Here is a 56421-nt window from a genome sequence, read left to right as displayed (position 1 = left end):
TGGCGCTCAACCGGGCGAAGACTCCCGGCCAGCGACTCAAGGCGGTCGCGCGCCTTCGCCCCGGCCAGGTCGTCCCCGAGATCCCGCGCAACGTCGAGCCGCGCACCGGCCTGTCGATGGGCGAGCACATGGCCCAGACGGCGGCGCACTGGGGCGTGACGCGTGAGGCCCAGGACGAGCTGGCCGTGCAGAGCCACCGGAACCTCGCAGCGGCCTACGACCGCGGCTTCTTCGACGACCTCCTGACGCCCTACCTCGGCCTCACCCGGGACCAGAACCTGCGCGCGGACTCCTCGGTCGACAAGCTCGCGAAGCTCAAGCCGGTCTTCGGCCGGGGCGACGGCGCCACCATGACGGCAGCCAACTCGACGCCGCTGACCGACGGTGCCTCCGTCGTGCTGCTCGGCAGCGACGAGTGGGCGGCCGAGCGCGGCCTGCCCGTCCTGGCCCACCTCGTCGACGCGCAGACCGCGGCGGTCGACTACGTCACCGGCCACGAGGGACTGCTCATGGCTCCCGCCTACGCGCTGCCCCACCTGCTGGAACGCCAGGGCATGAAGCTGCAGGACTTCGACCTCGTCGAGATCCACGAGGCCTTCGCGGCCACCGTGCTGTGCACGCTCGCGGCCTGGGAGAGCGAGTCGTTCTGCCGCGACAGGCTCGGTCTCGACGCGCCCATCGGGGCGCTGGACCGCACCAGGCTCAACGTAAACGGTTCGTCCCTGGCCGCCGGCCACCCCTTCGCGGCGACCGGTGGACGGATCGTTGCGTCCCTCGCCAAATCGTTGCAGGAGAGGGGATCCGGCGCGCGTGGCCTGATCTCGATCTGCGCCGCCGGTGGGCAGGGTGTCATGGCGATCCTCGAGGCGGCCTGACATGACCGGCGCGTACGCAGGATTCGTCAACAGTGCCGTGGGCACGAAGCTCGCGGCGCAGCTGGGCCTCCCTCGGCCCGTGCGCCTGCGCCGGTATGCCGCGGACGCACCGCTCGTGGAGGGTCCGGTCCTCGTCGCAGGGCTCGCCGACGCCGCGGTGGCCGAGCACGTCCGCACGCTGCTCTCCGACGAGGGGGTGGAGGTCGTCGACGCGGTGCCGGCGGGATCCAGGCTCGGCGCGGTGGTCCTCGACCTCACGACCGTCACGGAGCCCGGAGACCTCGACCTCGTCCGCGTCGTCCTCGCCCCCGCGGTGAAGGCGCTGCGGGCCTCCGGCCGGGTGGTCGTCGTGGGTGCGGATCCGGCGTCTGCCACGTCGGTCGCCCAGGCGGCGTCGCGTCGCGCGCTCGAAGGAATCACCCGCTCGGTCGGCAAGGAGCTGCGCTTCGGAGCCACGGCCAACCTCGTCCTCGTCGCCGAGGGCGCCGAGGCCAACACCGACGCCGCGGTGCGGTTCCTGCTCTCCGGCCGCTCCGCCTACGTCGACGCCCAGGTCGTCCGCGTCGGACCGGGCACCCCGGCCGAGCCCGCCGACTGGGCCCTTCCGTTGGCGGGCAAGGTCGCGGTCGTGACCGGGGCTGCTCGGGGGATCGGCGCCTCGATCGCCGATGTGCTCGCCCGCGACGGAGCGCACGTGGTCTGCGTCGACATCCCGGCGGCGGGGGAGTCGCTGGCCCGCACCGCGAACCGGGTCGGCGGAACCGCACTGCAGGTCGACGTCACGGCGGCCGACGCGGGGCAGCGGATCCTGGACGCCACCGGCCGCCACGGGGGCCTCGACATCGTCGTCCACAACGCGGGGATCACCCGCGACAAGCTGCTCGCCAACATGGACGAGTCCCGGTGGGACTCGGTGCTCGACGTCAACCTCGGCTCGATCCTGCGGATGAACGAGGTCCTGCTGGGGGAGAACGGGATCCGCGACGGTGGGCACGTCGTCCTCGTGTCCTCGATCGCGGGGATCGCGGGCAACCGTGGCCAGACCAACTACGCCGCGTCCAAGGCCGGGGTCATCGGCCTCGTCGACGCCCTCTCGGTCGACGCCGACCTGGTCCGTCGGGGCATCACCGTCAACGCGGTGGCCCCGGGGTTCATCGAGACCGAGATGACCGCCAAGGTCCCCTTCGCGACGCGGGAGGTCGGGCGCCTGCTCAACTCGCTGAGCCAGGGCGGCCTGCCCGTCGACGTCGCCGAGACGATCGCGTGGTTCAGTCAGGACGCCAACGCGGGAGTGACCGGCAACGTCGTCCGTGTCTGCGGCCAGAGCCTGTTGGGGGCCTGACGTGGAGCTGCGCGAGGTCGCGTCGACACCTGCCCTCGGACCGCTGTTCGCCCGGGCTGCGCTCACGCAGCGTGGACGGGGCGGGGCGCTGCCCGCGCACGGGCTGCACCTCGCCGCAGTCCAGGTCGATCGCGCGCACCTGCTCGACTACCAGCACCTGTGCCGGTTCGCCGGGGGAGACGTGCTGCCGCACACCTACCCGCACGTGCTGGGGTTTCCTCTCCAGGTCGCGCTCATGGCCGGACGTGACTTCCCGCTGCCGCTGCCGGGCCTGGTGCACCTCGAGAACCGCATCACCGTGCACCGTCGCCTGACCGCGGACGACCGCCTCGACGTCACCGTGCACGCCGCCGACCTGCGCCCGCACGCCAAGGGTCAGCTCGTCGACCTCGTGACCGAGGTGGACGTCGACGGGGAGCGGGTCTGGGAGGGGCGCAGCACCTACCTGCGACGCGGTCGAGGCGACGCGAACGCCGTGGCGCCGCAGTCGGGTCCACCGATGCCCCAGGGGCCTCCCGCCGGCGTCCTGCGCCTGCCCGAGGGACTGGGCCGTGCGTATGCCGCCGTGTCCGGTGACGTGAACCCCATACACCTGCACGCCCTCAGCGCGAAGGCGATGGGGTTCCCGCGCGCCATCGCGCACGGGATGTGGACGGCGGCGCGGACCCTCGCCACCCTCGGGCCGGAGACGAGCGGGCCCTCCACCTCCGAGGTGTGGTTCCGCAAGCCGGTCCTGCTCCCCTCGACGGTGGAGCTCGTGGTCGACGACAGCGGGCCGCGCACCGTCGTGGGTCTCCGGTCCGGCCGCGAGAGCGTGCGTGAGCACCTCGTGCTGACCCTCGACGTGGAGGCAGGCGCCTGAGCCGGGCGGGGTGATTCGTCCGGCTTGGTACCGACCCGTCCGGCGTGGATTGGTGGGGCGGGAGAGCCCCACCTAGGGTCGACGGCGTGGAGACAGCAGCGCGGGACCGTCCTCGCCCGGGCGAGCGGGTCCGGGCCGTCGTCGCCGGGTGGTGGACCACCGCCTCGCAGGCGGTCCGCGTCGCAGGGCCTCAGCGTGACGCCGCGCTGCTCATGGCCAAGGCGGCGCTGGCGACGGTGCTCGCGTGGCAGTTCGCGGTCCTGGTCCTGCACAGCTCCAACCCGTTCTACGCGCCCATGGCCGCCCTGCTAGTCGTGGACAGGACCATGGTGCGGTCGTTGGGCGCCAGCGCCCAACGCGTCGTGGCGGTGGTCGTCGGCATGTCTGCGGCCTGGTTGGTCGGTTCGTGGCTGGGGGTGCACTGGTGGAGCATGCTCCCGGTGCTCTACCTGGCCCTGCTGCTCGCGCGCTGGCGTCGACTCGGTGACCACGGGATCCAGGTCCCGACGATGGTCCTGCTCTCCCTGCTGACCGTGGGTGGGACCGACGTGGAGTTCACCTACCTGACGATCATCGAGACCATCGTCGGCGGGGTCATCGGGGTGGCGACGAACGCGATCGTCCTCGCACCGTTGCACGTGCAGCAGCCGCGCGACCAGATCCGGTCGTTGACGACCCGGGTCTGTGCGCTGCTCAACGAGATCGCCGCGGGGCTGCGCGAGGGCTGGGACACCGATGCGGCTCGGAAGTGGTACGACACGAGCTCGGAGATCGTCGGCCTCGCGCCCACCATCCAGGAGGAGATCGAGACCGGTCGCGAGAGCATGCGGTTCAACCCTCGCGACAACCTGCTCGGCATGGAGGTGGACTGGGCGGGGTACGCCCGGACCGTCGATGCCATCGGTCGCGCGCAGTGGCAGCTGTCGGGCATCGCCCGCACGCTGGTCGACGCGGCCGACGAGGACGACAGCCAGCCGACCCCCACCAAGCGATTCCTCGACCGCTACGCCGAGGCGCTCGACAAGGTCGCCGGCGCCATCAGCCACTTCGGTCTCCCCGGCGACGAGGAGGTGGGAGCGGTGACCGACTACCTCCACTCGGCGGGCGCCGTCCTGGACCAGCTGGGGCACGACATCCGCGAGACCGAGCTGGAGGACCCGCGAGCCTGGCCTGCGTACGGCGCCCTGTTGCTCGATGCCCAGCGCCTGATCCGCGAGCTCGAGGTGGCCAGCCACCAAGCGGTCATGCCGACCGACAGCGGACCGATCCGCAAGCCCGGCCGCAGGGTCATCGGCCGTTGACGCAGAACCCGAATGGCGTTGCTGTGCAACGGCATTGGGTCTGTCGATGAATGCGGGGCGTTGTCGGTGGTCGACGATAGTGTTCCTGGTATGGCGATCAGCGCGGACCTTGCTCCTCCCACCTTCGGTGGTGAGCAGCGACGCCCTGTGGTGGATGCGGCCGCGGTGGCGCTGGAGGTGTTGTGCCACGGGGAGCCTGACCGGTTGTGGTCTCTGGGTGATGCTGAGGTGGGTGCCGCGCTGGCCCTGTTGAGCGAGGTCGTGTCGGCGGCGAGGGCGCAGCTGGTCCTGGTGCTGGCCGAGGCCAAGGGCCGCGGGCTGGGGGTGGAGCGGGGGTTGGGGCCGGTGGACTGGGCTCGGTCGGTCGCGCCGTTGCTGGCGACCAGGGACCTGCTGGACGCCGACGTCGTGGCGTCGGCCGTGGCCGAGGGAGCAGCGGTGGGGTCGGTGGGGTCGGTGGGGCCGGTGGGCCACCGCCTCGACGAGGTCGTCGAGGCGGTAGTGGGGGCGTGCACGTCGGACCCTGGGGTGCGGGCGGAGGCGTTGGCGGTGGGCAAGGCGGCGCAGATCTGCCGGTTCCACCGCACGGTGCGAGGCATGGCTGAGCCGGTCGGTCTGGACGGGGCGGTGTCGGTGCTGGTGTCCGGCGCCCGTGGTGCCGGCGGGTTGTCCGAGGCCAGGCTCGCGGTGGCCCTGCGGCACGCCGGTGAGGTGGCCCGCCCGGACGGGGCGGTGGAACGCGACGCGCAGATCCGTCGGGACCACCGCTCGCTGACCAAGGGGCCCGGCCCGGTCGGGATGTGGCGGTACACGCTGCTGCTGGACGAGGAAGGCGCCGCAGTCGTCGATGCCGCCGTGGACGCGTTGGCGAGGCCGGTGCGCGACGAGGACAAGGGCGAGCTGGATCTGCGTACCCCCGCCGCGCGGCGCGCGGACGCCCTGCTGGACCTGGTGACCCGAGCGGTGTCCGCGCCGGAAGGCCTGCCTCGTCAGGCGAAGACGTCGCTGGTGGTGACGGTCGGGCTGGACGCCCTGCAGGGCCGGTGCCGTGGCGCCGCGCTCACGGCCGGCGACGAGTCCCTGACGGTGGGGGCGGTGCGGCGGTTGGCGTGCGACGCCCAGGTGATCCCAGTCGTGCTCGGCAGCCGTGGGGAGGTCCTGGACCAGGGGATGGGTCGGCGGTTGTTCGACCGAGCCCAGATACGGCACCTGTGGCTGCGGGACCGGCACTGCACGTTCCCGGGCTGTTCGAAACCGGCGGCGTGGTCGGATGCGCACCACCTGGTGCACTGGGCTGATGGTGGCCCCACGAACGTCGACAATGCCGCGTTGTTGTGTCGGGCGCACCACACCATCGTGCACACCTACCGTTATGGCGGACGGCCCAGCAACGAGGGCGGCAGACCCAGGGTCGAGTGGGACCTGACCACCGGCTCCTACGACGAGGCCCTCGACGAATGGCGCCGACGCGACCGAACCCGGCCCCGCCCCATACCCGCCACGACCTGAGCGGGGGATGGGTCACGCTCGCGACCCGCTGACAGCCAGCGGAGGGGCGACGCCCCGGGTGTCAGCCCACGCCTAGGTTGCCCCTCCGTGCAGGAGACTCTTGGCGTAGCAGCGGGAGAGGTCGGAGTCGGCATAGTGGCCGAAGTCGATGGTCCGGGAGTAGCCGCACGACTCGTACAACGCGATGGCGTCCCCCTGGATGATTCCCGTCTCGAGGACCATCACTGCGACCCCGGCGAGTCGAGCGGTGCGTTCGAGGTCGGCGAGCACGAGCCTGGAGACACCACGGCGCCGGGCCCGCGGGCTGACGTACATCCGTTTGACCTCGGCAACAGGTGCGCCGAACAGGCGCACGAGGTCGTCCCTGCGTCGCCATCCACCCATGGCCACCGGCCCGGTGTCGTCGGTGGCCAGCACGAAGGCACCACGGGGTGCCGCGAACTCGCCGTCGACGATGGGGGATTCGTCAGGCCCGCCGTAGATGGACACGTAGTAGGCCTGCACCTCCGCGACGAGGTGCTGGACGTCGTCGTCCTCGAACGGGACGCTGCGCAGCTGCACACCCCGATCGTTGTGGGGCACAGGGCGATCCGTCACGCTCAGGCAGGGTCCGTGGGAAGGGCAGCCACGGCTTCGGCGATGGGGACGTGGCCGGAGACGAGCTCCAGGACCAGGCCCGATCCGGCACCGGTCGCGAGCAGCTCGGCCAGGACGCTGGCGACGTCGGCCCGGGGGACGGCGCCCCTCTCGACCGTGGGTGCCAGCGCGACCCGGTCGGTCGCCTCGTCGTCGGTGAGCCGCCCCGGACGCAGGATCGTCCAGTCGAGCTCGGTGCGCGCACGGAGGTCGGCATCGGCCGCCCCCTTGGCCCGCAGGTAGACCTGGAAGACGTCGTCGGAGTCGGGGTCCCCGGAGTCGGCGCCCATCGAGGACACCATGACGTAGCGCCCGACCTCCGCCGCGACGGCGGCGTCGGCGAGCAGCACGGCGGCGCCACGGTCGACGCTCTCCTTGCGAGTCGCCCCGCTGTCCGGCCCCGCGCCGGCTGCGAAGACCACGGCGTCGGCACCGGCGATGGCAGCAGACAGGGCCTCTACGGTCGTGTGCTCGAGGTCGACCACCTCGGCCCTGGCCCCGTGCTTCTCCACGTCAGGGACGTGGTCGGGGTTGCGCACGAGGGCGATGGCCTCGTGCCCACGCGCTGTCAGCTCCTTCTCGAGCAGCAGGGCGATCTGTCCGTGTCCTCCGGCGATGGCGACGATCATGCGTCCTGTCTACAACCTCGGCCGCCGGGCCGCGCGCCCGGGGCGGACGACGCACCCTCCGTATGGCGCGGCGCCATACGGAGGGTGCGTGGTGCAGCGACGAGCCTCAGGCGACGTCGAACCGGTCGAGCTCCATGACCTTGGTCCACGCCGCGACGAACTCGTCGACGAACTGGTCCTTCGCGTCGTCGCTGGCGTAGACCTCGGCGAGGGCACGCAGCTCGGAGTTCGAGCCGAACACCAGGTCGGCGCGGGTGCCGGTCCAGCGCACCTGGCCCGAGCCGTCGCGGGCCTCGAACGTCGAGGCGTCCTCGGAGGTCGAGGTCCACTGCGTCCCGAGGTCGAGCAGGTTGACGAAGAAGTCGTTCGTCAGCGTGCCGGGAGCATCGGTGAGCACCCCGAGCGAGGAGCCGTCGTAGTTCGCGCCGAGGACGCGCAGGCCGCCGACGAGCACCGTCATCTCGGGCGCGCTCAGCGTGAGCAGGTTGGCGCGGTCGAGCAGCTGGTACTCCGCGCCGAGCCGGTGGCCCTTGCCCGGGTAGTTGCGGAAACCGTCGGCCCGCGGCTCGAGCCACGCGAACGACTCCACGTCCGTCTGCTCCTGCGAGGCGTCGACACGACCCGGGGTGAAGGGCACCTCGACGTCGCGGCCCGCGGCCCTGGCCGCCTGCTCGACACCCACGCCACCGGCGAGGACGACGAGGTCGGCCAGCGACACCTGACGTCCACCCTGGGCGTTGAACGACTCCTGCACACCTTCGAGGGCGCGCAGCACCGTCGCGAGCTGGGCGGGGTTGTTGACCTCCCAGCCGTTCTGCGGGGCGAGGCGGATTCGGGCACCGTTCGCGCCACCGCGCTTGTCGCTGCCGCGGAACGAGGACGCAGCCGCCCAGGCCGTGGAGACGAGCTGCGAGACCGTCAGGCCCGTGTCGGCGATCGCCGACTTGAGCGCGGTGACGTCCTCCGCGGTGATCGGCTCTCCGGAGGCGGCGGGGAGCGGGTCCTGCCAGAGCAGCTCCTCGGAGGGGACCTCCGGACCGAGGTAGCGGGCGACCGGCCCCATGTCGCGGTGGGTCAGCTTGAACCACGCGCGGGCGAACGCGTCGGCGAACTCGGCCGGGTTCTCCAGGAAGCGCCGGGAGATCTTCTCGTAGACCGGGTCGACGCGCAGCGCCAGGTCGGTCGTGAGGAAGTTCGGGGCGATCTTCTTCGTGGCGTCGTGGGCGTGCGGCACGGTGCCCTCGCCGGCGCCGTCCTTGGGCTTCCACTGGTGGGCGCCCGCGGGGCTCTTGGTGAGCTCCCACTCGTAGCCGAACAGGTTCTCGAAGAAGTTGTTGCTCCACTGGATCGGCGTCGTGGTCCAGGTGACCTCGATGCCGCTGGTGATCGTGTCGGCGCCGTTGCCCGTGCCGAAGTCGTTCTTCCAGCCCAGGCCCATCTGCTCGAGCGGTGCGCCCTCGGGCTCGTCGGACACGTGCTCGTCGGGGTTCGCCGCACCGTGCGTCTTGCCGAAGGTGTGGCCGCCCGCGATGAGGGCGACGGTCTCCTCGTCGTTCATGGCCATCCGGCCGAACGTGTCGCGGATGTCGCGAGCCGACCGCAGCGGGTCGGGCTCACCGTCGGGGCCCTCGGGGTTGACGTAGATCAGGCCCATCTGGACCGCGGCGAGGGGGTTCTCGAGCTCGCGGTCACCGGTGTAGCGCTCGGCGCCGAGCCACTCGGTCTCAGGACCCCAGTAGACGTCCTCGTCGGGCTCCCACACGTCGGCGCGGCCACCGGCGAAGCCGAAGGTCTCGAAGCCCATCGTCTCCAGCGCGACGTTGCCGGTGAGGATCATCAGGTCGGCCCAGGAGAGGTTGCGGCCGTACTTCTTCTTGACCGGCCACAGGAGGCGGCGGGCCTTGTCGAGGTTGGCGTTGTCGGGCCAGCTGTTGAGCGGGGCGAACCGCTGCTGCCCGGCGCCCGCGCCGCCACGGCCGTCCTGCACCCGGTAGGTGCCGGCGCTGTGCCACGCCATGCGGATCATGAACGGGCCGTAGTGCCCGAAGTCGGCCGGCCACCAGTCCTGCGAGGTGGTCAGGACCTCGGCGATGTCCTGCTTCACCGCTGCGAGGTCGAGGGACTCGAACGCCTTGCCGTAGTCGAAGTCCTCGCCGAGGGGGTTCGCGACCGCAGGGTTCTTGGCGAGGATCTTGACGTTGAGCCGCTCGGGCCACCAGCCGCGGTTGCCGCCGCCCTGGGCCGGCTCCGGCGCACGGTTGTGCACGACGGGGCACTTGCGGTCGCTCTCGTTCATCTCGCCGACGCGGGTCTCGTGACCCTCGGCGTTGGTGTTGCTCTCGTGGTTCTGGTCGGACATGGCTTCCTTCCGGGCAAGGGGTGGATGGACGGGTATGGCGGGTGGTTCGTGGTGGGGTCAGGCCGTGGCTGCAGCGGCGCAGGTCGGGCACAGGCCGCGGTAGACGACCTCGGCCTCGTCGATGGTGAAGCCGTGGTCGTCCGACGCCGTCAGGCAGGGGGCGTGGCCCACGGCGCAGTCGACGTCGGCGATGGTGCCGCAGGACCGGCACACGACGTGGTGGTGGTTGTCGCCGACGCGTGCCTCGTAGCGGGCCACCGAGCCGGGCGGCTGGATGCGGCGCACGAGACCCGAGCGGGTCAGGGCGCCGAGGACGTCGTAGACGGCCTGGTGCGACACCTCGGGCACGTCGCGGCGGGCGGCCGCGATGAGCGAGTCGGTGTCGGCGTGGGGGTGCGCACGGACCGCACCGAGGACCGCGACCCTGGGCTGGGTCACCCGGAGCCCTGCCTCGCGCAGGAGCTGCGGGAGGCCCTCGGGGTGTCCCGCTGACGTCGTGGTCATGCCGCACACTCTGGCCCCGTATCTGGAACGAGTCAAGATTCGACACGGTGCCGTGAGATGACGGGTGGGTGAACCTGCGGTGCCGGTATCTCGCGCGCGACGACGCGACCCCGGCCGATAGCATCGGAGGGCTGCGCGCGGAGGTCCGCGGGCGGCATACCCGAGGGGCCAGCACCGGTCCCACACCCGAACCAAGGAGAGCGCACCGTGTCTGCCCAGATCACCGTCACCATCGCCGGGAGCGAGCGACAGGTGCCGGAGCAGACGACTGCCGCCGACCTGTTCGAGGGTGACCGCGCCGTCCTCGTCGCGCGCGTCAACGGCGAGCTGCGCGACCTGGCCCAGGTCGTGGCCGACGGCGACGTCGTCGAGCCCGTGACCGCCCAGGAGCAGGACGGCCTCGACGTGCTGCGGCACAGTGCGGCCCACGTGCTGGCCCAGGCGGTCCAGGAGGTCAACCCGAAGGCGAGGCTCGGCATCGGGCCGCCCGTCCGTGACGGCTTCTACTACGACTTCGACGTCGACGACGCGTTCACCCCCGAGGACCTCAAGGCCCTCGAGAAGGTCATGCAGCGCATCGTGAACGAGGGCCAGACCTTCGTGCGCCGGGAGGTCAGCGACGAGGCCGCGGCCGTCGAGCTGGCGGACGAGCCGTACAAGATCGAGCTCATCGGCCTCAAGGGCGGAGCCGCCGGTGACGCCGCCGAAGGTGCCGACGTGGAGGTGGGCGGCGCGCAGCTGACCATCTACGACAACATCAAGCGCGACGGCACCCGGGCCTGGGGCGACCTGTGCCGCGGACCTCACGTGCCCACCACCAAGGTGCTCGGCAACGCCTTCAAGCTCATGCGCAGCGGTGGCGCCTACTGGCGCGGCAGCGAGAAGAACCCGCAGCTGCAGCGCGTCTACGGCACCGCGTGGGCGACCAAGGACGAGCTCAAGGCCTACCTCGACCGCCTCGCCGAGGCGGAGAAGCGAGACCACCGCAAGATCGGCGCCGAGCAGGACCTGTTCAGCTTCCCCGACGAGCTGGGCTCCGGCCTGCCCGTGTTCCACCCCAAGGGTGGGGTGATCAAGCGCGAGATGGAGGACTACGTCCGGCTGCGCCACATCGAGGAGGGTTTCGAGTATGTCGGGACCCCGCACATCTCGAAGGAGCAGCTGTTCCACACCTCGGGTCACCTGCCCTACTACGCCGAGGGCATGTTCGCGCCGTTCGACGTGGACGGCACCGACTACCGCCTCAAGGCGATGAACTGCCCGATGCACAACCTCATCTACCGCTCCCGAGGCCGCTCCTACCGCGAGCTCCCGTTGCGGCTGTTCGAGTTCGGGCACGTCTACCGCAACGAGAAGTCCGGAGTGGTCCACGGCCTGACCCGCGTGCGTGGGTTCGCCCAGGACGACTCGCACTCGTACGTCACCGCCGAGCAGGCTCCCGGCGAGATCAAGCACCTGCTGGACTTCGTGCTGTCCCTGCTGCGCGACTTCGGGATGGACGACTACTACCTCGAGCTGTCGACCCGCGAGACCGAGGGCGACAAGAAGGACAAGTTCATCGGGTCCGACGACCAGTGGGAGCTCGCGACCGAGGTGCTGCGCGACGTCGCCACCGAGTCGGGTCTCGAGCTGGTCATGGACCCCGGTGGCGCGGCCTACTACGGCCCGAAGATCTCCGTCCAGGCCCGCGACGCGATCGGCCGCACCTGGCAGATGTCGACCATCCAGTACGACTTCAACCAGCCCGAGCGGTTCGGGCTCGAGTACCAGGCGGCGGACGGTTCGCGCCAGCAGCCGGTGATGATCCACTCGGCCAAGTTCGGGTCGATCGAGCGGTTCCTGGGCGTGCTCGTCGAGCACTACGCCGGGGCCTTCCCGCCCTGGCTCTCGCCGGTGCAGGTCCTGGCCGTGCCCGTCGCGGAGGAGTATTCCGAGTACCTCCACGACGTCGCGGACCAGCTGCGGCGCAAGGGGATCCGCGTCGAGATCGACGACAGTGACGACCGGTTCCCCAAGAAGATCCGCAACGCGAGCAAGTCGCGGGTGCCGTTCACCCTCATCGCCGGCGAGGAGGACCGATCGGCCGGTGCCGTGTCGTTCCGCTACCGCAACGGTGAGCAGAAGAACGGCGTCCCGATCGAAGACGCCATCGCCGAGGTCGTCGCGGCCGTCCAGGCCCGCGTCCAGGTCTGACCGGTCACGCCTGCGTTCGGTGAGCGCGAGGTGTCGGAATCCCTGTGCGATTCCGACACCTCGCGCTCACTCAGTTCTCACCTTCGTGAGATCAGCGGGTATGGCGCCCGCTCACCCGCGCGGTCGCCAGACCAGCCGGACGTCGGGGGCGCCCTCCTCGTTGTCACCCTCGGTCCACTCGACCGGGACGAACCCGTGCCGCTCGTAGAAGCGCAGGGCGCCGGTGTTGCTCTGGAACGCCCAGAGCTGCACCCCGTCGGGGAACCGCTCGCGGGCCACCTCGACGAACCGGGCGCCGAGTCCCCGGCCGGTGTGGTCGGACGCGATGTAGAGGTGACCCAGCTCGTCGGGCTCGGCCAGCGCGAGGAACCCGACGACCCGCCCGTCGTCATCCGCGACCCAGACCTCGCCGTCGGCGATGAGGACGTGCTCGACGAACGCCAGCACGCTCTCGCGCGGGTGGACGATCATGGGGATCCGGGGCGCCGACTCGGTGCGCACCTGCCAGAACAGCTCTGCGACGGCGGGTGCGTCGTCCGGCGTCGCGGGACGGATGGCCACCGACGGGATGCCGTCGGTCGCCGGGGTGGCCTGGGTATGCGGTTCGGGCACGGCGAACATCATGCCGACTCCGTCCGTGGCCGGCTGCATAGGATCGGGGCATGAGCGACGCACCCGAGCCGGACACCGACTTCGCGAGCGTCCAGGACGGGTTCGAGCGGTTGTGGACCCCGCACCGGATGGCCTACATCACCGGCGACCGCCCGAGCGAGGCGGCAGGGGACGGCTGTCCGTTCTGCGCGGCGCCGGGTCGTGGCGACGCCGAGGGGCTGGTCGTCCACCGGGGCGAGCACTGCTACGTCGTCATGAACCTCTTCCCGTACAACCCCGGCCACGTCCTCGTCTGCCCGTACCGGCACGTGTCCCTCTACGTCGACCTCACCGAGGAGGAGACGACCGAGTTCGGCCGGCTCACCAAGGAGGCCATCGCCGCCCTCGACACGACGTCGCAGCCGATGGGCTACAACATCGGGATGAACCAGGGGGCCGTCGCGGGAGCCGGGGTCCAGGCACACCTGCACCAGCACGTCGTCCCCCGCTGGGGTGGCGACATGAACTTCCTGCCCATCATCGGGCAGACGAAAGCTCTTCCGATGCTGCTGGAGGACGTGCGCTCCCGGCTGGTCGCCGCCTGGCCGGGTGGGGGAGCCGATGCCTCGGACGGGTCGACCACCACGGACCGAGGCGTTCCAGCGGCAGGAAGCTGAGCAGGCAGACCACCAGCGGCAGGAAGTGGATCTTGAGCATGAGGTAGGTGCTCAGGTGGAACCCGCCCCAGAACGCCAGCGCGGCATACAGGGCCCTGCCACGGAGCCAGAGCAGGACGGGTGAGCAGAACTCGGCCACGAGCACGATCCACTGCATGGCATGGGTCAGGGCCGGGTGCGAGCCGACCCATGGGCCGATGCCGTTGGGTCGGCGGGTGAGCGCCCAGATCAGGGTGGCGCCGTTGGCCCAGTCCCAGCCCCCGAAGCGCATCTTGGCGCTGGCGGACAGGAAGTAGATCGACACGGCGCCGACCTGCACCATGCGGACGGCCCACCCGGCCGCCTGCGAACGCACGTCGACGTCCGGGACCCGCGCCCGCCCCGCGGTCGGCAGCACGAACAACGCCACGACGAGGGCGAAGTGGTCGTGGTCGACCTTGGAGTACGCGAAGGCGTTGCTCACCCAGTCGAGCATCCCGACGGCGCAGACCCAGCCGGCCAGGCGCGGGAGCCGTCCGGTGGCCGCGACGAGGGCGCTGACGACGATCACGCCGAGCAGGACCCGGACGTAGACGTGCGAGGGCGCGGGCAGGTGCAGGACGTCGCGGACGACGAGCCCGCGGTAGAGGGAGGGCGGCACGTCGCCGTGGGGGATGGGGTCGGTGACGATCCACAGGACGTCGAGCAGGACGAACGGGTAGATCACGTGGCGCAGCCACGCGACGCGCGCGAGGGGCAGCTCCGGGGCGAGGAACCGCTCGACCGGGTTCACCGGGACCCCCTCCCGCCGGGGAGCCCGCTCGGCTGCGGGTCGAGGGGGTCGCGGACCTGCCAGGTGGCGAGCGTGTGCACCGTGGCGTCGCCGGTGGGGATGCTCGTCGAGGTGTTGCGGAGCCAGATGGTCGCGTACGGCGTCTCGTGCGGCAGGCGCCGGTGGTGCAGGACGGCGATGTCCTGGAGCAGCTCGGGGGTGCGGATGATCCGGGGCGCCTGGCCCTCGATCTCGGCCCGCTCGATGCCGATCATCTCCTTGGAGAGGGGCACCCGGACGACCTCACCGTCCGTCGTGAGCGCGTCCATCGTCAGGGAGTTGATGACGCCGTTGTTCTGCACCGAGAACGCGTACTGCGACATCGGCGCGAACGGCCACCACTCGTCGTCGCCCACCCAGGTGCCGAGGCAGACGGTGGTGACGACGACGGCCGTCGTGGCCAGCCGCCACAGGAGCGAGTACGGCCCGAGCCGCTGTGTGCTGCCGCCCGGACGCCCCCTCATGGCCGTCATGGTGCCACGCGGGTGAGAGACTTCGGCCATGGACACCGCCCCGGACAGCACCCCGAGGGGGCGCGGCCTGCTCATCTTCGACGGTGACTGCGGCTTCTGCACGACCAGCGCCCGCTTCCTCTCCCGCTGGGTCGACCGGCACCAGCGCTACGAGGTCCAGCCGTGGCAGCAGCTCGACCTCGCGCCGCTCGGCGTGACCGAGGAGGACTGCATCGCGGCGGCGCAGTTCGTGCGGCAGGACGGTTCCGTCGTCGCCGGGCACCGGGCGATCGCGGAGGGGCTCAAGCACGGAGCGCCGGCGTGGCGGCCGCTCGGGCACCTGATCACCCTCCCGGGCATCTCGTGGCTCGCCGCCCGCGCCTACACCTGGGTCGCCGACCACCGGTACGCACTTCCCGGCGGCACCCCGGCGTGCGCGCCGAAGGTTCCGGCCGCGCCTCAGTAGGCTGCCACCACCATGCTCAACAAGTACGCGCGCGCGCTCTTCACCACGATCTTCACCCCCGTGGCCCGGCTGTTCCTGAAGCTCGGCATCAGCCCGGACGTGGTGACCGTCGTCGGGACCATCGGCGTCTGCGTCGGAGCCCTGGCCTTCTACCCCCGGCACGAGTTCTTCTGGGGCACCATCGTCATCACCCTGTTCGTCTTCTCCGACACGGTCGACGGGGTCATGGCCCGCATGTCCGGCCGCTCGGGCAAGTGGGGGGCCTACCTCGACTCGACCCTCGACCGGGTGGGCGACTCGGCGATCTTCGGCGGCCTCGTGCTCTGGTACGCCGGTAGCGGTGACAACTTCCTCATGGCCGGGCTCGCGCTGGCCTGCCTGATCCTCGGCAGCGTGGTGTCCTACGCCAAGGCCCGCGCCGAGGGCCTGGGCTTCTCCGCGGACGTCGGCATCGCCGAGCGGGCCGACCGCCTGGTCGCCGTGCTCGCCACGACCGGCCTGGTCGGGATCGGCCTGCCCGAGGTCGTCCTCACCGTCGTGCTGGCCCTGCTCGCCGTCGCGAGCCTGATCACCGTGGTCCAGCGGATGCTCATGGTGCGCCGCCAGGCGCTCGCCGCAGCCCCGTGAGCCGCCTCGGCGACGTCCTCGCCGTGACCGGCTTCCGGCTCGGGTGGGGGACCGTCCGACGACTCCCCGAGCGTGCCGCGTATGCCGCGTTCGACCGCATCGCCGACCTCACCGTCGCGCGGGGTGGCAAGGGGGTCGAGCGGCTGCGGTCCAACTACGCGAAGGCGCGGCCCGAGCTCGACGACCGTGCCCTCGACGCTCTGGTGCGCGCAGGCATGCGCTCCTACCTGCGCTACTACTGCGAGGCCTTCCGCCTGCCCGACCGCTCGACCGCCGACATCGCGGGCCAGGTGCGCGTCGTCGGCGACGCTCCCGTGCGGGCCGAGCTGGGAGCCGGGCGCCCCGTCGTCTGCTTCCTCGGCCACCTCGGCAACTGGGACCTGGCCGGCGCGTGGGGCACCAAGGCCCTGGGGCCCGTCGTCACCGTCGCGGAGCGGCTCGAGCCCGAGGAGGTGTATGCCGAGTTCCTCGAGTTCCGGGAGTCGCTCGGCATGACGATCCTGCCGCTCACCGGTGGGGGAGACGTCTTCGCCCAGCTCCGCGGCCACCTGGCCTCCCCGGTCCTCATGCCGCTGCTGGCCGACCGCGACCTCACCGACCGGGGGATCGAGGTCGACCTGCTCGGCCACCGTTCCAAGATGGCCGCCGGTCCGGCAGCGCTCGCCCTCGGCAGCGGTGCCGCACTGCACCCCGTGTCCATCCACTACGAACGTGTACCCGGCTCCCGCAGGCACGGCCTCGTCATCACCTTCCACGAGCGGGTCGAGGTCCCGGCCACCGGCGCGACCCGCGCGAAGGCCGTCGCCATGACCCAGCAGTGCGCCGACGTGCTGGGGGCGGCGATCCGCGAGCACACCGAGGACTGGCACATGCTCCAGCGGGTCTTCCTCGACGACCTCGAGCCTCGCCCCGCCCGACCGGCCGCCGCCGAGGTGGCGCCGTGAGGATCGGCATCGTCTGCCCGTACTCGTTCGACGTGCCCGGGGGAGTGCAGTTCCACGTGCGCGACCTCGCCGAGCACTTCCTCGCCCAGGGCCACCACGCGTCGGTCCTCGCGCCGGCCGACGAGGACACCCCGCTGCCCGAGTACGTCGAGTCGGTGGGACGTGCCGTCCCGGTCCGCTACAACGGCTCGGTCGCCCGCCTCAACTTCGGTCCGGTCACCGCGGCACGGGTCGGCCGCTGGCTGGAGCGCGGCGAGTTCGACGTGCTCCACATCCACGAACCCGTCACCCCCAGCATCGCGCTGCTCGCCCTCTGGTCGGCCGAGGGCCCGGTGGTGGCCACGTTCCACACGTCCAACCTGCGCTCACGGGCCATGCAGGCGGCATACCCGCTGCTGCGTCCCAGCCTGGAGAAGATCAACGGGCGCATCGCCGTCTCCGAGGACGCGCGGCGCACGGTCACCACGCACCTCGGCGGTGACGCCGTCGTCATCCCCAACGGGGTCAACGTGAGCAGGTTCGCCGACGCCACGCCTAACCCGGAGTGGACCGGCACCGAGCAGGCGCCGACGCTGGCGTTCCTCGGGCGCATCGACGAGCCGCGCAAGGGCCTGCCCGTCCTGGCGGCCGCCCTGCCCGCCGTCCTGGCGGAGCACCCGGGGACCCGCGTCCTCGTCGCGGGCCCGGGTGACGTGGAGGCCGCGCGCGAGCGGCTCGACCCGGCCGTGTGCGCCGCGACGGAGTTCCTGGGGATGATCAGCGACGAGGACAAGGCGGCGCTGCTGTCGTCGGTCGACGCCTACGTCGCGCCGCACACCGGGGGCGAGAGCTTCGGGATCGTCCTCGTCGAGGCGATGAGCGCCGGCGCGCCGGTGGTGGCCAGCGACCTCGCGGCGTTCGTGCGTGTCCTGGACGGCGGCCGGTGCGGGGCGATGTTCGCCAACGAGGACCCGGCCGACCTCGCCCGCCAGCTGCTGCGGCTGCTCGGCGACCCCGCCGAGCGGGAGCGGTTGCGCGACGAGGGCAGCCGCCGCGCCCAGGTGTTCGACTGGGCGGTCGTCGCCGAGGACGTCATGGCCGTCTACGAGACGGTCACCCACGGTGTCGACGACTGGCGCGAGGTCCGGGACGACCGGGCCGACCCGGCCGACACCCGTTGGACCCGGCTGCTGCGCGGCCGCCGAGGAACCGAGGACTGATGCAGACCGTCACCTGGACCGCCGTCGCCGTCGCGGTGCTGCTCGGGATCGCGTGGTACCTGTCGTACAACGCCGCCCGCCTCGACCGGCTGCACACCCGGGCGGAGGGAGCGCTCTCGGCGCTCGACGCCCAGCTGGTGAGGCGATCCGAGGCCACCCTGGAGCTCGCCAACTCCGGGGCCCTCGACCCCGCGAGCGCGCTCATGCTGGCCGGTGCAGCGTCCGAGGCCCTCGAGGCGCACAACGAACGCGTGCTCGAGGAGGACTTCCTCGAGGGCCAGAGCTTCGGCCAGCGCGAGGAGCTCGAGAGCGACCTCACCGCAGCCCTGATGGCAGCGCTCAGCGCCGAGGTGGTGGGGGAGATCCGGCGCGACGACAACCTCGGCGCGCTCGCGCTCCAGCGGGTCGAGGCAGCCGGGGTCCGGGTGCAGCTGGCCCGACGGTTCCACAACGACGCCGTCACCGACGTGCGCCGGGTGCGGCGCAAGGCGGTCGTCCGGTTGTTCCGGCTGGCCGGCCACGCCGACCTCCCGCGCACGGTCGAGTTCGACGACGAGCTCCCCCCGGCCGTCCGCGACTGAGCCCGCCCCGCGCCATACCCGCCCCGCCGGCCCCCGCCACTCGCCGCCCTGCCGGCCCCGACGCCCCCGGCACAACGCTGGTTGCGCGGCAGGACGAGGGTTGGAGACGCGTGTTCTGCCTCGCAACCGACGTTCTGCGAGCGTGTCGCGTGGTGGGGGTGCGTGCGCCGGCCGGTCGCGCATGGCGGGGCAGTGGGCCCGCACGCAGGCTCGGTCCGCGGCGCTCGGGGCACCAACTAGCATTGGCCTCGAAGCGCGTCTTCTGCGCTGCGCCCTGAACAGATCTGGAGCTCGTCGTCATGTCCGCCGACACCACCACCCCCGTACCGCAGTCCTCGTCGCAGCCCACCACCGGCACGTCGCGCGTCAAGCGCGGCATGGCCGAGATGCTCAAGGGCGGCGTCATCATGGACGTCGTCAACGTCGAGCAGGCCAAGATCGCCGAGGACGCCGGCGCTGTCGCCGTCATGGCGCTCGAGCGCGTCCCGGCCGACATCCGCGCCCAGGGTGGCGTCTCCCGGATGTCCGACCCCGACATGATCGACGGCATCATCGAGGCCGTCTCGATCCCCGTGATGGCCAAGGCCCGCATCGGCCACTTCGTCGAGGCCCAGGTGCTGCAGTCCCTCGGTGTCGACTACATCGACGAGTCCGAGGTGCTGACCCCGGCCGACTACGCCAACCACATCGACAAGTGGAACTTCACCGTTCCCTTCGTCTGCGGCTCGACGAACCTGGGCGAGGCCCTGCGCCGCATCACCGAGGGCGCGGCGATGATCCGCTCCAAGGGTGAGGCCGGCACCGGCGACGTCTCGAACGCCACCACCCACATGCGCAAGCTGCGCGACCAGCTCCGCTGGCTGCACGGCCTCCCCGAGGACGAGCTGTACGTCGCGGCCAAGGAGCTGCAGGCCCCGTACGACCTCGTCAAGGAGGTCGCCGAGGCCGGCAAGCTCCCCGTGGTCCTCTTCACGGCCGGCGGCATCGCCACCCCTGCCGACGCCGCGATGATGATGCAGCTCGGCGCCGAGGGAGTCTTCGTCGGCTCGGGCATCTTCAAGTCCGGCAACCCGGCCCAGCGCGCCGAGGCGATCGTCAAGGCCACCACGTTCTTCGACGACCCCGACGTGATCGCCAAGGTCTCGCGCGGTCTCGGCGAGGCCATGGTCGGCCTCAACGTCGACGAGATCCCCGAGCCGCACCGCCTGGCCGAGCGCGGCTGGTGAAGTCAACCGACGGCGGGGCTCAGGCCCCGCCGTCGGGGAGCGTCATCAGGAGCACCGGGCGGTGGGTGGCCGGCAGCCACGGCGGCCTCGCCTCGCCAACCACCTGCCAGCCGCTGCGTTCGTAGAGCCGCACGGCGTTCTCCGTCTCCTGCACCACGTCGAGCACCGGGGTCCTGCCGCTGTCGCGGATGAACCCCACCGCCGTCGCCAGCAGGGCCGCACCGACACCGCGCCCCGTGACGGCATGGTCGATGAACAGGACCGACACCTCCGCGAGCCCGTCCAGCGGGCGGCCGGTACCGGCGCTCCACACCGTCGCCATGTCACCGGGGACCACCGCTGCCACGGCGACGTGCCCCACGACGGCTCCGTCCAGCTCGGCCACCCAGGACCGCAGCTCGCTCGACCGGTGGAGGAACTCCTCGACGGGCATCGGCAGCGGCCAGCGTTGCGGGTAGTCGCTGTGCTCCCGCTGGGCGGCGAGCACGTCGGCCAGGACGGGCAGGTCCTCGGTGGTCCGTGGACGGATGGTCAGGTCGCCGGTCATGCCCCCACGCTAGGGCCGCACCGGCCGCCCGTAGCATTCGCGTCGTGACAGCCCAGCCCACCATCGGTGTCCTCGCCGTCCAGGGAGACGTCCGCGAGCACCTGCATGCCGTGCAGGAGGCGGGTGCCCACGGCACCACCGTGCGCCGCCCGCGGGAGCTCGCCGAGGTCGACGCCCTCATCATCCCCGGGGGTGAGTCGACGACGATGGACAAGCTGGTCCGCGCGTTCGACCTGCACGAACCCCTGCGCGAGCGGTTGGCGGGGGGCATGCCGGCCTACGGCTCCTGCGCCGGCATGATCATGCTGGCGGACCGGATCGCCGACGCCCGACCCGACCAGCAGACGCTCGGTGGCCTTGACATCACCGTGCGGCGCAACGCGTTCGGGCGACAGGTCGACTCCTTCGAGGAGGACATCCACTTCACCGGTCTCGACGACACCGTGCGCGCCATCTTCATCCGTGCGCCCTGGGTCGAGCAGGCCGGCGAGGCGGTCGAGGTGCTGGCCCGTGTGGAGGACGGACCGGCCGCCGGTAGGATCGTCGCCGTCCGTCAAGGGCCCCTGCTGGCCACCTCCTTCCATCCGGAGGTGAGTGGTGACCACCGGGTCCACGGACTGTTCGTGCAGATCGTGCGTGACTACCTGTTGGAGGGCATGGAATGAGTGGCCACAGTAAGTGGGCGACCACGAAGCACAAGAAGGCTGCCATCGATGCCAAGCGCGGCAAGCTCTTCGCCAAGCTGATCAAGAACATCGAGGTCGCGGCCCGCACCGGTGGTGGTGACGTCACCGGCAACCCGACGCTCTACGACGCCATCCAGAAGGCGAAGAAGACCTCGGTCCCCAACAACAACATCGACAACGCGGTCAAGCGCGGGTCCGGTGCGACGGCGGGTGGGGCCGACTGGGAGACGATCACCTACGAGGGCTACGCCCCCGGTGGTGTCGCCGTCCTCATCGAGTGCCTCACCGACAACCGCAACCGCGCTGCCGCCGAGGTCCGGACCGCGCTCACCCGCAACGGTGGGCAGCTGGCAGAGCCCGGCTCGGTCTCCTACGTCTTCGACCGCAAGGGCGTCGTCGTGGTGCCCAAGGCCGACATGTCCGAGGACGACATCCTCGAGGTCGTGCTGGAGGCCGGCGCCGACGAGGTCAACGACCTCGGCGACTCCTTCCAGATCATCTCCGAGGCGAGCGACTTCGTGGCCGTCCGCAAGGCGGTCCAGGACGCCGGCATCGACTACGACTCCGCCGAGGCCTCCTGGGTGCCGAACCTCCAGGTGCCGCTCGACGCCGACGGTGCCCGCAAGATGATCCGCGTCATCGAGGCCCTCGAGGACTCCGACGACGTGCAGGACGTCTTCGCCAACGGCGACATCAGCGACGAGGTCCTGGCCGAGCTCGACGAGGACGAGGACTGACCCCCCCGCTCACGGACGCCCCGTCCTCCCCGCGTGTTGCTGCGGGGGAGGCGGGGCGTCGTCCGTGTAGCGTTCACCCGAACACGTGTTCGGATGCCCCGGCCCCGGACGTCACCTCGGAGGGAGCAGTGGAGTGCGCGTACTCGGTGTCGACCCCGGCCTCACGCGATGCGGCCTCGGTGTCGTCGACAGTGGTCGCGGCAACCGGCTGACGATGGTCGCCGTCGGTGTCGTGCGCACCCCCGGGGACCGCGACACGGGGGAGCGGCTCGTCTACCTCCAGGACCAGATGGATGCCTGGTTGGACCGGTTCCAGCCCGATGCCATCGCCCTCGAGCGCGTGTATGCCGCCGACCACGTCCCGACCGTGATGACCACGGCGCAGGCCTCCGCCCTGGCCCTCCTCGCCGCCGCGCGCCGCGGGCTTCCGCTCATCACGCACACACCCACCGAGGTGAAGGCGGCCGTGACCGGTTCCGGCCGGGCTGACAAGGCCCAGGTGACGGCGATGGTCACCCGGATCCTCGAGCTCGAGGTGGCACCCAAGCCCGCTGACGCCGCCGACGCCCTGGCGCTGGCGATCTGCCACCACTGGCGTGGCGGCGGGGACCAGCGGCTCGCCCTGGCCGCGGCGTCCGAGCGGGCCCGGCTCAAGGCGGTCGCGACCCGCGCCGCGGAGGGCTCCGCAGCCGTCCCCGGCACGCAGGCCCGCTCCCGCAGGACGGCGGTGTCACGATGATCGCCTCGGTCCGTGGGTCCGTCAGGCACATCGGTCTCGACCGCGTCGTCGTCGAGGTCGGGGGAGTCGGCATGCTGCTGCACACCACGCCGGCCACGGCCTCGGCCCAGCACCTCGGCCACGAAGCCACCCTGGCGACGACCCTGGTCGTCCGCGAGGACTCGCTCACGCTCTACGGCTTCGCGTCCGACGAGGAGCGCGACATCTTCGAGCAGGTCCAGACCGTCTCCGGCGTGGGGCCCCGGCTGGCCCTGGCGATGCTGTCGGTCCTTGCCCCCGACCGGCTGCGCGCCGCGGTCACCGGAGGCGACCTCGCCACCCTGACCAAGGTCCCCGGCATCGGCAGGAAGGGCGCAGAGCGCATCGTCCTGGAGCTGCGCGACAAGATCGGCCTCCCGTCGGGTGCAGCGGGCGCGACGCCCAGCGCGCCCGTCGCGTCGGGTCCGTCGTGGCGCGACCAGGTGACCGAGGCCCTCACGGGGCTCGGGTACTCCGGCAAGCAGGCCGAGGAGGCCGTGTCGTCCGTGGCTGCTGCGGCGCCGGCGTCGCCGAACGTCTCCGAGATGCTGCGCGCCGCCCTGCGCGAGCTGGGGCGGTGACGGGTGATGGCTGACGGCTTCTCCTCCGAGATGTACGAGGACTCCTCCCTCGACGCCACGGCCCGGGTCGTCGACCCCGCCGGCAACACCGATGAGCGCCAGGTCGAGATGGCCCTGCGGCCCCGCCGGCTCAGCGAGTTCACGGGGCAGACGCGGGTACGTGACCAGCTCTCGCTCGTCCTCGAGGCCGCCCGTCGTCGTGGCACCCCGCCCGACCACGTCCTGCTCTCGGGGCCGCCCGGCCTCGGCAAGACCACGCTGGCCATGCTCATCGGCACCGAGCTCGAGCGCCCGATCCGCATCACCAGCGGCCCGGCCATCCAGCACGCGGGCGACCTCGCGGCCGTCCTGTCCTCCCTGACCGAGGGGGAGGTGCTCTTCCTCGACGAGATCCACCGCATGTCCCGTTCGGCCGAGGAGATGCTCTACCTCGCCATGGAGGACTTCCGCGTCGACGTCATCGTCGGCAAGGGACCCGGGGCCACCGCCATCCCGCTCGAGCTGCCGCCGTTCACCGTGGTGGGGGCGACCACCCGAGCCGGGCTGCTCCCGGCGCCCCTGCGCGACCGCTTCGGCTTCACCGGCCACCTCGACTTCTACGCCACCGACGACCTCGTGACGATCCTGCACCGCTCGGCCCGCCTGCTGGACGTGGTGGCGGACGCCGACGGCATCGAGGAGATCGCCCGGCGGTCCCGCGGCACACCCCGCATCGCCAACCGCCTGCTGCGCCGAGTGCGCGACTGGGCCCAGGTGCACGGCCGCCACGTCGTGGACGAGACGGCGGCGCACGCGGCGCTGGCCTTGTTCGACGTGGACGACCGGGGTCTGGACCGCCTCGACCGGGCGGTGCTCGACGCGCTCTGCCGCAGGTTCGGCGGGGGACCGGTGGGCCTGTCGACGCTGGCGGTGGCCGTGGGCGAGGAGGCCGACACGGTCGAGACCGTCGCAGAGCCGTTCCTCGTCCGCGAGGGCTTCATCACGCGCACCCCACGTGGCCGGGCAGCGACGTCGCTGGCGTGGGACCACCTCGGTTACACCCCACCGGCCGGGCTCGACCGGCAGCCCGCACTGCCGCTGGACACCGGCGAGGGGCGCTTCGGGGCCTGAGACCGGCCCTGCCGGGTGCCCTCGCGGCATACCGGCGCGACCTGGTGGGGCCCCACCGCGGCACCGTGGGTGGCCCCGCGGCGGCACGGCGCGAAATGGTCACAATTGGAACGCGACCACGGTGGGGCACGTTGGTCGGTATGCCGTGCGTCACCTACACTCGGGCGGTCACCCGGCCAGCGTCGGGGAATCGTGCGCGCCCGAGACCCGGCTGCGCGCACCACCTGCCAACCGTGAAGGGATGCTCCATGTCGAATGGCGGCTCGCCCACTGCCAGCCTGCTGATCTTCGCCCTGCCCGTGCTGCTCATCGCCTTCATGGTGTTCACGCAGCGGCGGCGCCAGCGCGACGTGCAGAAGCTGCAGGCAGGACTGGCGGTCGGCGACGAGGTCTGCACGACCTCGGGGCTCTTCGGCACGGTGCGTTCCCTGGACGACGCGGTCGTCACGCTCGAGGTGGCCCCAGGGGTCGTCCTCCGGTTCGACCGCCGGGCCATCGGCCTGAAGACCGCCGCCCCCGCGGCGACCGACCAGCCGGGCACCCCCGGCACCACCGAGTAGAGGTCACCACCCGTGGCAATCAACCCGTACAACCGCAAGCCGCTGAAGGTCCTGTCAGCGCTGGCGGCCGTCACCATCGGCCTCTACGGCCTGCTGTTCGCAGCGACCACCTGGGGTGAGGCGCAGCTCGAGCCCAAGCTCGGCCTCGACCTCGCCGGTGGGACGCAGCTCGTCCTCGCTCCCCGCCTCGTGGGCAACGCGAAGGTGACGACCGACCAGCTCAACCAGGCCCGCGACATCATCGTGCAGCGCGTCGACTCCAACGGTGTCGCCGGGGCCGAGGTGACCACGAGCAACGACAACATCGTCGTGAGCATGCCGGGCACGCCCGACAAGGCCACCGAGGATGCCATCCGCCGCTCCTCGCAGATGCAGTTCCGTCCCGTCCTCGTCGCTGCCCCAGGCACGAACGTCCCGGTGCCCACGGGTACCGCGACGGGCACGGCCACGGGCACCGCCACGGGCACGGCGACCGGGACCGCCACGGGCAGCAAGACCACCTCCACGCCCCCGAAGGCGACCGGCGCCACCACCAGCGCCGGCAGTGGCCTGCCCGGCGCGTTCGTCCGGGCCACCACCCCGCAGCCCAGCGCCACCACCGGGGCAGCCACGCCGACCGGCGGTGCGACCACGGGCACCGCGACCAAGCCGACCGACGCCAGCGACCTCAACCAGATCACGCCGGCGCTGACCAAGGAGTTCCAGGACCTCGACTGCGCAAAGCCCGGTGTCCTGGACGGGATCGTCGACGACGCGACCAAGCCGCTGGTCACCTGCAACGTCAACCTCGGCGAGAAGTACATCCTCGGCCCGGTCGAGGTGCGCGGCGACCAGATCAAGGACGCCGTCGCCGGCTACCAGCCGCTGCAGAACGGCCAGCCCTCGAGCATCGTGGAGATCCGGCTGTCCTTCAACGGCAGCGGCACCACGGCCTTCGGCAACGTCACCAAGCGCCTGGTCAGCCTCGAGGACCCGCGCAACCGGTTCGCCGTGACGCTCGACTCCCAGGTGCTCACCGCGCCGACCGCGCAGGCCGCCATCCTCGACGGCCAGGCCAGCATCACCGGCAGCTTCACGATCGTCAGTGCCCGCGACCTGGCCAACCAGCTGAAGTTCGGCGCCCTGCCGCTGTCGTTCGACCTGCAGACCCGTGACGAGATCAGCCCCACCCTCGGTGGCGAGCAGCTCCGCATGGGCCTGCTCGCCGGGGTCATCGGCTTCGTGCTGGTCTTCGGCTACTCGCTGATCCAGTACCGCGCCCTCGGCCTGGTCACCGTCGCGTCGATCGTCATCGCCGCGGTGCTCACGTACGTCTCGATCGCCTTGCTCGGGTGGTCCCAGAACTTCCGGCTCGACATGGCCGGCGTCACGGGGCTGATCGTGGCCATCGGTGTCACCGCCGACTCGTTCATCGTCTACTTCGAACGCATCCGCGACGAGGTGCGTGAGGGACGACCGCTGCGCGCCGCGGTCGACACCGGGTGGCGTCGCGCCCGGCGCACCATCCTGGCCGCTGACGGCGTGAACTTCCTGGCCGCCTTCGTGCTGTACCTGCTGGCGTCGAGCAACGTGCGCGGCTTCGCGTTCACACTCGGCCTCACGACCCTCATCGACCTGCTCGTCGTGGTCATGTTCACCCACCCGGTCGTGGCCCTGCTGTCCACCACGAAGTTCTTCGGCGGCGGCCACCGCTGGTCCGGTCTCGACCCGCAGCGCCTGGGTGTCAAGGCCTTCAAGCCCCGGTATGCCGGACGAGGACGGATCGCGATGCCTGCCATGAACAAGACCGCGTCCGCCACGAACGACGGGAGTGCGCTGTGATCAACTTCGCCGCGCTCGGCAACGACCTCTACACCGGCAAGCGGTCCATCGACTTCGTCGGCCGCTACAAGCGGTGGTACCTCGTCTCCGGGGTGTTCATCCTCCTGGCGGCCCTCGGCCTGGTCCTGCAGGGGCTCAACCTCAGCCTGGAGTTCTCGGGCGGCTCGGAGTTCCGGGTCTCCGGGGTCAGGGTCACCGACTCCTACGAGCAGACCGCCAAGGACGCGGTGACCTCCGTGGCCGCAGCGGGTGCCCCCGAGGTGACGACCATCGGCTCGAGCACCGTCCGGGTGCAGACCGAGAAGCTCAACGACTCCCAGAGCCGGGACGTCCAGGACGCCCTCGCCAAGGCGTTCGGCACCACGTCCGACAAGGTGTCCGCCACCTTCGTCGGCCCGTCATGGGGCGCCTCGGTGAGCCAGAAGGCCCTCCAGGCCCTGGCCGTCTTCCTCGCCCTCGTGGCGGCCGTCATGGCGATCTACTTCCGCACCTGGAAGATGGCCGTCGCCGGCCTCGCCGCGCTGCTGCACGACCTGTTCATCACGGTCGGCATCTACGCCCTTGCCGGCTTCGAGGTGTCGCCCGCGACGATGATCGGCTTCCTGACGATCCTCGGGTACTCGCTGTACGACACCGTCGTCGTGTTCGACAAGGTGCGCGAGAACACCACCGAGGCCCGGGGCAACGGACGGATGTCCTACGCCCAGGCCGCCAACCTCGCCGTCAACCAGACCCTGGTGCGCTCGATCAACACCACCGTCGTGGCCCTGCTGCCGATCGCGGCGATCCTCGTCATCGGCTTCCTCTTCCTCGGCCCCGGCACCCTGCTCGACCTCGCGCTGGCGCTGTTCGTCGGCATCGCGGTCGGTGCGTACTCCTCGATCTTCATCGCCACCCCGTTGCTCGTGCACATGCGTGACCGCGAGCCCGAGATGGTCGAGCTGACGAAGAAGGCCGAGCGCTACCAGCAGCGCCACGGCGGCAAGGTGCTCGCCTCCGACGCCGCCCCGGTGGACCACGGCAGCGACGACGACCTCGAGCCGGCGGCCGTCGGCACCGGGGAGCGCCGAACCACGTCCTCCACGGTCCGCGAGACGCACAAGTACGCCTCGCCGTCCGGTCCGCGGAACCAGCCGAAGCGGCCTCCGAAGTCGCGTCGCTGACATGACCACGACCGCCTCGGCCTCCCTCGTCGCGCTCATCGAGAGCCGACTGCGTGACATCCACGACTTCCCCAGCCCCGGGGTCGTCTTCAAGGACGTCACGCCGTTGCTCGCCGATGCAGAGGCGTTCGGTGCGGTGGTCCGCGACATGGCGGACCGCCGGCGCGGGAGCGTCGACCTGGTCGTGGGGATCGAGGCCCGCGGGTTCATCTTCGGAGCAGCCCTGGCTCACGAGCTCGGGATCGGGTTCGTGCCCGTCCGCAAGGCAGGCAAGCTCCCCGGGAAGACGATGGGCGTCTCCTACGACCTCGAGTACGGCAGCGCCACCATCGAGATCCACGAGGACTCGTTCGTCGGCGGGGAGCGGGTGCTCGTCGTCGACGACGTGCTCGCCACCGGCGGCACGGCCGAGGCGGCCTGCCGCCTGCTCGAGGACGCGGGCGCCGAGGTGGTCGCGTTCGAGGCGCCGATCGAGCTCGCGTTCCTGCACGGGCGCGACCGGTTGACGGGTCGCGAGGTGCACTGCAGCCTCGTCGTCCGAGGCGACTGAACCGGCCTGCCCCCATCACGTAGGCTCAGCCCATGAGCGAGGACGTCGTCACCGGGCCGGTCCCCACCGGCGCCTCGTCGGCGAGCCGCGTGCGGGCCAGGTTGGCGCGCTTCGGCAGCCGTGGGGGCCCGACCAACCCGGTCCTCGAGCCACTCCTGCAGACCGTCCGCGCGACGCACCCCAAGGCCGACCTCACGGTCATCGAGCGGGCCTACGTCGTGGCCGAGGAGGCCCACCGCGGCCAGAAGCGCAAGTCCGGCGACGCGTACATCACGCACCCGCTGGCCGTGACGACGATCCTGGCCGAGCTGGGCATGACGCCGGCCACCCTCGCGGCGGCGCTCCTGCACGACACGGTCGAGGACACGGCATACAGCCTGACCCAGCTGGAGAAGGACTTCGGCCGCGAGGTCGCGATGCTCGTCGACGGGGTCACCAAGCTCGACAAGGTGACGTACGGCGACGCGGCCCAGGCGGAGACGGTCCGCAAGATGGTCGTGGCGATGGCGCGCGACATCCGGGTCCTGGTCATCAAGCTCGCGGACCGGCTGCACAACGCCCGCACCTGGCGGTACGTGTCGGTCGAGTCCGCCCAGCGCAAGGCCCGCGAGACCCTCGAGATCTACGCCCCCCTGGCCCACCGGCTCGGGATGAACACCATCAAGTGGGAGCTCGAGGACCTGTCGTTCGCGACGCTGTACCCCAAGGTGTACGACGAGATCGTCCGGCTCGTGGCCGAGCGGGCGCCGGCGCGCGAGGAGTTCCTCTCGGGGGTGCGCGACCAGGTGAGTGAGGACCTGCGGGGCGCCAAGATCAAGGCGACCGTCACCGGTCGGCCGAAGCACTACTACTCCGTCTACCAGAAGATGATCGTCCGCGGCCGCGACTTCGAGGACATCTACGACCTCGTGGCCGTGCGCGTCCTCGTCGACTCGGTGCGCGACTGCTACGCGGCGCTCGGTGCCCTGCACGCCCGCTGGAACCCCCTCCCCGGGCGGTTCAAGGACTACATCGCGATGCCGAAGTTCAACATGTACCAGTCGTTGCACACGACGGTCATCGGTCCCGAGGGCAAGCCGGTCGAGATCCAGATCCGCACGCACACCATGCACCGCCGGGCGGAGTACGGCGTCGCCGCGCACTGGAAGTACAAGGAGGACGCGACCGCCCCGCCGGCCGGCACCAAGGACGGCGAGACCGGCCCGATCAACGACATGGCGTGGCTGCGCCAGCTCCTCGACTGGCAGAAGGAGACCGCCGACCCGGGGGAGTTCCTCGACTCGCTGCGGTTCGAGATCAACGCGCGCGAGGTCTACGTCTTCACCCCGAAGGGCGAGGTCGTCGCCCTGCCCGCCGGCGCGACGCCCGTCGACTTCGCCTACGCCGTGCACACCGAGGTCGGTCACCACTGCATCGGCGGTCGCGTCAACGGCCGGCTGGTGCCCCTGGAGTCCACCCTCGAGAACGGCGACGTCGTCGAGGTGCTCACCTCCAAGGCCGACGGCGCCGGCCCGTCGCGTGACTGGCTGACCTTCGTCAAGTCGCCGAGGGCCCGCAACAAGATCAAGCAGTGGTTCTCCAAGGAACGTCGCGAGGAGGCCATCGAGACCGGCAAGGACGCGATCGCCAAGGCGATGCGCAAGGAGGGCCTGCCGCTGCAGCGCCTCCTGACCGTGGAGACCCTCACCGGCCTCGCCTCCGAGCTGCGCTACCAGGACATCGACGCCCTGTATGCCGCCGTCGGCGAGGGGCACGTGTCCGCCCAGCACGTGGTGGGCCGGCTCGTCGTCAGCCTCGGTGGTGAGGAGGGCGCGTCGGAGGACCTCGCCGAGGCCACCACCCCGACGCGGTCGATGCGTCGTCGCTCCGGCGACCCCGGCGTCGTCGTCGTCGGCACGGCCGACGTCTGGGTCAAGCTGGCCCGCTGCTGCACCCCGGTCCCGGGCGACCCGATCATGGGCTTCATCACCCGCGGGAACGGCGTCTCGGTCCACCGCACCGATTGCACCAACGCGGAATCGCTTCTGTCGCAACCCGATCGGATGATCGAGGTCGAGTGGGCGCCGTCGTCGGCATCCGTCTTCCTCGTCCAGCTCCAGGTCGAGGCGCTCGACCGGAACCGCCTGCTGTCCGACGTCACGCGGGTGCTGTCCGACCAGCACGTCAACATCCTGTCGGCCTCGGTGCAGACCTCGCGCGACCGGGTGGCGGTCTCGAAGTTCACCTTCGAGATGGGCGACCCGAGCCACCTCGACCACGTGATGAAGGCGGTGCGCAAGATCGACGGCGTCTTCGACGTCTACCGGATCACCGGCACCAGGGCGACGGCCGCCAAGGCCTAGTCGTCTCGTTGTCGCCTCGTCGGCGGGGTCAGGTGAGCGCGATCAGCGCCCCGACGGTCGCCAGGACAGCGCCCATGCTGCGGGTCCTGTCTGCTGCGAGGAGCCGGCGGACTGCCCTGTCGCTCTTGCCGTTTCGGCCGAGCTCCGCGTGGGTCGGGGCGGCGACGAAGGCTGTCGCCGCGAAGGTGAGGATCGTCCCGGCCGTTGCGACCACCAGTCCCGGGCCGATGGGTCCAGCGAGCCACGCCCACGTGAGGGTGGTGAGGAGGGCGGCATACGTGAGGACGACGAGGGGGACGATCGCCCGGCTGTGGGCTTCGTGCGACCTGGACCAACCCTGCGAGCTCGTTCGAGCCAGGGCGGGGTAGACGAGGGCGGTCACGGTCAGCTGGAAGCCGAGGTGGAGGGTCGTCGCAGCCGCGAGGGCCACGAGGGCGGGGGAGCCGGTCACCGGAGGGGACCGTGGGTGGGCGCGCCGGTCACCGCGGTGACGCGACGCGACCCACCGCTGATGTCAGCCGCCGAACTCGTCGAGGTTGCCGCGGGCCTGGGCGAGCCACTGCTCCTGGGCCTCGAGCTTGGACTGGGCGTCCTTGACCTTCTTCTCGTTCCCGGACGCCTGCGCCTTCTCGACGTCGGCCTTGAGGGCCGCGACGGAGGACTCGAGCTGGTCGACCATGCTCTGGGCGCGGGCGGCCACCTCGGGATTCGTCTTGTGCCAACGCTTCTCGTCGGCCTCGCGCACGGCGGACTCGATGCGGCGCATCCCCTTCTCCATGCGGTCGACATCGCCGCGGGGCACCTTGCCGGCAGCCTCCCAGCGGTCCTGCACGGCGCGGAGCGCAGCCTTGGCGGCGTCGAGGTCGGTGACGGGCAGGATCGCCTCGGCCTCCTTGAGGAGCTCCTCCTTCACGGCGAGGTTGCCCCGGAACTCCTCGTCCTCCTTGGCGGCCTCTGCGTCCTTGGCGGTGAAGAAGGCGTCCTGGGCGGCCTTGAACCGGGCCCACAGGGCGTCGTCGTCGGTCCGGGAGGCGCGGCCGGCCTGGCGCCAGCGGTCCATGAGCCGCTTGAACGCGCCCGCCGTCGCACCCCAGTCGGTGCTCGTCGCGAGGGACTCGGCCTCCTTCACCAGGTCCTGCTTGGCGGCCTTGGCCTCACCCTGGGTGCTCTCGAGCTGGGCGAAGTGGACGCGCCGGGCCTTGTCGAAGGAGTTGCGGGCCTGGCTGAACCGCTGCCAGAGAGCACCCTCGGTCTCGCGGTCGAGGCGGGTGCCGGCGCGCTGGTGCTTCTTCCACTCGTCGAGCAGCTCACGCATCCGCGCACCGCTGCTCTTCCACTGGATCTTGTTCTCCGGCTGCCCGGCGATCTTCTCGGCCTCGGCGACGATGGCCTCACGCTCGGTGGCCGCGATCGCGCGAGCCGCGTTGCGCTCGGCGCTCTCGGTCTTCTTGCGCTCGGCGACCGCCTCACCGATCTCGGCGATCTTCGCCTCGAGGGCCTCGAGGTCGCCCACGACACCGGCTTCGGCAGCGTGCTCGCGCAGCTTCGTCAGGCCCTCGGCACCGTCCTTGGCGGACAGGTCGGTGGTCGTCACCCGCTGGTGGAGCAGGTCGGCGGACGCGAACAGCTCGTCGTACTTGCGGGCGAAGTAGTGCAGCGCCTCGTCCGGCGTGGCGCCGGGGTAGGCCCCGACCTCCTTCTCGCCGTCGGCGGTACGGACGAACACGGTGCCGTCCTCGGCCACCCGGCCGAATGTCTCGGCCGGCGGCCCGCTGGGGGCGGCAGCCGTGAGGGTGGGCAGCGGGTGGGCCACCTTGCGCACGGCAGCGGGGGACGGGATCGGCGCCGGCTTCGGCACGGGCCGCGGCCTGGCCGCCGGAGCCGGAGCGGCGGGAGCGACCTCAGCGGGAACGTCCTCGCCGGCGGGAGCCTCGGGCTCGGCAGGCGCGGCTTCGGGCTCGGCAGGTGCGGCTTCGGGCTCGGCCACCGCGGCCTGGGGCTCGGGTGCGGCCTCATTCTCAGCGGCGGCTGCCGGGGCGTCGGCCACGGGGGCCTCGGGCTCGGGTGCAGCCTCTTTCTCGACGGCGGCTGCCGGGGCGTCGGCCACGGGGGCCTCGGGCTCGGGAGTCTCTGCTTGGGCAGCCTCGGCCGCGGGGGCCTCGGGCTCGGGTGCCTGCGCAGCGGCGTCCTCTGCGGCCGGAGCCTCCTCCGTGACGGCCTCAGGGGCCGCCTCGGGGGTCGCCTCAGCTGCCGCTTCGGGGGTCGCCTCAGCTGCCGCTTCGGGGGTCGCCTCAGCTGCCGCTTCGGGGGTCGCCTCGGCGGTCTCGTCGACGGTGGCGGTGGCGGCGGTCTCCTGGTCGGCCTGGGGCTCGGCGGGAGCCTGCGGCTCGGTGGGGTCAGCCGGGGGCGTCTGCTCGGTCACGTCAGGCCTTCTTCTCGGTCACAGCAACCTTGAGGATGCTGATGGGTGCAGCCGGGGCGCCATCGGTGGCGCCACCACTCACACCTGCTGCGGCGATCTTCTCGACAATATCCATTCCACCGGTCACCGTGCCGAAGATGGAGTACCCCTCGGGGACGCTGCTCAGGTCGGTGTCGTCGTAGACGATGAAGAACTGGTCGGCGTTGCTGTTGACGTCGGTGGTGCGCGCCATGGCCAGGGTGCCCTTGGGGTACTTGCCGTCCTTGGGCGTGTTCTCGAGCCCGTACGCGTAGCCGGGGCCGGTCCCGGTGCCGCCGAGCGGGTCTCCGCACTGGAGCACGAAGATGCCCTGGGTCGTGAGCCGGTGGCACGGCGCGTCGTTGAAGTAGCTGCTCCTGGCGAGCGCCACGAACGAGGCCACGGTCTGCGGTGCCTTGGCGCCGTCGAGCTGGAGGGTGATGTCGCCACAGTTGGTCGTCACCACCGCGGTGAAGGTCTTGCCCGCGGCGGTCGCCTTGGCGGGCAGGCCCTGCGTCTTGATGGCCGTCGGCACCGCAGGAGGCGCGGTGCACCCCGCGACGGCAGCGGTGGTCGCGCTGGTGGAGGCCTGCGGCGTGCTCGTCGCGCTCGGCGAGGCGGCGGGGGTGGTGTCGTCGCCACCGAGCCGGGTGGCGAGGAAGACGAACGCCGCGACGACCACGAGGACGGCAGCGACGACCACCGCGACCTGACGGTTGCGTGCGGCCTCGCGCTCCCGCTGGGCCGCTCGCGCGTCCAGCTTCTCCTGACGTCGGTGGGCCCTGGCTCGTTCCTGCTCCTTGGTCACGCGCGCCAGTCTAGGCAGGAGAGGGCGATGACTAGGCTGCCGCCCGTGCTGACCGTTGCTTTTCCTGCTGCCGCCTTCGACACCAACTGCTACGTCCTGGCCCCCGCGCGGGGGGAGGAGTGCGTCGTCGTCGACCCGGGCATCGGGATCGAGGAGACCCTGAGGGCGGTCCTGACCGAGCACCGGTTGCGGCCCGCCGCGGTCCTGCTCACCCACGGCCACCTCGACCACGTGTACTCGGTGACACCGGTCTGCGGCGCCGACACGGCGGCATACATCCACGCGGACGACCGGTATCGGCTGGTGGACCTCCTCGGGCAGTCCAACCCCGGGCTGGTCGCGATGCTCGAGCAGCAGTTCGGCACCCGGGCGACGTGGACCGAGCCCAGCAACGTCGTCGAGATCGGGGACCGGACGCACCTGGAGCTGGCCGGGCTGGGGTTCGACGTGCTCCACGCGCCCGGGCACACCGAGGGATCGGTGATGTTCGCGGTGGACGCGGTGCCGGACGGCATCGGCGACCAGGTGGACGTGGACCGGACCCTGCTCAGCGGTGACGTCCTCTTCGCCGGCTCGATCGGGCGGACCGACCTCCCGGGCGGGGACCCGGCGGCGATGAACCGCTCGCTGCGCGACGTCGTCCTGCCCCTGCCGGACACGACCCTGGTGCTGCCCGGCCACTACGGCGCCTCCACGATGGAGCGGGAGCGGGCCACGAACCCCCACCTGCAAGGATTGGGCGCGTGAAGATCACCCCGATCAGCGGTTTCCCCGAGTACCTCCCCGCCGAGCGCATCGTCGAGCAGCACTTCCTCGACGTCATCCGCGAGACCTTCGAGCTGCACGGCTTCCCCTCGATCGAGACCCGTGCCGTCGAGCCCGTCGAGCGACTCCTCGGCAAGGGCGGCGACGCCGACAAGGAGATCTACGGCGTGAGCCGCCTCGCCGGCGACGACGCCGGGTCGCGCGACGCCGAGCTCGGCCTGCACTTCGACCTGACCGTCCCGTTCGCGCGCTACGTCCTCGAGAACGCCGGACACCTCGCCTTCCCGTTCCGTCGCCACCAGATCCAGAAGGTGTGGCGCGGTGAACGCCCGCAGGAGGGCCGCTACCGCGAGTTCACCCAGGCCGACATCGACGTGGTCGACGTGGGGGAGCTGGCGCCCCACTTCGAGGCCGAGATCCCGCTCGTCATGGCCGAGGTCTTCTCGAAGCTGCCGATCGGCCAGATGGTCATCCAGGTCAACAACCGCAAGATCCCCGAGGGGTTCTACCTCGGCATCGGCGTCACCGACGTCATCGGCACCCTGCGCATCGTCGACAAGCTCGACAAGATCGGCCCGGCCAAGGTCGCCGACCTCCTCGTCGAGGCCGGCCTGACCCGCGAACAGGCCGACCAGTGCCTGGCCCTCGCGGCGATCCGTACCGAGGACCTGTCGTTCGTCGACCGGGTGCGCGAGCTCGGGGTCAGCCACCCGACGCTCGACGAGGGCCTCGAGGCCCTGTCCCGCGTCATCGGCACCGGGATGGCCAACGCCCCCGGTGCCCTCGTCGCCGACCTGCGCATCGCCCGGGGACTCGACTACTACACGGGCACGGTCTACGAGACCCAGCTCGTCGGCCACGAGTCGTGGGGCTCGTTCTGCTCCGGCGGCCGGTACGACTCGCTCGCCTCCGACGGCAGGACCACGTACCCGGGTGTCGGCATCTCGATCGGTGTCTCCCGCCTGCTCGGCCTGCTGCTCGGGCAGAAGCTGCTCACGGCGAGCCGCTCCACCCCTGCCTGCGTGCTCGTCGCGGTCACCGACGAGGACTCCCGTGCCACGTCGACCCGCGTCGCGACCGAGCTGCGCGCCCGCGGCATACCGTGCGAGGTGGCGCCCAAGCCAGCCAAGTTCGGCAAGCAGATCCGGTACGCCGAGCGGCGGGGCATGCCGTACGTCTGGTTCCCGGGCGCGGGGGAGCCCGCCGACGGCGCCACCGACCAGGTCAAGGACATCCGTTCCGGCGAGCAGGTGGATGCCGACGCCACGACGTGGCAGCCACCGGCCGACGACCTGCACCCCCAGATCCTGCGCGCGGAGAGCTGACCACCATGGACACCACCCAGCCGCTGACCGACGCCCGCACCAGCGGGGTGCAGCTGCACGTCACGTCGTTGCCGGGCGGTCGCCTCGGGCAGCCCGCGCGCGACTTCGTCGACTGGCTCGCCGAGGCGGGGCAGTCGGTGTGGCAGGTGCTGCCGGTGTCCGTGCCGGACCAGCACCGCTCGCCCTACAAGTCGCCGTCGGCCTTCGCTGCCTCCGCCGCCCTCCTCGAGGAACCGGACGCCCCGGTCAGCCAGGCGGAGCTCGACGCCTTCGCGGAGCGGGAGGCCTACTGGGTCGACTCGTGGACGAGCTTCGGCGGTGACCTCGCCGACCAGGTCCGCTTCGACCGGGAGTGGTCGGCCCTGCGCGCGTACGCCCACGAGCGAGGGATCCAGATCCTCGGTGACGTCCCCATCTACGTCGCGCCGGACGGCGCCGACGAACGGGCCTGGCCGCAGTTCTTCCGCGACGACGCGGTGGCCGGCTGCCCGCCGGACGCGTATGCCGCCACGGGCCAGCTCTGGGGCAACCCCCTGTACCGCTGGGACGTGCTCGCCGACGACGGCTACCAGTGGTGGATCGAGCGGCTGCGCCGGACGTTCGCCCTGTTCGACCTCGTCCGGGTGGACCACTTCCGCGGCTTCGCCGCCTACTGGGCCATCCCCGCCGGCGACGAGACGGCGCTGGGCGGGCAGTGGGAGCCGGGGCCGGGGCGGGCCGTGTTCGACGCAGCCCGTGGAGCGCTCGGTGACCTGCCGGTCCTCGCGGAGGACCTCGGTGACATCGACCAGCCCGTCATCGACCTGCGCAAGGCGCTGGGGTTCCCCGGGATGGCGGTGCTGCAGTTCGGGTTCGAGCCGGCCTACGAGTACAACACCCACGACCTGGTCAACCTCGCGCCCGACCAGGTGGTCTACACCGGCACCCACGACAACGACACGGTCAACGGTTGGTGGGCAGAGCTGCCCGAGCACCGGCGCGAGCTGGTCCGTGCTGCCTGGCGGGAGCGTGGTGTGCGGGCCGACGGCGACCGTGAGCCGAGCTGGGCCATGATCGAGCTCGCCCTGGCTACCCCCTGCGGCCTGGCGATGATGCAGGCTCAGGACGTCCTGGGCCTCGGTTCGACCGCCCGGATGAACGCGCCCGGCATCGAGGGCGGCTGGTCCTGGCAGATGGACCCCGGCGCGCTGACGTCGGAGCACGCTGCCCGCCTGCGTGACGTCACCCAGGCGTCAGGCCGCGCTCCAGCCTGATCCGCATCGAAAGCTGAGCGTCCGGCGCGGGCTGGCGTCAGGCCGCGGGGGGCTGCAGGCCGGAGTCGCGCAGCTCGAGCAGCGCCAGGGCACGGATCGTCGACTCCTCGCCCCGTCGCCACGCGCCCGTGGGGTCGGGGGAGATGGCGGCGAGCTTGCGCATCGGCTGGCCGGCCATGGCCCGCAGCGCGAACAGGTCGAGGTCGGCAGCCTGGTCGATGAACCGCTGGGCCGCCGTCGCCCGGCGCACGAACCGGCCGCGCACGAACAGCCAGACCAGCCCGACGATGACGATCGGCACCAGCGCCGTGACCCAGCCGAGCAGGTTGGCGAGCCGTTCGACCGCGGTGACGAGGTCGGTGCCGGCCTGCTGGATGGTCGTGCCCGCCGTGCCGGCGCGGCGGAACGGGCTGGCGATCTTGTCGCCCACGAGCGGCACGTCGCTCACGGCGTCGCCCGCACCCGTCATCTGCTCCCGGAACCCCGAGCCCGCGCTCTGCAGCTGACGACCCGGTGCGCCGAGCTGGAGGGTCGCGTCGTGGACGACCCTCCCCACCCACGCCCAGGTGCACACCCAGGCCACGATCCCGAGGTCGGCGAGGATCTGGAGGGTGCGTCGGCCCGGGAGGTCTGCGTAGAGCTTCATGCCGCCTACACTCCCATTTCGTGCCCCCCACCAGCGCGATGGAGCGTGCGGTCCGCAGCTGGCTGGGCCACCTCGACGTCGAGCGCGGCATGGCCACCAACACGCTGAAGTCCTACCGGCGCGACCTCGCCCGCTACACGGCATACCTCGAGGCGCACGAGGTCCGGGAGCCCGCGGAGGTGACCGAGGCGCACGTGAGCGACTTCCTGGCCACCCTGCGCGAGGGCAGCGCCGACCACCCGCCGCTGGCCGCCTCCTCGGCCGCGCGCACGCTCGTCGCGGTGCGCGGTTTCCACAAGTTCCTCGCCCTGGAGGGGGAGGTGCTCACCGACCCCGCCGGCGCGGTGAGCCCGCCGAAACCCCCGACCCGGCTGCCCAAGGCGATCGCCGTCCACGAGGTGGAGCGGCTGCTCGAGGCGGCGAGCGTCGGTGACACCCCCGCGTCGCTGCGCGACCGCGCGCTGCTCGAAGTCCTCTACGGCGCCGGCGCGCGCATCTCCGAGGCGGTCGGCCTCGACATCGACGACATCGACACGGGGGAGGGGGTGGTCCGGTTGTTCGGCAAGGGCAGCAAGGAGCGACTCGTCCCCCTCGGTTCGTATGCCGCGGACGCCATCGGCGCGTACCTCGTCCGGGGGCGACCGGCGTTCGCCGGCAAGGGGAGGGGCACGCCCGCGGTCTTCCTGAACCAGCGCGGCGGCCGGTTGTCGCGGCAGTCGGCCTGGGCCGTGATGCGTGCGGCCGCCGAACGCGCCCAGTTGTCGGGCCACGTCTCGCCGCACACCTTGCGGCACTCGTTCGCCACCCACCTGCTCGACGGGGGAGCCGACGTGCGTGTCGTGCAGGAGCTCCTCGGCCACGCCTCGGTCACGACGACGCAGATCTACACCCTCGTCACGGTGCAGAGACTGCGCGAGGTGTACGCACAGAGCCACCCCCGTGCCCGCTGATAGGGTCAACCCGATCAGCGAGAGGCTGACCGCCGTACGCCAACGCACCGGGAGTGAAACGCCTGTGGAACCTGAGGTGACCACGCAGTCGCAACCATCCGACCAGCGCACCCCGGAGTCGTCCGACACCACCCACGAGCGCCACCACGCGCGTCTCCCGGGCACCGAGACGGTGGGTCCCGGAACCGTCGGCCCGACCGGCCGCCCGATGCCGGACTTCCCCGAGCCAGCCCCGCTGACCAGCCACGGTCCTGCGCGCATCATCGCGATGTGCAACCAGAAGGGTGGCGTCGGCAAGACCACGACGACCATCAACCTCGGTGCCGCGCTCGCCGAGGTGGGCCGCAAGGTCCTGCTGGTCGACTTCGACCCGCAGGGCGCGCTGTCCGTGGGTCTGGGCGTCCGGGCCAACGAGCTCGACGTCACCATCTACAACCTGCTGGTCGAGCGCGGCCACGACGTGCGCGACGTGATCCAGCAGACGTCGACGCCGAACCTCGACGTCATCCCGGCCAACATCGACCTGTCGGCCGCTGAGGTCCAGCTCGTCGGCGAGGTCGCCCGCGAGCAGATCCTGGCCCGGGTGCTGCGTCCCGTCATGGACGACTACGACGTCATCATGATCGACTGCCAGCCGTCGCTCGGACTGCTCACCGTCAACGCGCTCACCGCGGCCCACGGTGTCCTCATCCCGCTGGAGTGCGAGTTCTTCGCCATGCGTGGCGTGGCGCTGCTGGTCGAGACCATCGACAAGATCACCGACCGGCTCAACCCGCGACTGCAGGTCGACGGGATCCTCGCGACGATGTACGACTCGCGGACCCTGCACAGCAAGGAGGTCGTGCGCAGCGTCGTCGACCACTTCGGCGACCGGGTCTTCCACACCGTCATCAGCCGCACGGTGAAGTTTCCGGACGCGACGCTGGCCGCCGAGCCGATCACCACGTACGCGCCCACGCACGGGGCGGCCACGGCATACCGGCAGCTGGCCCGCGAGCTGATCGCCCGTGGTGGGGCGGCCTGAGCCGGTGACCCAGGAGGCCACCACCGAGGCCACCACGCAGGGCAGCCCGACCGCACAGGCCACTCCCGGTGGGGTCATCACCCGGCGCGGCGGCCTCCCCTTCGAGGTGCACCTCGACGTCTTCTCCGGGCCGTTCGACCTGCTGCTCGGGCTGATCAGCAAGCACAAGCTGGACATCACCGAGATCGCGCTGGCCCAGGTCACCGACGAGTTCATCGAGCACATCAAGGCCGCCCGCAAGACCGACGTCGAGTGGGACCTGGGGCAGGCCTCGGAGTTCCTGCTCATCGCCGCGACCCTGCTCGACCTCAAGTCCGCGCGGCTGCTGCCGCAGACCGGACCGCAGGACGAGGAGGACCTCGCGCTCATCGAGGCCCGCGACCTGCTGTTCGCGCGGCTGCTGCAGTACCGCGCCTTCAAGGACATCGCCTTCACCTTCGCGGAGCGGATGGCGACCGCAGGGCGGATGACGCCGCGCCAGGCCGGCATCGAGCCCCAGTTCGCCAAGCTGCTGCCCGAGCTGGTCATGGGGATCACCCCCGAGCAGCTCGCGATGATCGCCGCCCGGGCGATGACGCCGCGGGTCGCCCCGACCGTGGGGCTCGAGCACCTGCACGCCCCGCAGGTCAGCGTCCGCGAGCAGGCCGGGATCATCGGCGTGCGGCTGCGGGCCGAGCGGGTCTGCTCGTTCCGCTCGCTCGTCGCGGACGCCGACTCCACGCTCGTCATCGTCGCCCGGTTCCTCGCGCTGCTCGAGCTCTTCCGCGAGGCAGCGATCGCGTTCGAGCAGGTCGAGGCGCTGGGGGAGCTCACCGTGAGGTGGACCGGCACCGACGACGGGGAGATCGAGGTCAGCGACGAGTTCGACGAGTTCGACGAGTCGGACCAGACCGAGGACGATGGGGACGACAGCAGTCCCGAGCCGTCCGATGAGCAGCCCTCGCCGGAGACGGACGCGGGCACGAACCAGGAGCGCAGTGACGATGAGTGACACCGGTACCGACCAGGACGCACCGGTCGTCATCGACGTCGAGGAGCGCGTGGTGGACGAGACGGTGGTGGAGGAGACGGATCCCAACGCGGCGGCCTCAGAGGAGACGGCTCCCGAGGAGCAGTTCGCGTTCGACGTCAACGACTTCCCCGGCGGTGCCCGCAGCGCCATCGAGGCCGTCCTCATGGTGGTCGACGAGCCGGTCACCTCGATGGCCCTCGCGTCCGCGCTCGAGCTGCCGGTCGACGACGTCCAGGGACACCTCGAGGACCTGGAGCGGGAGTACGCCGAGCAGCTTCGCGGGTTCACCCTGCGCTCCGTGGCCGGCGGGTGGCGCATCTACAGCCGCTCCGACTACGCACCGGTCGTGGAGAAGTTCCTCCTCGACGGCCAGCAGGCCAAGCTCACGCAGGCGTCCCTCGAGACGCTCGCCGTCATCGCCTACCGCCAGCCGATCTCGCGTTCGCGTGTCTCGGCGGTGCGCGGCGTCAACGTCGACGGCGTCGTCCGCACGCTGCTCAACCGCGGCCTGATCGAGGAGCTCGGCGCTGAGACCGAGAGCGGCGCGGTCCTCTACGGCACGACCAACTACTTCCTCCAGCGGCTGGGCCTGGGCAGCCTGGACGACCTCCCGGCGCTCGCGCCGTACCTGCCCGAAATCGATGTGCTCGACGAAATAGCAGAACAGGGACGCGGATGACACCCCCACGCAGCAGAGACGGCTCGGCCGGAGCAGGACGAGGCGGCGGTCGCCCCGGCGGCGGCCGAGGCGGTGCCGGCCAGGGTGGCCGCCCCGGTCCTCGCGGCGGCCCGACGGGCGCCGGTGCCGGTGGCCGGGGCGACCGTCCCCAGCGCGGCAGCTCGGGCACGACCAAGAAGAGCCAGCCGACGCGGGTGCCGCAGGAGCGCAAAGAGCCCGACGTCGACATGCACGACCCCGACGGCATCCGGCTGCAGAAGCTGCTCGCCGCCGCCGGCGTGGGTTCGCGCCGCGTCTGCGAGAACCTCATCAGCGCCGGTCGCGTCGAGGTGGACGGCCACACCGTGCGCGAGCTCGGTGTGCGCATCCGTCCCGACCAGACCGTGCACGTCGACGGGGTGAAGGTCCAGCTCGACGAGACCCGCGTGTACTTCGCGTTCAACAAGCCGCTCAACGTCGTCACGACGATGAGCGACGAGCTCGGCCGGATCAACATCGGCGACTACGTGAAGGACCGCACGGACCGGCTGTTCCACGTCGGTCGGCTGGACTCCGACACCGAGGGCCTGCTCCTGCTCACGAACGACGGCGAGCTCGCCCACCGGCTGCAGCACCCGCAGTACGGCGTCCTCAAGACCTACCTCGCCCAGATCCGTGGACCGGTACCGCGCGACATGGGTCGCCAGCTGCGCGAGGGCGTCCAGCTCGAGGACGGGCCGGCCTCCGTCGACTCGTTCCGCGTCGTGGACTCCCAGCCCGGCAAGGCGCTCGTCGAGGTGGTCCTGCACGAGGGACGCAAGCACATCGTGCGCCGGCTCCTCGACGCCGTGGGGCACCCCGTGATCAGCCTCGTGCGCGTCCAGGTGGGCCCGATCCACCTCGGTGACACCAAGCCCGGCAAGATGCGCAAGCTCACCAAGGACGAGGTCGGCAAGCTCTACACCGCTGCTGGACTCTGATCCCGTGGGTCACGGCGCGTCGGTAGCCTTCGCGTCGTGACCCCACGCGTTCGGATCGTCGGCACCGGCCTCATCGGCACCAGCCTGGGCATCGCCCTCAGCCGTGCCGGGTATGCCGTGGTGCTCAGCGACCCGTCGCCCACCGCCTGCGCGCTGGCCCGTGACCTCGGCGCGGGTTCGCTTGCAGCGCAGGGCGATCCTGCCCCGGACGTGGTCGTCGTCGCCGCACCTCCGGACGTGGCGGGTGAGGTCGTGGCCGGCGAGCTCGACCGCTGGCCGCAGGCCGTGGTCACCGACGTCGCGTCCGTGAAGGTGGCCGTGCTCGACCGGGTGCGGGACCTCGGTGGCGACCTCACCCGGTACGTCGGCTCGCACCCGATGGCCGGTCGGGAGCGCTCGGGTGCGGTCGCAGCCCGCGGAGACCTGTTCGACGGTCGTGCCTGGGTCGTCGTGCCCAGCGAGGAGTCGTCACCGGCTGCCGTCGACGCGGTGCGGGCGGTCGCCTCTGCCGCCGGCGGCACCGTCAGCACGATGAGCCCCACCGACCACGACGCGGCCGTGGCCGTGGTCTCGCACGTCCCGCAGCTGGCCTCGTCGCTGGTGGCGGGGCGACTGCGCGACCTGTCCAACTCTGCGGTTGCGTTGTCGGGTCAGGGGATCCGTGACGTCACGAGGGTCGCGGCGAGCGACCCCCAGCTGTGGACGCAGATCCTGGCCGGCAACGCCGCGGCGGTCCGCGAGGTGCTGGCGCACGTGCACGCCGAGCTGGGCGAGGTGATCACGGCCCTGGACGGGCTGGCCGACGGCGACGGCGTCGGCGCGCGCGAGGTGCTCGCCCGGATCGTGGCTCAGGGCAACGCCGGCCACGCACGGATCCCCGGCAAGCACGGCGCTGCCCCGACGGCATACACGACGGTCGTGGTGCTCGTGCCGGACGAACCGGGCGAGCTCGCCCGGCTGCTGCACGACGTCGGCGACGCCGGCGTCAACCTCGAGGACCTGCACCTCGAACACGGCCTCGGGCAGCCGTTCGGGCTGGCCGAGGTGTCGGTGCTGCCTGCGGTCGCCGAACGGCTGGCCGACGAGCTCCTCGCCCGCGGCTGGCGCCTCCACGGCTGACCGGTCCGCAGCGGGCACGCCCCGCTGCAGGGGCCGTCGCGGGACGTCGGTGCTGCCCATAGGCTTGGCGGTCATGAACACCCAGCACCTCGTCGTCGCGATCGACGGACCCAGCGGGTCCGGCAAGTCCAGCGTCTCCCGCGCCGTCGCCCGCGAGCTCGGCATCGGGTACCTCGACACCGGCGCGATGTACCGCGCGGTCACGTGGTGGTGCCTCGAGGAGGGGGTCGACCTCGACGACACCGCAGCGGTCGAGCAGGCCTCGCGGGACATCCCGCTCGAGATGGGCACCGACCCCTCGCACGCGAGCGTGCAGGTCGGCGGCCGGGAGATTGAGGACGACATCCGCACCACGCGCGTCAGCGAGGTGGTGTCGAAGGTCGCCACGAACACCGGTGTCCGCCCGGTCCTGCAGCAGCTGCAGCGCGACCTCATCGACCGGATCGCCACCCGGACCGGGGGAGTCGTGGCCGAGGGCCGCGACATCACCACCGTCGTGGCCCCCGACGCCGACGTCCGCGTCCTGCTCACGGCCAGCGTCGAGGCCCGCCTGCGCCGCCGCTCCAAGGAGCTGCACGGGCACGACGCGGACCACGCGGTCGAGGCCACCCGGGACCAGATCGTCCGGCGGGACGCCGATGACTCGACGGTGTCGGAGTTCACCGAGGCCGCCGACGGCGTGCACCTCGTCGACACCTCCGACCTCGACTTCGAGCAGAGCATCGCCGCCGTCATCGACGTGGTGCGGCGGGAGGCCCCGGCCAAGGCCGTGGTGTGAGCACCTCTGCGTCCACGCCCGGCCCCGCCGTGACGCCGCAGTGGCGGGTGCGCATCAACATCGTCGTCGGCCGCGTGCTGTTCGGGGTCCTCTACCGGGTGACCACGGTCGGCCGCGACCGGGTGCCGAAGGTCGGTCCGGTGCTGTTCGTGGGCAACCACGTCGGGTTCCTCGACGGCCCGATGCTCCCTGCGCTGTCCCCGCGCCCGACCAGCATCCTGGTCAAGCGGGACGTGTTCCGCGGTCTGCTGGGGTGGTTCCTCACCTTCATCGGCCACATCCCGGTCACCCGGAACTCCGGTGACCGCAGCGCCCTGACGACGGCGGTCGCGGTCCTGCGGGCGGGCGGTGCGGTCGGCATCTTCCCCGAGGGCACCCGGGGCCGTGGTGACGTCTCGACCGTCCAGCAGGGCGCCGCGTGGCTCGCCCTCCAGGGCGGTGCGACCGTGGTGCCCGTGGCGTTCCTCGGCACGCGGGAGACCGGCGCCTCCACCGGCACGCTGCCCAGGCCCGGCACGCGGATGGTCGTCGAGTTCGGCGGGCCCGTCAGGCTCGCGGCCGACCCGGAGCTGACGGGACGGGCCCGCCTCGCTGCTGCCACCGCCCAGGTGCGTGACCTGCTCGCGGACCACGTGGCCAACGCCTCCGCACGGCACCAGATCGCGCTGCCGGAGGACGACGGACTGGGTTCGTAGGTCGACCTGCCGACGACGGGCACGACGCGCGGGGCGCGGGCCTTGTCCTGGGCGCCCCCAAAAGTGCGCGACAATGTGGGGCGGCCCCGCGCCATACCGCGCGCCGTGGCCCGAACACAGACCAACGCAAGGATTTGCCGTGAGTGAGCACCTGACCGACGACTCGACCGTGGAGCGCGCCCTGCGCGTGGGGTTGGAGGACTTCGACCTCACCGACGAGGACCGTTCGCTCATCGACGGTGACGTCGACGAGGACGGGTTCGTCGTCGGCAGCGGTCCGCTGCCGGTCGTCGCCGTCGTCGGCCGCCCGAACGTCGGCAAGTCCACGCTCGTCAACCGCATCCTCGGCCGTCGCGAGGCGGTCGTCGAGGACGTGCCCGGCGTGACCCGTGACCGCGTGGCGTACGACGCCGACTGGGCCGGGCGCCGGTTCACCCTCGTCGACACCGGCGGCTGGGAGATCGACGCCACCGGCATCCACCTGCGTGTCGCCGAGCAGGCCGAGGTGGCCGTGGACCTCGCCGACGTCGTGATGTTCGTCGTCGACGCGACGGTCGGTGCCACCGACGACGACGAGGCCGTCGTCAAGCTCCTGCGTCGCTCGGGCAAGCCCGTCGTGCTCGTGGCCAACAAGGTCGACGACCAGCGCACCGAGGCCGACGCCGCCGCCCTGTGGAACCTCGGGCTGGGGCAGCCGTGGCCCGTCTCGGCCCTGCACGGACGCGGCAGCGGTGACGTCCTGGACGCCGTCCTCGACGTCCTTCCGTCGGTCGCCGCGAACTCCGACGCCTACCAGCGCGGTGGCCCGCGTCGCGTGGCCCTGATCGGCCGCCCCAACGTCGGCAAGTCGTCGCTGCTCAACAAGCTCGCCGGCGAGGACCGGGTCGTCGTGGACAACGTCGCCGGCACCACCCGTGACCCGGTCGACGAGTTCATCGAGCTCGGCGGCAAGACCTGGCGCTTCGTGGACACCGCCGGCATCCGTCGTCGTGTGCACCAGACCCGTGGCGCCGACTTCTACGCCTCCCTGCGCACGCAGACGGCCCTGGAGAAGGCCGAGGTCGCCGTCGTCCTCATCGACGCCGAGCAGCAGATCGCCGAGCAGGACATCCGCGTCGTGCAGCAGGTCATCGACGCGGGCCGCTCGCTCGTCGTGGCCTACAACAAGTGGGACACCCTCGACGAGGAGCGCCGCTACTACCTCGAGCGCGAGATCGAGCGCGAGCTCGTGCAGATCCCGTGGGCACCCCGGGTCAACATCTCCGCGAAGACCGGTCGCTCGGTCGACAAGCTCGTGCCAGCGCTGGAGAAGGCGTTGGAGTCCTGGGACTTCCGGGTGCCGACCGGTCGCCTCAACGCGTTCTTCGGCGAGATCGTCGCGTCCAACCCGCACCCGGTGCGGGGCGGCAAGCAGCCCCGCATCCTGTTCGCGACGCAGGCCTCGACCCGGCCGCCGCGCTTCGTCATCTTCGCCTCCGGCTTCCTGGAGGCCGGTTACCGCCGGTTCCTCGAGCGCCGGCTGCGCGAGGAGTTCGGCTTCGAGGGCACGCCCATCGAGGTGTCGGTCCGCGTCCGCGAGAAGCGCAAGCGCAAGTAGGCGTGACCGACAGCGTGGAGGTGCCCGCCCCGGTTCGTGCGCCCGACGCCGCGGCGACGCGTGCCGGTTCGGCGGGGACCCGTGCCCCGACGCCGGCGCGCCGCGACGTGCAGGCCATGCGCGCGCTGGCCGTCGGCGGCGTCGTGCTCAACCACCTCTGGCCGGGCCGGCTGACCGGCGGGTACGTCGGCGTCGACGTCTTCTTCGTCATCTCCGGCTACCTCATCAGCCTGCACCTGCTGCGTGAGCTCGCCGACACCGGCCGGATCGGCCTGGTCGCGTTCTACAGCAGGCGCGCCCGCCGCCTGCTGCCCGCCGCCCTGCTCGTCGTCGTGGTCAGCCTCGTCGCCATGGTCCTGTTCGTGCCGTCGACGGTGTGGGACCGCAACGTGGGGGAGGCCATCGCGTCGACCCTCTACGTGGAGAACTTCCAGCTCGTGCGGCTCGCGGTCGACTACCAGGCCCACGACGAGGCGGCGAGCGCGTTCCAGCACTACTGGTCCCTGAGCGTCGAGGAGCAGTTCTACCTCGTCTGGCCCGCGCTGTTCCTGGGCTTCGTGGCCCTGCGCCGCTGGCGTCGCCGCGGGAACGACCGTTCCCACGGCCTCGCCGCCGTGGGGGCCGGAGTGGGCGTCATCGTGCTGGCGTCGGGACTGGCGGCCGTGGTCCAGACCGCGGCCTCGCCCACGGCTGCGTACTTCCTGACCTGGACCCGCGCCTGGGAGTTCGGCATCGGCGCACTGGTCGCCGTGCTGGCGAGGTCCCGGGGCGGGCGCCCCGTGCTGGGCACCTCGTCGGCCGGCGCACTGGCCGTCGGCGGGTGGCTGCTCATGGCGGGCGCCATGGTGGTGTTCGACGGCCGGACGGCTGTGCCTGGAGCCCCGGCGCTGGTGCCCGTCCTCGGTGCCGCCGCGGTCCTCGTGGCCGGGGAGTCCCGCCTGCGTGCCCCCCTGGACCCGATCACCTCGCTGCGCCCGGTGCAGTTCCTCGGCGACATCTCGTACTCGGTCTACCTCTGGCACTGGCCGCTCCTGGTCCTGCTCCCGTACGCCGTGGGCAGCCACGGCCTCGCCGCCCGCTTGGCCGTGCTGGCCCTGACGCTGCTGCTCGCCTGGCTGACCCGTCGGTACGTCGAGCAGGCCGCCCAACGCTCCGGCTTCCTCAAGGCCGGCCGGCTCAGGTCCCTGACGTCCACAGCGGTGGCCATGGCCGTGGTGGTCGGGCTGGCGTCCGGTGTTAGCGTCGAGTCGGCGCGCCGCGCGGACGCGGTCCGGGCCGGCCTCATCTCGGCCGTCACGCACGGCGTGTGCGTCGGTGCCGGTGCCCTCGAGCGGGAGTGTGGCGACCCCTACCAGCGTCCCCTCATCGCCCCGGTCTCCGACGTGGACAAGGACTTCCACAACGTCGCCGGGTGCCGGGACGACGCCTCGATGGTGGTCGCCGGGTGGAAGCCGCGCACCGACTGCGACTTCTCCGGAGGGGACGCCAAGGCCCTGCGCGTGTGGTTGGTCGGGGACTCGCACGCCCAGCACCTCGTGCCGGCCCTCGCGGAGGCGGGTCGCCGGCACCACTGGAAGGTCACCTCCCTGGCCATCGGCGGGTGCCTGCCCATCCCCACGAAGCAGGCCCCCGGGGCGATCGAGGGGCGTTCGGAGGACGTCTGCCCCCATTTCGGCCCGGCTGTCGACACGGCCGTGACCCGGGAACGCCCGGACGTCGTCATCGTCTCGGTGTCCAGCAAGCGCGAGCACATCGACGACGGCACCGGCCGTCCCCAGGTGCAGCAGTACGTCGACGCGCTCTCTCCCGTCGTCACCGCCTGGACGCGGCAGGGCTCGGTCGTGCTCGCCATGACCGACAACCCCGGCAGGACCGGGGTGCTCGACTCGACCTGCACCAACCAGAACCTGGACCACCTCGAGACCTGCTCGGTCGCCCGCAGCTCCGTGGTCCGGCTCGGCGCGTTCGAACGCGCCACCGACACCCTCGCCGGCCGGGTCCGCGGTCTGGCCCGGATCGACCTCACCGACCACGTGTGCGACGCCAGGACCTGTCGCAGCGTCGTCGGCGGTGTCAACGTCCTGCACGACACCAACCACTACAGCGCCGTCTACTCACGCTCGCTGGGCCGCTTCCTCGCGCAGGACGTGCTGTCGGCCGTGGCCGACCACCCCGTGCGCTGACGCCGACCGACGCCCACCGGGTCGCGCGGCGGCATACCGATTTCAAGCGGGGGTATGGCGTGCGCTAGGGTTTCGTTCGCTCCCGCGGTCGTGCTTCGGCGCGATTCTGCACGGGGCGACAACTCCACAACGGGCTGTAGCGCAGCTTGGTAGCGCACTTGACTGGGGGTCAAGGGGTCGCAGGTTCAAATCCTGTCAGCCCGACCGATCGGGGTCCGATCTGCTCACGCAGGTCGGACCCCGTCGTCGTCTCCGCCGTACGAAGGGTGAGCTGATGGGGCCGCGTCCAGGGTCTCGGGCATGACGCTGCTGCGACCCTTGCGGCGCGACGACCTCGAGGAGCTCCTGGTCGTGCAGCGCGAAGGAGCCGTCCTCGGTCTCGGCCACATCTTCCCCCAGGACGACCACCCGTTCCCGACGGACCAGCTGCGGGAACGGTGGTCCGTCGAGCTCGAGGACCCCGAGGTGCGGTGCTACGCCGTCGTGGTCGACGCGGCGATCGAGGGGTTCGCCGCCACCCGCGACGGCGAGTTCCTGCACTTCGGCACGGCTGTCGCCACGTGGGGGAGCGGGCTGGCGGGCCGGGTCCACGACGAGGTCCTCGCCACGCTGCACGGTCAGGGGCACGAACACGCCTGGCTGCGGGTGTACGAGGAGAACCACCGCGCCACCCGGTTCTACGCGCGCCGCGGCTGGCAGCCGACCGAGGTGACGAGCCGCTCGACGTTCGCGCCGTACGCGCTGCTGCGCCGCTGGGAGATCACCCTCGGCGACTGAGGGCACGCCCCAGGACCTGAGCAGCCCGGGGGAACGCCGACGGGTTGGGGCCCGAGTAGTTGAGCCGCAGGAACGGTCCGGTCGGTTCCGCGGGGAACCACTCGTCCCCCGCAGCGATGACGAGGCCTGCGCGCTCGCAGTCCTGGGCGAGCTCGCGGACGTCGGTGCCGTCCGGCAGCCGGGCCCACAGGTTGAGCCCGCCGGGCGGAACGTGGTCGACGAGTGCGGCCGGCGCGTGCTCGAGCAGGCTGTCGACGAGCAGGTCACGGCGGGCGCGGAGCGCGTCGCGGACCCCTCGCAGGTGTGTCTGCCAGGCGGGCTGCGTGACCACGTCGAGCGCCGCCCCCTGCAGCAGCCCGCTCACGTACATCGACTCAGCGGTCCGGTCGGCCAGGATGCGCTCACGGGCCGGGCCGCGAGCGATCACCGCGGCGACGCGCAGGGCGGGTGACACGCTCTTGGTCAGCGAGCGCAGGTACACCACGTGGCCCGAGTCGTCCTGGGCCGCCAAGGGGCGTGGCGTCGACGTGATGCCGAAGTCGTGGGCCCAGTCGTCCTCCACGAGGAATGCGCCGTGGGCGCGCACCACGTCCAGCACCGCCGAGGCTCTCTCGGTCGACCACTGGGTTCCGGTGGGGTTCGCAAAGGTCGGCTGGGCGTAGAACACCCGTGCACCGCTCTCGGTGAACGCCCTGTCGAGCTCCTCGGGGTCCGGACCCTCCGGCCCGGTGGACACGGGTACGGCGCGGACACCGGTCTGGGCCGCAGCCGTGATGGCGCCCCAGTAGGTGGGCGACTCGAGGAGGACGGCCCGTCCCCGCGGCACGAGGGCCCGGAAGATCGAGCTCAACCCGCCCTGGCTCCCGGGCAGGACGACGACGTCGCTCGGACCAGGCACAGCGGTCCCGGCCGGGCAGGCGGCGCCGAGCTCGTGGGCGAACCAGGACTGCAGCTCCGGGAGACCCGCGACGGGTGGGCGGGAGATGGCCGTGTCGCTGCGACCGGCCCGGCCCAGCGCCGCGCGGACGAGGCGCTCGGGCAGGAGCTCCCTGTCGGGGTACCCGGAGTGCAGAGCCATGGCGTCGTTGGGTGCTGTGCGCATCGCCGTGGAAACACCGTGGCTGCGCACCTCCGGGGACCCCAGGGCGGCCGTCTGCCACCCGTAGTCGGCAGGACGCGCTGTTCGGACGGTCCGGACGAAGGTGCCCACCCCGGGGCGGGTCTCCAGCAGTCCAGCACCCGCGAGCTCGCGCAGGGCGCGTTGAACGGTCACCGGGCTGGCCCGGTGCTCGGCAACGAGAGCTCGTGTGGACGGAAGGCGCGCCCCGACCGGTGCGTTCGCGATCCACGCTCGCAGAGCTGCGGAGATACGTGAACTGCTATCGTCATTCATGAGCCAACACAGTAGCGCTACTCTGGCGAAGGGCACTCCGGTACCTGCCGCTCCTGGTGCCGGACTGGCCTGGGGACTGGTGGGAGTCGTCGCCTTCTCGTTCACCGTGCCGTTCACGCGCGTGGCCGTAGGGGGCCTGTCCCCCCTCTTCATCGGATCGGCGCGTGCGGTTGCTGCAGCCGTCCTCGCGGGTGCGGCGCTCGCCCTGACCCGGCAGGCCCTGCCGCGACCACGACAGTGGGTCCGGCTCGCGGTGGTGGGCGCCGGCGTCGTGGTCGGCTTCCCCCTCCTGACGTCGTACGCGCTCAGCAGCGCGCCGGCCAGCCACGGCGCTGTCGTCATCGCCCTCCTCCCGGCGGCGACCGCGGCGATGGCCGTCCTGCGTGGGAACGAACGCCCCCCGCCGCGGTTCTGGACCGCTGCGGGTGCCGGGGCCCTCGCCGCCACGGGATTCGCGTCGGCCCAGTGGGGTGGGTTCGGCCACCTGCGGTTGGCCGACCTCCTGCTGTTCGGTGCGGTGCTCGCTGCCGCCGTCGGCTACGCCGAGGGCGGCCTCCTCGCGCGCGAGCTGGGGGCGTGGCAGACGGTCTCCTGGGCCCTGGTGCTCTGCTCACCGGTCATGGTGGTGCTGGCCGCGACCTCCGTCGCGCGGCACACCCCTACGGCCTCGCCGACGCAGTGGGCGGCCTTCGCGTACCTCGCCGTCGTCAGCATGTTCCTCGGCTTCTTCGCGTGGTACCGCGGGCTGGCCATCGGGCCGATGGCGAGGGTGAGCCAGGTCCAGCTCGTGCAACCGGTCCTGTCGATCGCGTGGGCTGCCCTGCTGCTCGGCGAGTCGCTCACACCGGTCACGGTGCTGGGTGGTCTCGTCGTGGTGCTGTGCGCCGCCGGGGCCGTGCGGGCGCGGCTCGGGGCCCGGGTACCGCAGCCCGCTCCTGGCCCCACCGCCTGACTCCTGCCTTTCAGGACCCCACCGAGGGAGACTGGACCCATGTACGTTCCCCACTTCAACGCCATCCCGGACGAGGCAGGGCTGCGGGCCCTGGTCGCTGGGGTTGCGACCGCGCAGCTGGTCACGGTCGGCAGCGACGGGTACCCGTTGGTGACGTTCCTGCCGATCCTCTGGGAGGGCGACACCGTCATCGCTCACATGGCCCGGGCCAACCCGCACTGGAAGCAGATCGACGACGGGGCGCCGGCGGTCGTGGTGGCCACCGGGCCGGACGCATACGTCTCACCCTCCTGGTACGCGAGCAAGGCGGAGCACGGCCGGGTGGTCCCGACCTGGAACTACTCCGCGGTCGAGCTCGTGGGTCGGGCGCGGATCCACGAGGATCCCCACTGGCTGCGCACCGCGGTCGACGCCCTCGTCACCCGTCACGAGGGCCATCGGCCGCAGCCGTGGAGCAGCGACGACGCCCCGCAGCGGTACCTCGAGGGGCAGCTGCGGGCCATCGTCGGCGTCGAGATGACCGTCGAGCGGGTCGAGGGCAAGGCCAAGCTGAGCCAGAACCGTTCGGAGGCCGATCGACAGGGTGTGGTGGCGGGCCTGCGCGGCGAGGACTCACCCGCGGCTGCGGTCGTCGCCGAGGCGGTGGACGCGGCGCTGCGGGGCGCGGGGCAGTGACCCGTCCTGCCGCCGGCCGGCCAGTGCCGTGACCCGGCTCGACCGCGTCCGTGTCGTGGGGCCAACCGGGCCTGGACGGCGTTCGTGCGTGGTCTAATCGCGGCGTGGACCTCACCAAGGAGTTCAGCGCCGAGGCGTATGCCGGCGCGCTCGAGTCGTGGGACTGGCTGGACCTGGCCGACGCCCTGCCCCTCCTCGCGACCCTCTTCGGTGACGTGATCCTGCAGACGCCGGGCGGTTTCGCGTTCCTCGACACGGTCGAGGGGACCCTCGTCCACGCCTGGCCGGACCGCGAGTCGGTGGAGGCCGCGCTCCTGACCCAGGACGGGCAGGACCGTTACCTCATGGGGGAGCTCGCCCTGGCCGCCGCCGAGCAGGGGATCGTCCCCGGACCCGAGCAGGTGCTGAGCTTCATCCACCCACCCGTGCTCGGCGGTGCCCTGACCGTCGACAACCTGGAGGTGCAGGACTTCGTCGTCGCCACGAACATCGCCGGGCAGATCCACCAGCAGGTGCTCGATCTCCCCGCAGGTACCCCCATCGCGGGTGTGGCCATCGAGGGCGCCGCCGCCGAGGGGTGACCCGACCCCCGACCCCCGGCGCCCGTCCGGGCGCCTGCGATCACCCCGCCACGCGGGCGGTGACGCACCACGACTCGGCTGCCACGACGAACGGCACGTCGGGCACCCGTCCGCGACACTCCTGCTCGAGCCGGGCGCGGCCGGCCTCGTCGAGTCCCAGCACGTACTGACCGGCGGGCCCGACCCCGAGCGTGTAGGGCTCCCACCACTGCTCGAACGAGTCGTACGGCACGTGCACCGTCAGGACCGTCTCGGTCAGGTCGTGCAGGCCTGCTGCCCGGAACCGGCTGGCGAGGTCGCCCTCGTGGACGCCCGCGTAGTCGTTCTCGCCCTCCTCCTGCGGGTCGACCGCCCTGACGGCCTCCCAGAACAGCGACAACGGTCCCGCACCTGCGCCGTGGTTCCACACCGTGGCTGCGACGACGCCCCCGGGGCGGGTGACCCGAGCCATCTCGGCGAGACCGGCAGCGGGGTCGGTCATGAAGTGCACGACCAGGGACGCCATCGCGGCGTCGAAGGAGTCGTCGGCGAACTCGAGCGACTCGGCGCTGCCCACGGTGACCTCGGTCCCGGGGAAGCGCTCCCGTGCAGCCTCGACGAACGGCAGCGACGGATCGACGGCCGACACCCGCTCCGGTCCGAGGACCGCCACCAGCCGGGCGGTCAGGGCGCCCGGTCCGCACCCGACGTCGAGGGCGCGCTGACCCGGCCGGATCCCAGCCACCTCGACGAACTGGTCGGCGAGGGGCTCGGAGTACCGGCCCATGAACCTGCCGTAGGCCTGCGCCGGGACGAGGAAGCTCATCCTCGGACTCTAGGCCTGTGCCGCCCGGGCGAACAGGCTCTGGCAGCCCCCGGTCAGTCGGTGGCCACGTGCTCCAGCACCCACTCGGTGAGCGGACGCACGTGCCGCCAGGACGTCCGCACCTCCGCGAGGGTCCTCGGCGTCGACAGCCAGTCCGGTGCCCCGATCCGACGGACGGCCATCATCTCCTTGCGCCGCAACAGGTCCAGCCGTGGGTGGTCGGCACCGAATCCCTTCGGCCGGGTCTTCAGCTCCGCCCCCTCCAGCGCGAACCCGGCCGCGCGGAGGTCGGCGACGATGCGCTCGAGCGCCGGCCCGGACGCGCTCGAGTCGACCGCGGCGCGGTACCGAACCGTCTCAGCGGGGGAGTGCGCGCGGAACCCCCCGCCCACGGTGAGGCCGTCACCGCCCAGCTGGAGGTACCAGCCGGCACCCTTGTCCCGACCCACCAGGGCTGCCTGGTGCGTCTTGTACGGGGACTTGTCGGCACTGAAGCGCAGGTTCCGGTTGGGGCGGAACAGCTTGCCCGGTCCGAACTCGTCCTCCAGCGCGTCGACCAGAGCACGCATCGGGTCCCGGACGTCGGTCTGCCACCGCGTCTTGTGGGCGAGCCAGAACTCCCGTGTGTTGTCCTCCTCGAGGTCCTGGTAGAACTCCACACCCCACACCGGGAAGCCGTCGAACCCACTGCTGTCAGCCATCCACCCACTGTGCCACGCGGCATACTCGCTCCCATGAGGTTCACGGCCGAGCTGCAGCAGACGGGTAGGACGACCACGGGTTTCGAGGTGCCGCGGGAGGTGGTCGACGGTCTCGGCGGGGGCAAGCGCCCCAAGGTGACGGTGACCCTCAACGGCGCCACGTACCGCAGCAGCGTCGCGCCCATGGGCGGCAGCAGCTGGGTCGGCGTCAGCGCCGAGAACCGCGCACTGACCGGTGCCGTGGGCGGCCGGACCTACGAGGTGGAGCTCGAGCTCGACACGGCGCCCAGGACCGTCGAGGTCCCGGCCGAGCTGGCGGCGGCCCTGGCCGGCGACCCCGCCGCGCAGGCCGCCTGGGCGAAGCTCTCCTACTCCCACCAGCGCCAGCACGCGCTGGCGATCGAGGGGGCCAAGGCCGCCGAGACGCGCGCCCGCAGGGTGGACAAGACGCTGGAGGCGCTGCGCAGCAAGGGCTGACCCAGCTCGATGCGGCGGCGAGTCCCGACGAGTGCCCGCGAGTCCCGGTGACTCCCGACGCGGGGTTCGTCAGACCGCCGCGGCGATCCGGGTCACGGCCTCGCGCAGGATCTCCGGCGAGGTCCCGAAGTTGAGCCGGGCGTGGCCCTGCCCGCCCGCGCCGAAGCCGGGGCCGGGGTGCAGGGCCACCTTGGCGCGTTCGCGCAGCACCGCTGCTGGATCGGGGCCGAGGTCGTACGCCCTCAGGTCCAGCCAGGCGAGGAACGTGCCCTGCGGTTCGCGGTACCCCACCTCAGGCAGGTGCTGCGCCAACAGCGACCCGAGCAGGCGCCGGTTCTCCTCGAGACCCGCGAGCAGCGCGTCCAGCCACGGACCTCCCTCGAGGTAGGCCGCCCGGTGGGCGATGACACCGACGTGGCTGGCTCCGTGGGAGACCTCCTCGGGGATGCGGGCGAGGTCCGCGCGAGCCTGCGGCCCCGGCACAGCCATGGCCGCCTTGAGCCCGGCCAGGTTGAACGCCTTCGAGGCCGACATCAGCGAGATGGCGGCTGTTCCTGCCGGGAGCGAGGCCACCGGTGTGAACCTCACCCCGGGGTGGGCCAGCGGGGCATGGATCTCGTCCGCCACGACCCGTACCCCGTGGGCGCTCGCGACCTCGAGCACCGCGGTGAGCTCGTCCGCCGTGTGCACCGCCCCGGTGGGGTTCTGCGGGTTGCACAACAGGTATGCCGCCCGACCACCACCGCGCGTGGCCTCCACGCAGGCCCGCTCGACGGCCTCGGGATCGAGCCGACCCGCGGGGGACAGGGGCGCCTCGACCACCCTGCGGCCGAGGCTCCCGACGAACTGGAAGAACGGCGGGTAGACGGGGGGACTGATCACGACCGCGTCGCCGGGGCCGGTGACCAGCTTGAGCACCTCGACCACCCCCAGCATCACGTCGGGCACGATCGCCATGGCGGCCGGGTCCGGCGTCCACCCCCACCGCTGCGTCGCGAACGCGGACAGGGCCGTGGCGTAGTCCTCGGCCCACGGGTAGCCGGTGTCGCCCGAGCGCATCGCGTCGATCACCGCACGCTGCACGGGCTCCGCCGGGACGACGTCCATCTCCGCGACCCAGAGGGGCAGGACGTCAGGTCCGTACAGGCGCCACTTGACGCTCCGGCGCTCGCGGAGCGCAGCCAGACCC

56 protein-coding genes and 1 tRNA gene (2 of these 57 cut by a window edge) are annotated in these 56421 nt (G+C 71.8%); 42 read left to right on the top strand and 15 right to left on the bottom strand.

The genetic code is table 11. The features are described from left to right. The 5 genes from ASD62_RS01905 to ASD62_RS01885 form a co-directional block, all read left to right on the top strand. Nucleotides 1–875, top strand: the 3' portion of a protein-coding gene (locus ASD62_RS01905; RefSeq protein ID WP_056914523.1) for an acetyl-CoA C-acetyltransferase. It extends 418 nt beyond the left edge of the window; the window shows 875 of its 1293 coding nt (coding positions 419–1293); its start codon lies off the left edge, out of view; it ends in the stop codon at nt 873–875. Nucleotide 876: 1 nt separating this feature from the next. Then, entirely contained in the window at nt 877–2217 is a 1341-nt protein-coding gene (locus ASD62_RS01900; RefSeq protein ID WP_056914522.1) for a 3-oxoacyl-ACP reductase, read from the top strand. Nucleotide 2218: 1 nt separating this feature from the next. Further along, the gene (locus ASD62_RS01895) at nt 2219–3079 is read left to right on the top strand and encodes a MaoC/PaaZ C-terminal domain-containing protein (RefSeq protein WP_056914521.1); all 861 of its coding nucleotides are present in this window, start codon (nt 2219–2221) and stop codon (nt 3077–3079) included. An 86-nt stretch (nt 3080–3165) separates the two neighbouring features. Continuing rightward, nucleotides 3166–4380, top strand: coding sequence for an aromatic acid exporter family protein (locus ASD62_RS01890; protein WP_056914520.1), 1215 nt, complete (start codon nt 3166–3168; stop codon nt 4378–4380). A gap of 90 nt (nt 4381–4470) precedes the next feature. Then, a complete protein-coding gene (locus tag ASD62_RS01885; RefSeq protein WP_157581204.1) occupies nt 4471–5889 on the top strand; it encodes an HNH endonuclease signature motif containing protein in 1419 nt (472 codons plus the stop codon). Nucleotides 5890–5961: 72 nt separating this feature from the next. On the opposite strand, the gene ASD62_RS01880 is transcribed toward ASD62_RS01885, so the two are convergent. From ASD62_RS01880 to ASD62_RS01865, 4 genes are all read right to left on the bottom strand, one after another. Beyond that, nucleotides 5962–6450: a GNAT family N-acetyltransferase gene (locus tag ASD62_RS01880; protein WP_082580509.1), complete on the bottom strand. Its 489-nt coding sequence runs from the start codon at nt 6448–6450 to the stop codon at nt 5962–5964. Between the two features lie 38 nt (nt 6451–6488). After that, nucleotides 6489–7154: an NAD(P)-binding oxidoreductase gene (locus ASD62_RS01875; RefSeq protein ID WP_056914517.1), complete on the bottom strand. Its 666-nt coding sequence runs from the start codon at nt 7152–7154 to the stop codon at nt 6489–6491. 106 nt (nt 7155–7260) lie between these two features. Beyond that, nucleotides 7261–9513 carry a catalase/peroxidase HPI gene (gene katG, locus ASD62_RS01870; protein ID WP_369818740.1) on the bottom strand — a complete coding sequence of 751 codons (2253 nt, stop codon included), beginning with the start codon at nt 9511–9513 and terminating at the stop codon, nt 7261–7263. A 57-nt stretch (nt 9514–9570) separates the two neighbouring features. Continuing rightward, nucleotides 9571–10017 carry a Fur family transcriptional regulator gene (locus tag ASD62_RS01865; RefSeq protein WP_056914516.1) on the bottom strand — a complete coding sequence of 149 codons (447 nt, stop codon included), beginning with the start codon at nt 10015–10017 and terminating at the stop codon, nt 9571–9573. Between the two features lie 207 nt (nt 10018–10224). Between ASD62_RS01865 and thrS the strand changes: the two genes are divergently transcribed. Continuing rightward, nucleotides 10225–12210 (top strand): threonine--tRNA ligase, encoded by a 1986-nt coding sequence (gene thrS, locus ASD62_RS01860; RefSeq protein WP_056914515.1) that lies wholly within the window; start codon nt 10225–10227, stop codon nt 12208–12210. A 111-nt stretch (nt 12211–12321) separates the two neighbouring features. On the opposite strand, the gene ASD62_RS01855 is transcribed toward thrS, so the two are convergent. Next, entirely contained in the window at nt 12322–12822 is a 501-nt protein-coding gene (locus tag ASD62_RS01855; RefSeq protein WP_200956829.1) for a GNAT family N-acetyltransferase, read from the bottom strand. A gap of 50 nt (nt 12823–12872) precedes the next feature. On the opposite strand from ASD62_RS01855, the gene ASD62_RS19560 reads away from it, so the two are divergent. Then, nucleotides 12873–13478, top strand: a complete 606-nt coding sequence (locus ASD62_RS19560) for an HIT domain-containing protein (RefSeq protein WP_082553108.1) — start codon at nt 12873–12875, stop codon at nt 13476–13478. Nucleotides 13479–14246: 768 nt separating this feature from the next. Here ASD62_RS19560 and ASD62_RS01845 read toward each other — a convergent pair. Next, on the bottom strand, nt 14247–14753 hold the full coding sequence (locus ASD62_RS01845; protein WP_157581201.1) for a hypothetical protein: 507 nt from the start codon (nt 14751–14753) through the stop codon (nt 14247–14249). A 37-nt stretch (nt 14754–14790) separates the two neighbouring features. Between ASD62_RS01845 and ASD62_RS01840 the strand changes: the two genes are divergently transcribed. The 6 genes from ASD62_RS01840 to pdxS all read left to right on the top strand — a co-directional run bounded on the left by ASD62_RS01840 (nt 14791) and on the right by pdxS (nt 19784). Continuing rightward, complete coding sequence (locus ASD62_RS01840) at nt 14791–15207, top strand: thiol-disulfide oxidoreductase DCC family protein (protein WP_056914513.1); 417 nt, start codon at nt 14791–14793, stop codon at nt 15205–15207. Between the two features lie 12 nt (nt 15208–15219). Beyond that, nucleotides 15220–15834 carry a phosphatidylinositol phosphate synthase gene (gene pgsA, locus ASD62_RS01835; RefSeq protein WP_056914512.1) on the top strand — a complete coding sequence of 205 codons (615 nt, stop codon included), beginning with the start codon at nt 15220–15222 and terminating at the stop codon, nt 15832–15834. Then, nucleotides 15831–16778, top strand: a complete 948-nt coding sequence (locus tag ASD62_RS01830; protein WP_056914511.1) for a phosphatidylinositol mannoside acyltransferase — start codon at nt 15831–15833, stop codon at nt 16776–16778. Before pgsA ends, ASD62_RS01830 begins: the two co-directional genes overlap by 4 nt. Continuing rightward, on the top strand, nt 16775–17977 hold the full coding sequence (locus ASD62_RS01825) for a glycosyltransferase family 4 protein (protein WP_056914510.1): 1203 nt from the start codon (nt 16775–16777) through the stop codon (nt 17975–17977). Before ASD62_RS01830 ends, ASD62_RS01825 begins: the two co-directional genes overlap by 4 nt. Next, a complete protein-coding gene (locus tag ASD62_RS01820; RefSeq protein WP_056914509.1) occupies nt 17977–18558 on the top strand; it encodes a hypothetical protein in 582 nt (193 codons plus the stop codon). The genes ASD62_RS01825 and ASD62_RS01820 overlap by 1 nt, the downstream gene beginning before the upstream one ends. Before the next feature lie 299 nt (nt 18559–18857). Further along, nucleotides 18858–19784 (top strand): pyridoxal 5'-phosphate synthase lyase subunit PdxS, encoded by a 927-nt coding sequence (pdxS, locus tag ASD62_RS01815; RefSeq protein ID WP_056914508.1) that lies wholly within the window; start codon nt 18858–18860, stop codon nt 19782–19784. 19 nt (nt 19785–19803) lie between these two features. Here the strand turns inward: pdxS and ASD62_RS01810 are convergent, their stop codons facing one another. Continuing rightward, the gene (locus tag ASD62_RS01810; protein ID WP_056914507.1) at nt 19804–20331 is read right to left on the bottom strand and encodes a GNAT family N-acetyltransferase; all 528 of its coding nucleotides are present in this window, start codon (nt 20329–20331) and stop codon (nt 19804–19806) included. 35 nt (nt 20332–20366) lie between these two features. Here ASD62_RS01810 and pdxT point away from each other — a divergent pair, with 35 nt between their 5' ends. From pdxT to ASD62_RS01760, 10 genes are all read left to right on the top strand, one after another. Further along, nucleotides 20367–20996, top strand: a complete 630-nt coding sequence (gene pdxT, locus ASD62_RS01805) for a pyridoxal 5'-phosphate synthase glutaminase subunit PdxT (RefSeq protein WP_200956912.1) — start codon at nt 20367–20369, stop codon at nt 20994–20996. Next, on the top strand, nt 20993–21754 hold the full coding sequence (locus tag ASD62_RS01800) for a YebC/PmpR family DNA-binding transcriptional regulator (protein WP_056914505.1): 762 nt from the start codon (nt 20993–20995) through the stop codon (nt 21752–21754). The genes pdxT and ASD62_RS01800 overlap by 4 nt, the downstream gene beginning before the upstream one ends. A gap of 133 nt (nt 21755–21887) precedes the next feature. Then, nucleotides 21888–22493 carry a crossover junction endodeoxyribonuclease RuvC gene (ruvC, locus tag ASD62_RS01795; protein ID WP_056914504.1) on the top strand — a complete coding sequence of 202 codons (606 nt, stop codon included), beginning with the start codon at nt 21888–21890 and terminating at the stop codon, nt 22491–22493. Beyond that, on the top strand, nt 22490–23092 hold the full coding sequence (gene ruvA / locus ASD62_RS01790; protein ID WP_056914503.1) for a Holliday junction branch migration protein RuvA: 603 nt from the start codon (nt 22490–22492) through the stop codon (nt 23090–23092). The genes ruvC and ruvA overlap by 4 nt, the downstream gene beginning before the upstream one ends. Before the next feature lie 6 nt (nt 23093–23098). Then, nucleotides 23099–24202 (top strand): Holliday junction branch migration DNA helicase RuvB, encoded by a 1104-nt coding sequence (ruvB, locus tag ASD62_RS01785; protein WP_056914502.1) that lies wholly within the window; start codon nt 23099–23101, stop codon nt 24200–24202. Nucleotides 24203–24450: 248 nt separating this feature from the next. Beyond that, entirely contained in the window at nt 24451–24762 is a 312-nt protein-coding gene (yajC, locus tag ASD62_RS01780; protein ID WP_056914501.1) for a preprotein translocase subunit YajC, read from the top strand. A 12-nt stretch (nt 24763–24774) separates the two neighbouring features. Further along, nucleotides 24775–26583, top strand: coding sequence for a protein translocase subunit SecD (secD, locus tag ASD62_RS01775; protein WP_056919060.1), 1809 nt, complete (start codon nt 24775–24777; stop codon nt 26581–26583). Further along, on the top strand, nt 26580–27746 hold the full coding sequence (gene secF / locus ASD62_RS01770) for a protein translocase subunit SecF (RefSeq protein ID WP_056914500.1): 1167 nt from the start codon (nt 26580–26582) through the stop codon (nt 27744–27746). The genes secD and secF overlap by 4 nt, the downstream gene beginning before the upstream one ends. Nucleotide 27747: 1 nt before the next feature. Next, a complete protein-coding gene (locus tag ASD62_RS01765) occupies nt 27748–28296 on the top strand; it encodes an adenine phosphoribosyltransferase (protein WP_056914499.1) in 549 nt (182 codons plus the stop codon). A gap of 32 nt (nt 28297–28328) precedes the next feature. Continuing rightward, a complete protein-coding gene (locus ASD62_RS01760) occupies nt 28329–30638 on the top strand; it encodes a bifunctional (p)ppGpp synthetase/guanosine-3',5'-bis(diphosphate) 3'-pyrophosphohydrolase (RefSeq protein WP_056914498.1) in 2310 nt (769 codons plus the stop codon). 28 nt (nt 30639–30666) lie between these two features. On the opposite strand, the gene ASD62_RS01755 is transcribed toward ASD62_RS01760, so the two are convergent. The 3 genes from ASD62_RS01755 to ASD62_RS01745 form a co-directional block, all read right to left on the bottom strand. Beyond that, on the bottom strand, nt 30667–31089 hold the full coding sequence (locus ASD62_RS01755) for a hypothetical protein (protein WP_056914497.1): 423 nt from the start codon (nt 31087–31089) through the stop codon (nt 30667–30669). Between the two features lie 63 nt (nt 31090–31152). Next, a complete protein-coding gene (locus ASD62_RS01750) occupies nt 31153–33060 on the bottom strand; it encodes a DUF349 domain-containing protein (protein ID WP_082580508.1) in 1908 nt (635 codons plus the stop codon). A 1-nt stretch (nt 33061) separates the two neighbouring features. Further along, a complete protein-coding gene (locus ASD62_RS01745) occupies nt 33062–33886 on the bottom strand; it encodes a peptidylprolyl isomerase (protein ID WP_056914496.1) in 825 nt (274 codons plus the stop codon). Between the two features lie 45 nt (nt 33887–33931). On the opposite strand from ASD62_RS01745, the gene ASD62_RS01740 reads away from it, so the two are divergent. The 3 genes from ASD62_RS01740 to ASD62_RS01730 are packed head-to-tail and all read left to right on the top strand — an operon-like array spanning nt 33932 to nt 37229. Then, complete coding sequence (locus ASD62_RS01740) at nt 33932–34633, top strand: MBL fold metallo-hydrolase (RefSeq protein ID WP_056914495.1); 702 nt, start codon at nt 33932–33934, stop codon at nt 34631–34633. Next, nucleotides 34621–35976 carry a histidine--tRNA ligase gene (gene hisS, locus ASD62_RS01735; protein WP_164488422.1) on the top strand — a complete coding sequence of 452 codons (1356 nt, stop codon included), beginning with the start codon at nt 34621–34623 and terminating at the stop codon, nt 35974–35976. The genes ASD62_RS01740 and hisS overlap by 13 nt, the downstream gene beginning before the upstream one ends. A 5-nt stretch (nt 35977–35981) precedes the next feature. Next, a complete protein-coding gene (locus tag ASD62_RS01730) occupies nt 35982–37229 on the top strand; it encodes a 4-alpha-glucanotransferase (protein ID WP_056914493.1) in 1248 nt (415 codons plus the stop codon). 37 nt (nt 37230–37266) lie between these two features. Here the strand turns inward: ASD62_RS01730 and ASD62_RS01725 are convergent, their stop codons facing one another. Next, a complete protein-coding gene (locus ASD62_RS01725) occupies nt 37267–37875 on the bottom strand; it encodes a hypothetical protein (protein WP_056914492.1) in 609 nt (202 codons plus the stop codon). Between the two features lie 38 nt (nt 37876–37913). On the opposite strand from ASD62_RS01725, the gene xerD reads away from it, so the two are divergent. The 12 genes from xerD to ASD62_RS01665 all read left to right on the top strand — a co-directional run bounded on the left by xerD (nt 37914) and on the right by ASD62_RS01665 (nt 49648). Beyond that, complete coding sequence (xerD, locus tag ASD62_RS01720; RefSeq protein WP_056914491.1) at nt 37914–38825, top strand: site-specific tyrosine recombinase XerD; 912 nt, start codon at nt 37914–37916, stop codon at nt 38823–38825. A gap of 208 nt (nt 38826–39033) precedes the next feature. Further along, the gene (locus ASD62_RS01715; protein WP_056917081.1) at nt 39034–39849 is read left to right on the top strand and encodes a ParA family protein; all 816 of its coding nucleotides are present in this window, start codon (nt 39034–39036) and stop codon (nt 39847–39849) included. A gap of 4 nt (nt 39850–39853) precedes the next feature. Next, nucleotides 39854–40840 (top strand): ScpA family protein, encoded by a 987-nt coding sequence (locus tag ASD62_RS01710; protein WP_056917080.1) that lies wholly within the window; start codon nt 39854–39856, stop codon nt 40838–40840. Next, nucleotides 40833–41540 carry an SMC-Scp complex subunit ScpB gene (gene scpB / locus ASD62_RS01705; RefSeq protein WP_082553188.1) on the top strand — a complete coding sequence of 236 codons (708 nt, stop codon included), beginning with the start codon at nt 40833–40835 and terminating at the stop codon, nt 41538–41540. Before ASD62_RS01710 ends, scpB begins: the two co-directional genes overlap by 8 nt. Then, entirely contained in the window at nt 41537–42499 is a 963-nt protein-coding gene (locus tag ASD62_RS01700) for a pseudouridine synthase (protein ID WP_056914490.1), read from the top strand. The genes scpB and ASD62_RS01700 overlap by 4 nt, the downstream gene beginning before the upstream one ends. A gap of 36 nt (nt 42500–42535) precedes the next feature. Further along, the gene (locus ASD62_RS01695) at nt 42536–43618 is read left to right on the top strand and encodes a prephenate dehydrogenase (RefSeq protein WP_056914489.1); all 1083 of its coding nucleotides are present in this window, start codon (nt 42536–42538) and stop codon (nt 43616–43618) included. A 73-nt stretch (nt 43619–43691) separates the two neighbouring features. Beyond that, nucleotides 43692–44396 (top strand): (d)CMP kinase, encoded by a 705-nt coding sequence (cmk, locus tag ASD62_RS01690; protein WP_056914488.1) that lies wholly within the window; start codon nt 43692–43694, stop codon nt 44394–44396. Beyond that, complete coding sequence (locus ASD62_RS01685) at nt 44393–45091, top strand: 1-acyl-sn-glycerol-3-phosphate acyltransferase (RefSeq protein ID WP_082580507.1); 699 nt, start codon at nt 44393–44395, stop codon at nt 45089–45091. The genes cmk and ASD62_RS01685 overlap by 4 nt, the downstream gene beginning before the upstream one ends. Nucleotides 45092–45164: 73 nt before the next feature. Further along, on the top strand, nt 45165–46688 hold the full coding sequence (der, locus tag ASD62_RS01680; protein ID WP_082553105.1) for a ribosome biogenesis GTPase Der: 1524 nt from the start codon (nt 45165–45167) through the stop codon (nt 46686–46688). A gap of 2 nt (nt 46689–46690) precedes the next feature. After that, on the top strand, nt 46691–48871 hold the full coding sequence (locus ASD62_RS01675) for an acyltransferase family protein (RefSeq protein WP_056914486.1): 2181 nt from the start codon (nt 46691–46693) through the stop codon (nt 48869–48871). Between the two features lie 130 nt (nt 48872–49001). Next, a tRNA-Pro gene (locus tag ASD62_RS01670) sits at nt 49002–49075 on the top strand. 96 nt (nt 49076–49171) lie between these two features. Then, nucleotides 49172–49648 carry a GNAT family N-acetyltransferase gene (locus tag ASD62_RS01665; protein ID WP_056914485.1) on the top strand — a complete coding sequence of 159 codons (477 nt, stop codon included), beginning with the start codon at nt 49172–49174 and terminating at the stop codon, nt 49646–49648. Here the strand turns inward: ASD62_RS01665 and ASD62_RS01660 are convergent. Then, complete coding sequence (locus ASD62_RS01660) at nt 49632–51041, bottom strand: PLP-dependent aminotransferase family protein (protein WP_056914484.1); 1410 nt, start codon at nt 51039–51041, stop codon at nt 49632–49634. The genes ASD62_RS01665 and ASD62_RS01660 overlap by 17 nt on opposite strands. Here ASD62_RS01660 and ASD62_RS01655 point away from each other — a divergent pair. From ASD62_RS01655 to ASD62_RS01645, 3 genes are all read left to right on the top strand, one after another. Then, complete coding sequence (locus ASD62_RS01655) at nt 51040–51993, top strand: DMT family transporter (RefSeq protein WP_056914483.1); 954 nt, start codon at nt 51040–51042, stop codon at nt 51991–51993. The two genes, ASD62_RS01660 and ASD62_RS01655, sit on opposite strands and share 2 nt — an antisense overlap. Nucleotides 51994–52032: 39 nt before the next feature. Next, nucleotides 52033–52668 carry an FMN-binding negative transcriptional regulator gene (locus ASD62_RS01650; RefSeq protein ID WP_056914482.1) on the top strand — a complete coding sequence of 212 codons (636 nt, stop codon included), beginning with the start codon at nt 52033–52035 and terminating at the stop codon, nt 52666–52668. A gap of 104 nt (nt 52669–52772) precedes the next feature. Beyond that, the gene (locus ASD62_RS01645; protein ID WP_056914481.1) at nt 52773–53249 is read left to right on the top strand and encodes a hypothetical protein; all 477 of its coding nucleotides are present in this window, start codon (nt 52773–52775) and stop codon (nt 53247–53249) included. Between the two features lie 40 nt (nt 53250–53289). On the opposite strand, the gene ASD62_RS01640 is transcribed toward ASD62_RS01645, so the two are convergent. Together ASD62_RS01640 and ASD62_RS01635 are read right to left on the bottom strand one after the other, a co-directional pair. Next, complete coding sequence (locus tag ASD62_RS01640; RefSeq protein WP_056914480.1) at nt 53290–54054, bottom strand: class I SAM-dependent methyltransferase; 765 nt, start codon at nt 54052–54054, stop codon at nt 53290–53292. Nucleotides 54055–54107: 53 nt separating this feature from the next. Then, the gene (locus ASD62_RS01635) at nt 54108–54755 is read right to left on the bottom strand and encodes a DUF2461 domain-containing protein (protein WP_056914479.1); all 648 of its coding nucleotides are present in this window, start codon (nt 54753–54755) and stop codon (nt 54108–54110) included. Nucleotides 54756–54788: 33 nt separating this feature from the next. Between ASD62_RS01635 and ASD62_RS01630 the strand changes: the two genes are divergently transcribed. Further along, the gene (locus ASD62_RS01630) at nt 54789–55232 is read left to right on the top strand and encodes a YdeI/OmpD-associated family protein (RefSeq protein ID WP_056914478.1); all 444 of its coding nucleotides are present in this window, start codon (nt 54789–54791) and stop codon (nt 55230–55232) included. A 69-nt stretch (nt 55233–55301) separates the two neighbouring features. Here ASD62_RS01630 and ASD62_RS01625 read toward each other — a convergent pair whose 3' ends face one another. Beyond that, nucleotides 55302–56421, bottom strand: partial view of a MalY/PatB family protein gene (locus ASD62_RS01625; RefSeq protein WP_056914477.1) — the 3' portion only. The gene runs 23 nt beyond the window's last position; the window shows 1120 of its 1143 coding nt (coding positions 24–1143); its start codon lies beyond the right edge, outside the window; the stop codon is at nt 55302–55304.

This window comes from Phycicoccus sp. Root563 (genome assembly GCF_001427915.1).
Taxonomy (GTDB): Bacteria; Actinomycetota; Actinomycetes; order Actinomycetales; family Dermatophilaceae; genus Pedococcus.
Note: the sequence above shows the minus strand (reverse complement) of the source record. Positions and strands in the feature narration are given on the sequence as shown.

Excerpts from the sequence above, each read along its gene's own strand:
- ASD62_RS01900 (WP_056914522.1), top strand. The coding sequence starts at position 877 with ATGACCGGCGCGTACGCAGGATTCGTCAACAGTGCCGTGGGCACGAAG.
- ASD62_RS01885 (WP_157581204.1), top strand. The coding sequence starts at position 4,471 with ATGGCGATCAGCGCGGACCTTGCTCCTCCCACCTTCGGTGGTGAGCAG.
- ASD62_RS01875 (WP_056914517.1), bottom strand. The coding sequence starts at position 7,154 with ATGATCGTCGCCATCGCCGGAGGACACGGACAGATCGCCCTGCTGCTC.
- katG (WP_369818740.1), bottom strand. The coding sequence starts at position 9,513 with ATGTCCGACCAGAACCACGAGAGCAACACCAACGCCGAGGGTCACGAG.
- ASD62_RS01865 (WP_056914516.1), bottom strand. The coding sequence starts at position 10,017 with ATGACCACGACGTCAGCGGGACACCCCGAGGGCCTCCCGCAGCTCCTG.
- ASD62_RS19560 (WP_082553108.1), top strand. The coding sequence starts at position 12,873 with ATGAGCGACGCACCCGAGCCGGACACCGACTTCGCGAGCGTCCAGGAC.
- ASD62_RS01845 (WP_157581201.1), bottom strand. The coding sequence starts at position 14,753 with ATGAGGGGGCGTCCGGGCGGCAGCACACAGCGGCTCGGGCCGTACTCG.
- ASD62_RS01840 (WP_056914513.1), top strand. The coding sequence starts at position 14,791 with ATGGACACCGCCCCGGACAGCACCCCGAGGGGGCGCGGCCTGCTCATC.
- pgsA (WP_056914512.1), top strand. The coding sequence starts at position 15,220 with ATGCTCAACAAGTACGCGCGCGCGCTCTTCACCACGATCTTCACCCCC.
- ASD62_RS01820 (WP_056914509.1), top strand. The coding sequence starts at position 17,977 with ATGCAGACCGTCACCTGGACCGCCGTCGCCGTCGCGGTGCTGCTCGGG.
- pdxS (WP_056914508.1), top strand. The coding sequence starts at position 18,858 with ATGTCCGCCGACACCACCACCCCCGTACCGCAGTCCTCGTCGCAGCCC.
- ASD62_RS01810 (WP_056914507.1), bottom strand. The coding sequence starts at position 20,331 with ATGACCGGCGACCTGACCATCCGTCCACGGACCACCGAGGACCTGCCC.
- ASD62_RS01800 (WP_056914505.1), top strand. The coding sequence starts at position 20,993 with ATGAGTGGCCACAGTAAGTGGGCGACCACGAAGCACAAGAAGGCTGCC.
- ruvA (WP_056914503.1), top strand. The coding sequence starts at position 22,490 with ATGATCGCCTCGGTCCGTGGGTCCGTCAGGCACATCGGTCTCGACCGC.
- ruvB (WP_056914502.1), top strand. The coding sequence starts at position 23,099 with ATGGCTGACGGCTTCTCCTCCGAGATGTACGAGGACTCCTCCCTCGAC.
- yajC (WP_056914501.1), top strand. The coding sequence starts at position 24,451 with ATGTCGAATGGCGGCTCGCCCACTGCCAGCCTGCTGATCTTCGCCCTG.
- ASD62_RS01765 (WP_056914499.1), top strand. The coding sequence starts at position 27,748 with ATGACCACGACCGCCTCGGCCTCCCTCGTCGCGCTCATCGAGAGCCGA.
- ASD62_RS01760 (WP_056914498.1), top strand. The coding sequence starts at position 28,329 with ATGAGCGAGGACGTCGTCACCGGGCCGGTCCCCACCGGCGCCTCGTCG.
- ASD62_RS01730 (WP_056914493.1), top strand. The coding sequence starts at position 35,982 with ATGGACACCACCCAGCCGCTGACCGACGCCCGCACCAGCGGGGTGCAG.
- ASD62_RS01725 (WP_056914492.1), bottom strand. The coding sequence starts at position 37,875 with ATGAAGCTCTACGCAGACCTCCCGGGCCGACGCACCCTCCAGATCCTC.
- xerD (WP_056914491.1), top strand. The coding sequence starts at position 37,914 with ATGGAGCGTGCGGTCCGCAGCTGGCTGGGCCACCTCGACGTCGAGCGC.
- ASD62_RS01715 (WP_056917081.1), top strand. The coding sequence starts at position 39,034 with ATGCCGGACTTCCCCGAGCCAGCCCCGCTGACCAGCCACGGTCCTGCG.
- scpB (WP_082553188.1), top strand. The coding sequence starts at position 40,833 with ATGAGTGACACCGGTACCGACCAGGACGCACCGGTCGTCATCGACGTC.
- ASD62_RS01700 (WP_056914490.1), top strand. The coding sequence starts at position 41,537 with ATGACACCCCCACGCAGCAGAGACGGCTCGGCCGGAGCAGGACGAGGC.
- cmk (WP_056914488.1), top strand. The coding sequence starts at position 43,692 with ATGAACACCCAGCACCTCGTCGTCGCGATCGACGGACCCAGCGGGTCC.
- der (WP_082553105.1), top strand. The coding sequence starts at position 45,165 with ATGTGGGGCGGCCCCGCGCCATACCGCGCGCCGTGGCCCGAACACAGA.
- ASD62_RS01665 (WP_056914485.1), top strand. The coding sequence starts at position 49,172 with ATGACGCTGCTGCGACCCTTGCGGCGCGACGACCTCGAGGAGCTCCTG.
- ASD62_RS01655 (WP_056914483.1), top strand. The coding sequence starts at position 51,040 with ATGAGCCAACACAGTAGCGCTACTCTGGCGAAGGGCACTCCGGTACCT.
- ASD62_RS01660 (WP_056914484.1), bottom strand. The coding sequence starts at position 51,041 with ATGAATGACGATAGCAGTTCACGTATCTCCGCAGCTCTGCGAGCGTGG.
- ASD62_RS01650 (WP_056914482.1), top strand. The coding sequence starts at position 52,033 with ATGTACGTTCCCCACTTCAACGCCATCCCGGACGAGGCAGGGCTGCGG.
- ASD62_RS01640 (WP_056914480.1), bottom strand. The coding sequence starts at position 54,054 with ATGAGCTTCCTCGTCCCGGCGCAGGCCTACGGCAGGTTCATGGGCCGG.
- ASD62_RS01635 (WP_056914479.1), bottom strand. The coding sequence starts at position 54,755 with ATGGCTGACAGCAGTGGGTTCGACGGCTTCCCGGTGTGGGGTGTGGAG.
- ASD62_RS01630 (WP_056914478.1), top strand. The coding sequence starts at position 54,789 with ATGAGGTTCACGGCCGAGCTGCAGCAGACGGGTAGGACGACCACGGGT.